At 39.4% G+C, this 42280-nt stretch carries 34 protein-coding genes, 10 tRNA genes, 1 riboswitch and 1 other annotated feature; of the genes, 33 read left to right on the top strand and 11 right to left on the bottom strand.

Annotated elements, in window-relative coordinates:
• The first annotated feature begins 29 nt into the window (after nucleotides 1-29).
• The 11 genes from V7077_RS02000 to rocF all read left to right on the top strand — a co-directional run bounded on the left by V7077_RS02000 (nucleotide 30) and on the right by rocF (nucleotide 2712).
• Nucleotides 30-104, top strand: a tRNA-Asn gene (locus tag V7077_RS02000).
• Nucleotides 105-132: 28 nt separating this feature from the next.
• A tRNA-Thr gene (locus tag V7077_RS01995) sits at nucleotides 133-205 on the top strand.
• A gap of 20 nt (nucleotides 206-225) precedes the next feature.
• Nucleotides 226-300, top strand: a tRNA-Glu gene (locus tag V7077_RS01990).
• A gap of 29 nt (nucleotides 301-329) precedes the next feature.
• Nucleotides 330-405 (top strand) — tRNA-Val (locus tag V7077_RS01985).
• Between the two features lie 30 nt (nucleotides 406-435).
• Nucleotides 436-511, top strand: a tRNA-Thr gene (locus V7077_RS01980).
• Between the two features lie 15 nt (nucleotides 512-526).
• Nucleotides 527-611: transfer RNA gene (locus tag V7077_RS01975), tRNA-Tyr, on the top strand.
• 46 nt (nucleotides 612-657) lie between these two features.
• Nucleotides 658-732: transfer RNA gene (locus V7077_RS01970), tRNA-Gln, on the top strand.
• A gap of 1 nt (nucleotide 733) precedes the next feature.
• Nucleotides 734-806, top strand: a tRNA-Lys gene (locus tag V7077_RS01965).
• 30 nt (nucleotides 807-836) lie between these two features.
• Nucleotides 837-911 (top strand) — tRNA-Gly (locus V7077_RS01960).
• 2 nt (nucleotides 912-913) lie between these two features.
• Nucleotides 914-989 (top strand) — tRNA-Ala (locus V7077_RS01955).
• Between the two features lie 823 nt (nucleotides 990-1812).
• On the top strand, nucleotides 1813-2712 hold the full coding sequence (gene rocF, locus V7077_RS01950; protein WP_335498160.1) for an arginase: 900 nt from the start codon (nucleotides 1813-1815) through the stop codon (nucleotides 2710-2712).
• 39 nt (nucleotides 2713-2751) lie between these two features.
• Here rocF and V7077_RS01945 read toward each other — a convergent pair whose 3' ends face one another.
• Nucleotides 2752-2916 (bottom strand): aspartyl-phosphate phosphatase Spo0E family protein, encoded by a 165-nt coding sequence (locus V7077_RS01945; protein ID WP_335498159.1) that lies wholly within the window; start codon nucleotides 2914-2916, stop codon nucleotides 2752-2754.
• A gap of 185 nt (nucleotides 2917-3101) precedes the next feature.
• Between V7077_RS01945 and sigW the strand changes: the two genes are divergently transcribed.
• The 16 genes from sigW to V7077_RS01865 all read left to right on the top strand — a co-directional run bounded on the left by sigW (nucleotide 3102) and on the right by V7077_RS01865 (nucleotide 25250).
• The gene (gene sigW / locus V7077_RS01940; protein ID WP_335498158.1) at nucleotides 3102-3665 is read left to right on the top strand and encodes an RNA polymerase sigma factor SigW; all 564 of its coding nucleotides are present in this window, start codon (nucleotides 3102-3104) and stop codon (nucleotides 3663-3665) included.
• A gap of 15 nt (nucleotides 3666-3680) precedes the next feature.
• Nucleotides 3681-4304, top strand: coding sequence for an anti-sigma factor family protein (locus V7077_RS01935; protein WP_335498157.1), 624 nt, complete (start codon nucleotides 3681-3683; stop codon nucleotides 4302-4304).
• Between the two features lie 132 nt (nucleotides 4305-4436).
• Nucleotides 4437-5264 (top strand): diadenylate cyclase CdaA, encoded by an 828-nt coding sequence (cdaA, locus tag V7077_RS01930; protein ID WP_335498156.1) that lies wholly within the window; start codon nucleotides 4437-4439, stop codon nucleotides 5262-5264.
• Nucleotides 5257-6522, top strand: a complete 1266-nt coding sequence (locus V7077_RS01925; protein ID WP_335498155.1) for a CdaR family protein — start codon at nucleotides 5257-5259, stop codon at nucleotides 6520-6522. Before cdaA ends, V7077_RS01925 begins: the two co-directional genes overlap by 8 nt.
• Nucleotides 6523-6561: 39 nt before the next feature.
• Nucleotides 6562-7911, top strand: coding sequence for a phosphoglucosamine mutase (glmM, locus tag V7077_RS01920; RefSeq protein WP_235741864.1), 1350 nt, complete (start codon nucleotides 6562-6564; stop codon nucleotides 7909-7911).
• 514 nt (nucleotides 7912-8425) lie between these two features.
• Nucleotides 8426-10228 carry a glutamine--fructose-6-phosphate transaminase (isomerizing) gene (gene glmS / locus V7077_RS01915; RefSeq protein WP_335498151.1) on the top strand — a complete coding sequence of 601 codons (1803 nt, stop codon included), beginning with the start codon at nucleotides 8426-8428 and terminating at the stop codon, nucleotides 10226-10228.
• 186 nt (nucleotides 10229-10414) lie between these two features.
• On the top strand, nucleotides 10415-11872 hold the full coding sequence (locus V7077_RS01910; protein ID WP_335498150.1) for a PTS mannitol transporter subunit IICB: 1458 nt from the start codon (nucleotides 10415-10417) through the stop codon (nucleotides 11870-11872).
• Between the two features lie 195 nt (nucleotides 11873-12067).
• Nucleotides 12068-14188, top strand: a complete 2121-nt coding sequence (locus tag V7077_RS01905; RefSeq protein WP_335498149.1) for a BglG family transcription antiterminator — start codon at nucleotides 12068-12070, stop codon at nucleotides 14186-14188.
• 2 nt (nucleotides 14189-14190) lie between these two features.
• On the top strand, nucleotides 14191-14628 hold the full coding sequence (locus tag V7077_RS01900; protein WP_335498148.1) for a PTS sugar transporter subunit IIA: 438 nt from the start codon (nucleotides 14191-14193) through the stop codon (nucleotides 14626-14628).
• Nucleotides 14629-14854: 226 nt separating this feature from the next.
• Nucleotides 14855-16759, top strand: coding sequence for a PTS mannitol transporter subunit IICBA (locus tag V7077_RS01895; protein WP_335498147.1), 1905 nt, complete (start codon nucleotides 14855-14857; stop codon nucleotides 16757-16759).
• A gap of 140 nt (nucleotides 16760-16899) precedes the next feature.
• Entirely contained in the window at nucleotides 16900-18990 is a 2091-nt protein-coding gene (locus tag V7077_RS01890) for a BglG family transcription antiterminator (RefSeq protein ID WP_335498146.1), read from the top strand.
• A gap of 5 nt (nucleotides 18991-18995) precedes the next feature.
• The gene (locus V7077_RS01885; RefSeq protein WP_335498145.1) at nucleotides 18996-20138 is read left to right on the top strand and encodes a mannitol-1-phosphate 5-dehydrogenase; all 1143 of its coding nucleotides are present in this window, start codon (nucleotides 18996-18998) and stop codon (nucleotides 20136-20138) included.
• 124 nt (nucleotides 20139-20262) lie between these two features.
• Nucleotides 20263-20811, top strand: a complete 549-nt coding sequence (locus V7077_RS01880) for a glycerol-3-phosphate responsive antiterminator (protein WP_335498144.1) — start codon at nucleotides 20263-20265, stop codon at nucleotides 20809-20811.
• A gap of 212 nt (nucleotides 20812-21023) precedes the next feature.
• Complete coding sequence (locus V7077_RS01875; RefSeq protein WP_335498143.1) at nucleotides 21024-21848, top strand: MIP/aquaporin family protein; 825 nt, start codon at nucleotides 21024-21026, stop codon at nucleotides 21846-21848.
• 33 nt (nucleotides 21849-21881) lie between these two features.
• On the top strand, nucleotides 21882-23372 hold the full coding sequence (gene glpK / locus V7077_RS01870) for a glycerol kinase GlpK (protein ID WP_335498142.1): 1491 nt from the start codon (nucleotides 21882-21884) through the stop codon (nucleotides 23370-23372).
• Nucleotides 23373-23558: 186 nt separating this feature from the next.
• Nucleotides 23559-25250: a glycerol-3-phosphate dehydrogenase/oxidase gene (locus tag V7077_RS01865; protein ID WP_335498141.1), complete on the top strand. Its 1692-nt coding sequence runs from the start codon at nucleotides 23559-23561 to the stop codon at nucleotides 25248-25250.
• Between the two features lie 71 nt (nucleotides 25251-25321).
• On the opposite strand, the gene V7077_RS01860 is transcribed toward V7077_RS01865, so the two are convergent.
• The 7 genes from V7077_RS01860 to V7077_RS01830 form a co-directional block, all read right to left on the bottom strand.
• Nucleotides 25322-26563 carry an aminopeptidase gene (locus V7077_RS01860; RefSeq protein WP_335498140.1) on the bottom strand — a complete coding sequence of 414 codons (1242 nt, stop codon included), beginning with the start codon at nucleotides 26561-26563 and terminating at the stop codon, nucleotides 25322-25324.
• 152 nt (nucleotides 26564-26715) lie between these two features.
• Nucleotides 26716-28824 (bottom strand): MMPL family transporter, encoded by a 2109-nt coding sequence (locus V7077_RS01855; RefSeq protein WP_335498139.1) that lies wholly within the window; start codon nucleotides 28822-28824, stop codon nucleotides 26716-26718.
• A 120-nt stretch (nucleotides 28825-28944) separates the two neighbouring features.
• The gene (locus V7077_RS01850; RefSeq protein WP_335498138.1) at nucleotides 28945-29520 is read right to left on the bottom strand and encodes a TetR/AcrR family transcriptional regulator; all 576 of its coding nucleotides are present in this window, start codon (nucleotides 29518-29520) and stop codon (nucleotides 28945-28947) included.
• A 458-nt stretch (nucleotides 29521-29978) separates the two neighbouring features.
• On the bottom strand, nucleotides 29979-30446 hold the full coding sequence (locus tag V7077_RS01845) for a CD3072 family TudS-related putative desulfidase (protein WP_335498137.1): 468 nt from the start codon (nucleotides 30444-30446) through the stop codon (nucleotides 29979-29981).
• Entirely contained in the window at nucleotides 30436-31011 is a 576-nt protein-coding gene (locus tag V7077_RS01840; RefSeq protein ID WP_335498136.1) for a CD3073 family putative ECF transporter S component, read from the bottom strand. The genes V7077_RS01845 and V7077_RS01840 overlap by 11 nt, the downstream gene beginning before the upstream one ends.
• Nucleotides 31012-31028: 17 nt before the next feature.
• On the bottom strand, nucleotides 31029-31910 hold the full coding sequence (locus V7077_RS01835) for a selenium metabolism-associated LysR family transcriptional regulator (RefSeq protein WP_335498135.1): 882 nt from the start codon (nucleotides 31908-31910) through the stop codon (nucleotides 31029-31031).
• A gap of 690 nt (nucleotides 31911-32600) precedes the next feature.
• Complete coding sequence (locus V7077_RS01830) at nucleotides 32601-33506, bottom strand: nuclease-related domain-containing protein (protein WP_335498134.1); 906 nt, start codon at nucleotides 33504-33506, stop codon at nucleotides 32601-32603.
• Nucleotides 33507-33715: 209 nt separating this feature from the next.
• Between V7077_RS01830 and V7077_RS01825 the strand changes: the two genes are divergently transcribed.
• Nucleotides 33716-34288: a TetR/AcrR family transcriptional regulator gene (locus tag V7077_RS01825; RefSeq protein WP_335498133.1), complete on the top strand. Its 573-nt coding sequence runs from the start codon at nucleotides 33716-33718 to the stop codon at nucleotides 34286-34288.
• Nucleotides 34289-34320: 32 nt separating this feature from the next.
• On the opposite strand, the gene V7077_RS01820 is transcribed toward V7077_RS01825, so the two are convergent.
• Nucleotides 34321-34647: a hypothetical protein gene (locus V7077_RS01820; RefSeq protein WP_335498132.1), complete on the bottom strand. Its 327-nt coding sequence runs from the start codon at nucleotides 34645-34647 to the stop codon at nucleotides 34321-34323.
• Between the two features lie 102 nt (nucleotides 34648-34749).
• Nucleotides 34750-35004 carry an alpha/beta-type small acid-soluble spore protein gene (locus tag V7077_RS01815; protein WP_335498131.1) on the bottom strand — a complete coding sequence of 85 codons (255 nt, stop codon included), beginning with the start codon at nucleotides 35002-35004 and terminating at the stop codon, nucleotides 34750-34752.
• A gap of 100 nt (nucleotides 35005-35104) precedes the next feature.
• Nucleotides 35105-35317 (top strand) — a binding site (T-box leader).
• Between the two features lie 53 nt (nucleotides 35318-35370).
• Between V7077_RS01815 and argS the strand changes: the two genes are divergently transcribed.
• The 5 genes from argS (at nucleotide 35371) to V7077_RS01790 (ending at nucleotide 41450) form a co-directional block, all read left to right on the top strand.
• Entirely contained in the window at nucleotides 35371-37065 is a 1695-nt protein-coding gene (gene argS, locus V7077_RS01810; RefSeq protein ID WP_335498130.1) for an arginine--tRNA ligase, read from the top strand.
• Between the two features lie 72 nt (nucleotides 37066-37137).
• A complete protein-coding gene (locus V7077_RS01805; RefSeq protein WP_335498129.1) occupies nucleotides 37138-37605 on the top strand; it encodes a DinB family protein in 468 nt (155 codons plus the stop codon).
• A 76-nt stretch (nucleotides 37606-37681) separates the two neighbouring features.
• Nucleotides 37682-38863, top strand: a complete 1182-nt coding sequence (locus V7077_RS01800; protein WP_335498128.1) for an MFS transporter — start codon at nucleotides 37682-37684, stop codon at nucleotides 38861-38863.
• A 240-nt stretch (nucleotides 38864-39103) separates the two neighbouring features.
• A complete protein-coding gene (locus tag V7077_RS01795) occupies nucleotides 39104-40930 on the top strand; it encodes an APC family permease (RefSeq protein ID WP_335498127.1) in 1827 nt (608 codons plus the stop codon).
• A gap of 33 nt (nucleotides 40931-40963) precedes the next feature.
• Nucleotides 40964-41068, top strand: a riboswitch (guanidine-I (ykkC/yxkD leader).
• Nucleotides 41069-41129: 61 nt separating this feature from the next.
• Entirely contained in the window at nucleotides 41130-41450 is a 321-nt protein-coding gene (locus V7077_RS01790) for a hypothetical protein (RefSeq protein WP_335498126.1), read from the top strand.
• 17 nt (nucleotides 41451-41467) lie between these two features.
• Here the strand turns inward: V7077_RS01790 and V7077_RS01785 are convergent, their stop codons facing one another.
• Nucleotides 41468-42064, bottom strand: a complete 597-nt coding sequence (locus tag V7077_RS01785) for a DedA family protein (protein ID WP_335498162.1) — start codon at nucleotides 42062-42064, stop codon at nucleotides 41468-41470.
• Nucleotides 42065-42280: the final 216 nt, after the last annotated feature.

Here is a 42280-nt window from a genome sequence, read left to right as displayed (position 1 = left end):
AGGACGTTGCCAGGCTGTTATCTTATTGTTCCGCAGTAGCTCAGTGGTAGAGCTATCGGCTGTTAACCGATCGGTCGTAGGTTCGAGTCCTACCTGCGGAGCCATTTTTATGTCAATACAAAGTATAGCTGTGCTTCCATAGCTCAGTAGGTAGAGCACTTCCATGGTAAGGAAGAGGTCAGCGGTTCGAGCCCGCTTGGAAGCTTACCTTTAATTTTAAATTATGGCCCCTTGGTCAAGCGGTTAAGACACCTCCCTTTCACGGAGGTAACACGGGTTCGAGTCCCGTAGGGGTCACCATCTTTTTTGTAGAAAATTCACCATAATTTGGAGGATTAGCTCAGCTGGGAGAGCATCTGCCTTACAAGCAGAGGGTCGGCGGTTCGATCCCGTCATCCTCCACCATAATGTTTTAATATATTTTTCTTACTTTACGCCGGGGTAGCTCAATTGGTAGAGCAACTGACTTGTAATCAGTAGGTTGGGGGTTCAAGTCCTCTCGCCGGCACCATCTTTTTTTGAATATGGAGGGGTAGCGAAGTGGCTAAACGCGGCGGACTGTAAATCCGCTCCCTCCGGGTTCGGCGGTTCGAATCCGTCCCCCTCCACCATTCATACTTTTTAAAAAGTTGGACATACTAGAAGTAATTACATCTTTGGGCTATAGCCAAGCGGTAAGGCATCGCACTTTGACTGCGACATGCGTTGGTTCAAATCCAGCTAGCCCAGCCAAGAGCCATTAGCTCAGTTGGTAGAGCATCTGACTTTTAATCAGAGGGTCGAAGGTTCGAGTCCTTCATGGCTCATTTTGTTTTCTAATATTTATCCGCAGAGTTGCGGAAGTAGTTCAGTGGTAGAACATCACCTTGCCAAGGTGGGGGTCGCGGGTTCGAATCCCGTCTTCCGCTCCAATGGGGTCTTAGCTCAGCTGGGAGAGCGCCTGCTTTGCACGCAGGAGGTCAGGGGTTCGATCCCCCTAGACTCCACCATCACACTACATATTTTGCCTTAAATCATGTTCATGGTTTAAGGCTTTTTTTATTTTTAGGATTTGGTCAATTTCATTATTAAGGTAAGGAAGTCCTTATTTTAACAAATTTATTTAAATTGGTTGGATTTTTTCAGTTTAGTTATTTAAAGCAGTGGTTTATAAGACAATTTATATAAGGAAGGGTCTATTTTTGTCCAATAGCCTTTCTCTATTGGACAATTTTTAGATATTCAGAGGAAGTTTGTCCAATAGAAAGCTTCTATAAGACAATAATTATGAGCAGCCAGGAGTTTTGTCTAATAGCCCTTGTCTAAAAGACAATTTTAAGATACCTCGGAAGAGAATTGTCCAATAGCCTCTCTCTATTGGACAATTTTTAGATATTCAGAAGAAGTTTGTCCAATAGAAAAGCTTCTATAAGACAATAATTATGAGCAGCCAGGAGTTTTGTCTAATAGCCATTGTCTAAAAGACAATTTTAAGATACCTCGGAAGAAATTTGTCCAATAGAAAAGCTTCTATAAGACAATAATTATGAGCAGCCAGGAGTTTTGTCTAATAGCCCTTGTCTAAAAGACAATTTTAAGATACCTCAGAAGAGTTTTGTCCAATGAGCCGCTTCCTCATAAGACAAGTCAATGAGTACTCCAGTGAGGTTTGTTAATTACAACACTCGGCCTATACATCCGGAAGAAAAAAGTAAACGTTTAACCACAGAATATTTTAACAATATCGTATATATATACAGAATTTTGTCGAGTTGAGTCATCGGTATGAAAGCGGTTAAAATAGGTAGTATAACAGGCAAAGGGGAGAAAGAGATGACAAAGAAACTATCAATTATTGGAATGCCGATGGACTTAGGACAAATGAGACGGGGAGTGGACATGGGTCCTAGTGCAATCCGTTACGCGGGAATTAATGAACGCTTAAGACCTCTATTTGATGAAATACATGACTGGGGTGATATCCCTGTTGGCAGACCAGAAGTTGTCATAGATAAAGAATCCAATCTAAGAAACTTAGATCTTGTAGCAGAAAAAAGCGCGTTACTTGCCGAAAAGGTTGATGAAGCGATTCAATCTGGTGCCTTCCCGCTTGTACTAGGAGGAGACCACAGCATTGCTATTGGAACATTAGCAGGTGTTTCGAAACATTATCAGAACCTAGGTGTCATCTGGTATGATGCTCATGGGGATTTAAATACAGCTGAAACAAGTCCATCAGGAAATATTCATGGTATGCCCCTTGCCGTAAGCATAGGCTTAGGCCATCCGTTATTGACCGAAATCGGCGGATATAATCCAAAAATAAAACCAGAGAACATTGTCATTATTGGTGCAAGATCACTAGATGATGGAGAGAAAGAATTAATTAAGGAAAAAGGCATTAAAGTGTACACGATGCATGAAATAGATCGATTAGGCATGGCGAAAGTGATGGAAGAAACGATTGCCTACCTAAAAGAAAAAACAGATGGTGTTCATCTATCACTGGATTTAGATGGTTTAGACCCAAATGACGCTCCAGGCGTAGGGACTCCAGTTATTGGAGGAATCAGCTACCGTGAAAGCCATTTGGCCATGGAAATGCTTGAAGAGGCAGGCGTGATTACTTCTGCCGAATTTGTGGAAGTTAATCCAATCCTCGATGAGAAAAATAAAACAGCCATTTGTGCTGTAGAGCTAATGGGATCATTATTTGGTGAAAAACTATTATAAAAAAAAAGCTGCATACTAGACTATGCAGCTTTTAATGTCTTACTGGGTCAATAACAGGTGATATTTGTTAAGTAAGTAATCAAGTTTCTTGCTCTCCTCAATTACTTTTTGATTGGACAGGGAAGTTTCAGATGCCAATCGAATCATATTATTTCGTTGAATTTCTATTTCCTCTATTAATCCGCGGTATGAAGAAGACATCATCTTCCACCTCTTTCTATGTACATATTATCTTTTTTCCCCGCAATAAAAACTTTAAAACATATTTTGTCCCACATTAGTAAATTTTTGTTAATATTAAAGATATTGAAAAGTTTTTCGTTTGAAAACGAAACCTTTTTGGCTGAAGTTCGTATATCGTATAGCGACAATGGAGCTGAGGAAACTTAATGGATACAATTGTGAAAAAAAGAATAAAACAGGTCATCAAAGGAGATCAAGATGCCTTTGGTGAAATCGTAGAAATATATAAAAACAGTGTCTACCAGTTATGTTACAGGATGCTTGGAAATCGTCATGAAGCAGAAGATCTTGCACAGGAAGCATTTATCCGTGCTTATGTGAACATTCAGTCGTTTAACCAGGATTTAAAGTTTTCAACATGGCTTTTTAGGATTGCTACCAATCTTTGTATTGACCGTCTGCGCAAAAAGAAACCAGATTATTATTTAGACGCGGAAGTCGCTGGAACAGAAGGTTTAACTATGTATTCGCAAATTTCCTCCGATTCTCCTTTGCCAGAGAGCGAAGTAGAAAGTCTAGAACTGCAGGAGACCGTTCAAAAGGAAATATTAAAATTGCCGGAAAAATATCGTTCCGCAATCGTCTTAAAGTATATGGAGGACATGTCTTTAAATGAAATAAGTGAAATCCTTGACCTCCCGCTTGGAACAGTTAAAACAAGAATTCATCGCGGCCGGGAAGCATTAAGACAGCAATTACGATATGTATAATGAGGTGAAACATAAATGTGTCCAGAACAGATCATCGAACTCATGCATGATTACTTAGATGAAGAACTAGACCTAGAAAAAGAAAAAATCCTAAGAGATCACCTCAAAAGCTGTAAAGAGTGTGAAATGATTTTTAATGAATTAAAAAAGACGGATGCGTTGGTTAGAGGTATTTCCCATATGCAAGCACCGCCTGACTTTACAGCAAATATATTGGCCAAACTGCCGAAGGAAAAGAAAAAGGTGTGGATGCAAAGGTGGTTTACCAACCATCCTATGCTCACGGCAGCGTCTGTTTTTATTATATTAATGATGGGAAGCTTGTTCTCTAGCTGGAGCCAGGATCAGGAATTCTCTGTCTCAAAGCAAAAAAATTTAGTAGTTAAAAATGATACGGTCATTGTTCCAAAAGGGGAAGTCGTCAAAGGAGATGTCGTTGTTCACAATGGGAATGTTCGGATTGAAGGTGAAGTTCAAGGTGATGTTACCGTAATTAACGGAGAAAAATACTTAGCTTCTGCCGGCCATGTAACAGGACAAATCGAAGAAATAAATGAAGTTTTCGACTGGATTTGGTATCATATGAAAAAAACAGCTCAAGATGTAGTGGATATTTTTGGACAGCCTGAAACTAAATAAAAACAAATCACTCCGCGGGGGTGATTTGTTTTTTTAACTACATACATATAATAAAGTTGTATGGTGAATTTATGTTATAATAAATAAGTTGTATGAATTAAATGTTGTTAGAAAGTTACGGAGGAACAAACAATGCAGTTTGCGGATCTCAGTATATGGAAGTATCTAGCTAGTATTGTTGATATTGCCCTCGTATGGTACGTCATTTACAAACTGATTAATGTGATAAGAGGTACAAAGGCAGTTCAATTATTAAAAGGAATCCTTGTTATTCTTCTTGTCAGGGTGGTCAGTGAGTGGCTCGGCTTAATTACGTTAAGCTGGATGATGCAACAAGCCATAAATTGGGGATTTCTTGCGGTTATCATTATCTTTCAGCCTGAGCTCAGGAGAGCCCTTGAACAATTAGGAAGAGGGCGATTCTTCTCGCGAAGCAGTACACAAGACGATGATAATCAGGAAAAAACAGTCGAAGCCATTGTTAAGGCAACAGATTATATGGCAAAACGCCGTATTGGTGCCTTAATTTCAATTGAACGAGAAACAGGCATGAGTGATTACATAGAAACAGGTATTCGATTAAATTCCAATATTTCTTCGGAATTGCTCATTAATATTTTTATTCCCAATACCCCACTTCACGATGGTGCGGTCATTATCCAGAAAAATAATGTGTCAGCAGCAGCATGCTACCTCCCCCTATCTGAAAGTCCGTTTATCTCAAAGGAGCTGGGGACAAGGCATCGGGCGGCTTTAGGAATAAGTGAAGTCACCGATAGCTTAACCGTTATAGTTTCCGAGGAGACGGGAGGGATTTCACTGACAAGGAATGGAGAACTTCATCGTGATTTGAAAGTGGAGGAACTAAAAGAACTGCTTACCAGTGAAATGCTGATTCATAATAAAGCTAAACAGGCTTCTTCGGCTCGTTGGAACTGGAGGGGAAAACAAAATGGATAAATTGTTTGATAATCCTTGGTTTATAAAGATACTGGCCTTGTTACTGGCAGTCCTTTTATATTCCTCTGTACCACATACTGGTCAAAAGTTAACAGATGTGAATGTTCCTGGAGAGCAAACAACAGAGACCATAAAGGATATTCCTGTAAAAGTTTATTATGATACGGAGAATTTAGTTGTTACAGGGATACCGAACACGGTAGATGTGACCATAAAGGGTCCGATTACACATGTACAATCGGCAAAGGCATTAAGAAACTTTGAGGTATATGTTGATTTGACCAATGCTAAGATTGGAAAGCAGAATGTAAAGCTCAAGATTCGAAACTTATCGGATAAATTAAAGGCAACCATGAAGCCGGCAAGTGTGAAGGTGTCTGTGCAAGAAAAGATTACGAAGGAATTCAGGGTCGAAGCAGAATTCGATGGCGGCCAAATAGAGGATGGGTACTCAGCCGGTCTTCCTGAGGTTGAGCCTAATAAAGTAAAAATTACCGGCGCTAAAAGTGACATTGACAGAATTACCTACGTAAAAGCCACTCTTGACGGTACTGGTAAACTAAAAGCAACCATCTCGAAACAAGCTCAAATTCAAGTACTGGATAAAAAGTTAAATAAGTTGGATGTAACGGTTGATCCTGAAACGGTTAAAGTGACGATTCCAATAAAGTCGAACAGTAAAACGGTTCCGATTAATATTGTAAAAAAAGGAACTTTACCGGAAGGGATAACGATTGAATCAATTGAATTAGATGAAACGGAAGCCAAGATTACTGGAAATGAAGAGGTCTTAAAAGATACAGAAAGTGTACGGGTGGAAGTCGACTTAAGTAAGATTACGGAAAATACAACACTTACTCTGCCAGTGATTATTTCAAATGGAGTGACGAAGGTTACCCCTCAGTTAGTAAAAGCAACTGTAGTGGTAAAAAAAGTGGATCAAAAACCAGCTGTAGAACAAACCACAGCTGCGGACCAAGAAAAAACGATCTTGGGTATACCCTTAAAAATTCAAGGCTTAGCTGATAATTTTAAAGCAGAAGTTAATGATCCCACAAGTCAGACTGTTAATTTACAAGTGAATGGGCCGACTGAGTCTGTAACAGGGCTGGGACCTAGTGATTTCACTGTTTTTATCGACTTGACTGGCTTGGCCGAAGGGACCCATGATGTCAAAATTCAAGTAAAAGGGCCAACGGATGTCCAATGGACGCCTGACAAATCCACCGCAAAAATAACTATTACTAATAATGCCTAATTTATAGCATTACACATGTTGAAGGAGAGATTTTTTAAGATGGGTAAATATTTCGGTACCGATGGGGTACGTGGAGTAGCAAACAGTGAATTAACACCGGAAATGGCCTTTAAATTAGGCCGATACGGCGGTTATGTTTTAACAAAGGATAAGGATCGCCCTAAAGTACTAATTGGCCGTGATACCCGTATCTCTGGTCATATGTTAGAAGGAGCCCTAGTGGCCGGGTTACTATCAATAGGGGCAGAGGTAATGCGTTTAGGTGTCATTTCAACCCCTGGGGTATCTTATTTAACCAAAGCATTAGGAGCTCAAGCAGGAGTAATGATTTCTGCTTCTCATAATCCAGTTGCAGATAATGGAATTAAATTCTTTGGTCCAGATGGCTTTAAGCTGTCTGATGAGCAGGAATTAGAAATCGAGAACTATATTGACTTACCAGAAGACCAGCTGCCACGACCAACAGGAGCAGAACTTGGTCAGGTGATGGATTATTTTGAAGGCGGCCAAAAGTACCTGCAATATCTAAAGAATACAGTAGATGAAGACTTCTCAGGCATCCATATTGCCTTGGATTGTGCGCACGGAGCAACCTCTGCATTAGCAAGCCATTTATTTGCAGACCTTGATGCAGATTTATCGACAATGGGAGCATCACCAAATGGATTGAACATTAATGCTGGAGTAGGATCAACCCACCCAGAAGCACTTGCAGCTCTTGTGAAGGAAAAAGGTGCTGATGTAGGTCTTTCTTTTGACGGTGATGGTGATCGTTTAATTGCAATTGATGAAAAAGGAAACATTGTAGACGGCGACCAAATCATGTACATCTGCGGAAAGTATATGAAAGAGCAAGGGCGTCTAAAACATGGGACGATTGTTTCAACGGTAATGAGTAACCTTGGTTTTTACAAAGCCCTTGAAATTCATGGAATCCACAGTGTACCTACAGCAGTAGGGGATCGTTATGTGGTAGAAGAAATGAAAAAAAGTGGATTTAACCTTGGCGGTGAGCAATCAGGACACATTATTTTCCTAGACTACAACACAACAGGCGATGGATTATTATCAGGATTGCAGTTGGTTAATATCATGAAGGTAACCGGGAAGCCATTATCAGAATTAGCGGGTGAAATGAAAAAGTATCCGCAAAAGCTTGTTAACGTACGAGTAACAGATAAAAACCACGTTACCGATAATGTGAAGGTAAAAGCTGTAATTGAACAAGTTGAAGCGGAGATGGAAGGGAACGGAAGAATTCTAGTTCGTCCAAGTGGAACAGAACCGCTTGTTCGAGTCATGGCGGAAGCAGCAACAGAAGAACTTTGTGAATCCTTTGTGAACCGGATTGTTGACGTTGTGAAAGAAGAAATGGAATTAAAGGAATAAACTATACAACAAATACCGATTCTGCCTGAAAAAAATTTTAGCGGTATGTTATGATGTCTTCTTTTATGCATAAGGGAACAGATTCGTTCCTTTATGCATATTTTATAAGGAAAGATTTAAACATGGTTTGCCATTTAATTTTTAGTTGACGGACGATTGACAAATCATGTAAGATTAGTGTGCTTGTTTCTTAAAGCGAAAACTTTGGAAGGAGGATAGGGGTAGAAGCTTGGAAAAATTAAAAGCGCCTGGACTAATCAAGAGTGAGCTGATTAGTTGACGAGGAGGAGGATTATCGAATGTTCGGCGGATACCTCCCGGTTGCCTGCACACAACCGAAAAGTTCTTCTTTAAAACCTAGAGGCAACTCTATGCACAAAGAGAAGAATATGCGCATACTAACTGTAATGTTTAGAAAGGTATAGACAGATACCTTAATCAAAAGCAGAGATAAGGGGGCAAGCACTGCCTCCAAAAGCATTCTTGCCCCCTGATTCCAGGGAGGAAAAAGAAAATGTGTGGAATTGTTGGATATATTGGTCAAAATGACTCGAAAGAAATTCTTTTAAAAGGCTTAGAAAAGCTTGAGTATAGAGGGTATGATTCTGCGGGAATCGCTGTAAAGAATGAAAATGGTGTTCATGTTTTTAAAGAAAAGGGCCGCATTGCGGATCTTCGTGAAATTGTCAATGAAGATGTAAAAGGCAATATGGGAATTGGTCATACAAGATGGGCCACACATGGTGTTCCTAGTAAATCAAACTCCCATCCACATCAAAGTTCTTCAAGCCGTTTTACACTTGTTCACAACGGTGTAATCGAAAACTATGAGCTCTTAAAGCGTGAGTACTTAACAGGTGTATCATTCAGAAGTGAAACAGACACAGAAGTTGTCGTTCAACTGATTGAGTTATTTGTTAAAGAGGGCTTAGAGGTTATTGAAGCATTTCGTAAAACGTTAGCCCTTTTACATGGATCATATGCCATTGCGCTTTTAGATGAAGAAGACGGTGAGACCATTTATGTTGCTAAAAACAAGAGCCCTCTGCTAGTAGGTCTTGGAAATGACTTTAATGTTGTAGCAAGTGATGCCATGGCAATGCTTCAAGTGACTAATCAATATCTTGAATTGATGGATAAGGAAATTGTCCTTGTTACAAAAGATGAAGTGACCATTCAAAATCTTAATGGGGATATTATTAGCCGTCAGCCTTATACAGCGGAGCTTGATGCAAGTGACATTGAAAAGGGAACTTACCCGTACTATATGTTAAAAGAAATTGATGAACAGCCATTGGTCGTGCGTAAAATCATTCAAACCTATCAAAATGAGGAAGGGACATTGACCGTTGACCCTGACATCATTAATGCTATGAATGAATCTGACCGTGTCTACATTATTGCAGCTGGAACATCCTATCATGCCGGTTTGGTTGGAAAGCAGTTTATTGAAAGCATTGCAAAACTGCCGGTTGAAGTCCATATTGCAAGTGAATTTGTTTATAACATGCCGCTTCTAACCAAGAAGCCGTTGTTTATCTTCATTTCACAAAGCGGTGAAACTGCTGACAGCCGTGCTGTCCTTGTAAAAGTGAAAGAGTTGGGTTACCGTACCTTAACCATCACGAATGTACCAGGGTCAACTTTGTCACGTGAAGCAGATTATACACTGTTATTGCATGCAGGTCCGGAAATTGCTGTTGCCTCTTCCAAAGCCTATACAGCACAGTTGGCTGTTTTAGCTATTTTAGCGGAGGTAACTGCCAAGAGCCAAGGAATTTCAGTTGATTTTGACTTGATCCATGAATTGGGTATTATTGCAAATGCAATGGAAGTACTTTGTGACTCAAAGGAGCTAATTGAACAAATTTCAAGAGAGTTCTTGTCTGTTACACGCAATGCCTTCTTTATTGGCCGCGGGGTCGATTATTATGTAGGTCTTGAAGGTGCCTTGAAACTGAAGGAAATTTCCTATATTCAAGCAGAAGGTTTTGCCGGCGGGGAGTTAAAGCACGGTACCATTGCATTAATTGAAGAGGGCACACCTGTTATTGCCCTTGCTACGCAGGAGAGCGTCAACTTAAGTATCCGTGGAAATGTGAAGGAAGTTGTAGCGCGCGGAGCAAACCCATGCATTATTTCAATGGATGGTCTAAATATGGATGAAGATAGTTTTGTCATCCCAGAAGTACATGAAGTATTAACACCGCTTATCTCTGTTATACCATTGCAATTACTTGCCTATTACGCTGCCTTACACCGTGGTTGTGATGTCGACAAACCACGAAATCTTGCTAAATCAGTAACGGTTGAGTAAAAGGGTTATTTTAAGGCTGGAGACGAATCATACTTGATTCATCTCCAGCTTTTTTGTTTTTTGAAAAAATAAATGTTGTCAACAACCACAGTGACAAAATGAAATTTAGTATCAATTGATGAATGGATGAAAGCGTTTTAATATAAAGCTAGACAGATAAAAAAATATTAAGTGGGGGGAAACCTGATGAGTGAAACAGTTAAAGTGAAGTCAGAAGTAAACGGGACAAACGTAACTGCTAAAGAAAAATCAGATGTAAAAGTTAAAATACAGAAGTTCGGAAGTTATTTAAGCGGTATGGTCATGCCGAATATCGGTGCTATTATTGCTTGGGGTCTAATTACAGCACTATTTATTCCCACCGGATGGATACCTAACAAGGACCTCGCTACACTAGTCGGCCCTATGATTACTTACTTATTGCCATTATTAATCGGTTTTACCGGTGGTCGTATGGTGGGCGATATCCGTGGTGGGGTTGTCGGGGCAACAGCAACAATGGGTGTGATTGTCGGATCAGATATCCCAATGTTCTTAGGTGCTATGATTATGGGACCACTTGGCGGGTTTATCATTAAGAAGTTCGACAAACTGATTGAGGGAAAAGTAAAGTCAGGATTTGAAATGTTAGTCAATAACTTTTCAGCTGGTATTCTTGGAGGCGCTTTAACACTTCTAGCCTATAAAGGTGTTGGCCCTGTTGTTGAAGGATTAAGCAAATTTTTAGCATCTGGAGTTCAGTTTATCGTCGATCATAACATGCTGCCACTTGCTAACATATTTATTGAACCAGCAAAAGTACTATTCTTAAATAATGCCATTAACCATGGTATTTTAAGTCCAATGGCCATTGAGCAAGCTTCAAAAGCAGGAAAATCCATTCTATTCTTACTAGAAACAAACCCTGGTCCTGGACTAGGTATCTTACTTGCTTTCTGGTTATTTGGTAAAGGAACAGCCAAACAAACGGCACCAGGTGCGGTGATCATCCACTTCTTAGGTGGTATTCATGAAATTTACTTCCCATACATCCTAATGAAGCCGATGTTAATTTTTGCAGCAATGGCCGGCGGTGTAAGTGGAGTATTTACATTTAGTGTTCTTCACGCTGGACTTGTCGCTGCTCCATCACCAGGAAGTATCTTCGCATTACTTGCCATGACACCAAAAGGTGGATATTTTGCAACCCTTGCTGGTGTAATTGTAGCAACAGGCGTCTCATTTGCAGTAGCTTCATTGATTCTAAAAACAAGTAAGGCAACAGTTGAGGAGGATTTAACTTCTGCAGCAGTGAAGATGGAAGCTATGAAAGGTAAGAAAAGTTCAGTAACTTCTGTTTTAACAACGCAAGATGAAATCAAACCTGAACATGTAAACAAGATTGTCTTTGCGTGTGATGCGGGAATGGGATCAAGTGCCATGGGGGCCTCCATTTTGAGAAATAAGGTACAAAAGGCAGGTTTAGATATAACGGTTACCAATACTGCTATCAATAATCTACCAGAAGATGCCGATGTGGTTGTTACTCATAGGGATTTAACAGACCGAGCAAAAGCTAAATTACCGAATGCTAAGCATATCTCAGTGGAAAACTTTTTAAACAGCCCTAGATATGACGAATTAGTAAATAGTTTAAAAAAATAGTTAAACAAAGAGTCTAGACAGATGTACTAGACTCTTTTGTTTTAATCATGTCAACAATACAATGGACTAAATCATAAATAGCTTTTATTGTGTAAGGGAATTCGTGGATTTAAAATAAATATTGTAAGTATCAAATTTTAATTTTGGCAACATCATCGTTTCAAGAAACGCGGTCGTCCATAAGGAAGGTGAGAAATGTATATTTCGGCAAGAGAAAGACAAATTCTTGAAGTCCTATTAAAGAACCCTGATGAAACAACCGTGAAAGACCTGGCAGAATTAATTGGTGTGAGCGGCAGAACGATCCATAGAGATTTAAAAAACATAGAAGATATTCTTGACGAATACAACCTCATATTGCAAAAAAAATCAGGGGTTGGTGTCCAAATAACGGGCGAACAAAATAAGATTAGAGAACTGGAACTTTATTTGTTTAATCTATCACATAAAGAATATACGCCAGATGAACGGCAAACCATTATGCTGTGTGAACTATTGGAAACAAGTGAACCTGTCAAACTTCTCGCACTTGCCTCAGACTTAAATGTAACGATTGCAACGGTAAGCTCTGACCTAACTAAGCTCGAAGAGAGGTTAAAAACCGTTGGATTAGCCCTGATTCGAAGGAGAGGCTACGGTGTTGAGATTGAGGGGGAAGAAAGTGCAAAAAGAAGGGCAATGAGTCAGTTAATTTCAGAATACCTTGATGAATCTGAGCTCCTAAGTTTAACCCGGGATAATATTCAAATGAGGTCGACTCAGCAAATTCATAGCATTTCCGAAAGATTAATGGGACTGGTTGAAAAAAAGAAACTGGTAATTGTTGAAAACATAGTTAATTCGATTGTTCAAGAGCTGCCATTTTCAATGGCCGATAGTGCTTATATTGGTCTTGTCGTTCATTTAGCATTGGCTGTAGAAAGAATCCAAAAAGGAGAAGGAATTAAAATCAATTTTTCCTATTTGGAGGACCAGAAGGTTACAAAGGAATACAAATTTGCAGAGAAAATAGTATCACAATTAGAACGAGTATTTACTATTCGTATACCTGAAGCGGAAATCGCTTATATTACTATGCACTTAAAGGGTGCAAAGCTAAGGCATGAAAATGAACATTCAATCGAGGATACTAGTTTACAGGCGGCTATAAAAACCAAAAAGCTGATTGAAATTGTAGGGAAGCTAGCTGGAATGGATTTATCAACAAATCGCTCTCTTTTTGAAGGTCTAAGTGTTCATCTAAAGCCAGCAATCTATCGTATAAAGCAAAAGATGGGCATCAGTAACCCTTTGTTAGATAAGATTAAAAAGGATTATGCCGATTTATTTGAGCTAGTTAAACAAGCGGTAAACCAGGTATTTCCTGAGTTTTATGTTCCCGATGAGGAAACGGGCTATCTGGTTATGCATTTTGGTGCAGCACTAATGGGCAGCAAAGACCTTGGCAGCTTTAAAACACTTGTGGTCTGTTCGAGTGGAATTGGTACCTCTAAAATGCTGGCAACTAGATTACAAAGGGAGTTCCCAGAGTTGAGGTTCATTCAAAACGTCTCAGTGATGGAATTCCAAAAAATGGATAAAACCGATTATCAGCTTGTTATATCTACCATTCCTATACCTGATTATAACGGGGAGTATATAGTGGTCAATCCATTCTTAAATAAGGATGAAATAGAAAAAATCCGCTCCTTTATTAATGAATATAAATTTGTAAACAGTTCAGAAACTCAACTTCCGGTGACGTTCAATCCGAATAAGAGTAAAAGATCTACTTCCAAGTTAATTGAAGAGATGAAAACGATAAAAGAATATGCAGGAACGATTGCCACCGTTCTAGAGGGATTTGATTTAACCGAACTAGGGAACGAAACTGTAAAAGAGATCTTAACCGTAACCTGTCAAAAGGAATTTCTGCAACAAAGAATCAGCGACGTCGAAAAGGTTGTGGATGCCATCCTCGAAAGAGAAGGTCTTGGAGGGATTGGTATTCCCGAAACAGCCATGGCGTTATTTCATGCGCGATCCCCGCATGTCATTCAGCCGATTTTTACTATCACGACACTAAATAAACCAATAAGAGTCTTCGGTATGGATGGTGTAGAAATGAACATGAAGTTTCTCATCCTGCTTTTGTCACCTGCCAACGCATCAGAAAAGACGTTAGAGGTATTAAGTTTTTTAAGTTCCTTGTTAATTGAAAGCGAAGAGAATATTGAGGCTTTTCAATCTAATGACAAGGAGAGTATAGCGGGATTGTTAACAGAAAGACTGGGGCAATTTTTTGATCATAAATTAACGGAATTAAGGAGTGTATAAGGATGACAAAATCTATCTTAGCAAAAGAAAATATTCTATTAAACACAATCGTAGATTCTAAGGAGGATGCGATTCGATTAACTGGGGGAATTCTTGTCGATAAAGGTTATGTGGATGCTGGCTATATTGAAAAAATGCTTGAAAGAGAACAATTAACTTCTACTTATATGGGTAATTTCGTAGCTATTCCACATGGTACTGAGGATTCCAAGTCATTTGTAAAGGAATCTGGCATATCATTTGTTCAAGTTCCACAAGGTGTGGACTTTGGGGCAGGGAATATCGTTAAGCTTCTGATTGGAATTGCCGGAAAAGATAATGAACACCTGGATATACTATCTAATATTGCCATTGTTTGTTCTGAAGAAGAAAACATTGAGAGACTTGTCTCAGCCCAATCAGCAGATGAAATTTTGGCTATTTTTGAAGATGTAAATTAATTCAATCGAAGCGGTCATGTCCAAATAAAGAAGTAATGAAAGGTATGGCCATAAGCCTTTCCACGCGTTACCTTTTTTGTTAGAAATGCTGTATATTCAATATTCTTTGAGAAACAATAGGTTTGTCCTTTTGCGTGTGACAAATCTCACTTTACTCTTTATTGAATGCAGTGATTCAGTGCCTTACTATAGATAGGGTACTACAACAAAGAAGGGATGAGAGCAAATGGCTCAATCTAATATAAAGGTAGCTGTACAAAAGTTCGGTAACTTCCTAAGTTCAATGGTTATGCCGAATATATCAGCTTTCATAGCATGGGGGTTAATCACAGCCTTATTTATACCAACTGGTTTCTTTCCGAATGAAAGCCTTGCCAAAATGGTCGGTCCAATGGTTACATACTTACTGCCACTATTGATAGGGTACACAGGTGGTAAGCTTGTGCATGACCAACGTGGAGGAGTAGTTGGGGCAATCGCAACAATGGGGGTTATTGTCGGAACAGATATTCCAATGTTCTTAGGGGCCATGATCATGGGACCTTTCGGAGGTTTGGTCATTAAGAAATTTGACCAATCTGTTGAAGGGAAAATTAAAGCAGGCTTCGAAATGCTTGTGAACAACTTTTCAGCAGGTATCCTAGGCGGGCTGCTGGCAATTCTATCTTTCTTAGCAATTGGTCCAGCCGTGGATGTATTTACAGGTTGGCTTGTTGCAGGTGTTGATTGGCTGGTAAGTACAGGATTATTGCCATTAACAAGTATTATAATTGAACCTGCCAAAATTTTATTCTTAAATAACGCGATTAACCATGGTGTATTATCACCGATCGGCGTAGAGCAAGCAAAAACAACAGGAAAATCATTATTGTTTCTTCTTGAAGCAAATCCAGGGCCTGGTATCGGAGTCCTGTTAGCATACTGTATTTTTGGAAAAGGTACAGCAAAAAGAACAGCGCCAGGTGCAGCGATTATTCAATTCTTTGGTGGAATTCATGAAATCTACTTCCCTTATATCTTAATGCGTCCGATGCTGTTTCTAGCAGTTATCCTAGGTGGAATGAGCGGCGTTTTTACATTAGTCCTTTTAGGCGGTGGATTACTTGCTCCTGCATCACCGGGTAGTATCCTTGCTATTATGGCCGTCACTCCGCATCATGCAGGCACATATCTTGCCAACCTGGCAGGGGTGCTTGTAGCAGGAATTGTTTCGTTTGTTGTTTCATCTTTTGTTCTTAAAACAGGTAAACAACAAGATGAAGATATTGAAGAAGCTGCAAAAAAAATGCAGGAATTGAAAGGAAAGAAAAGTTCGGTTTCGAATGTCTTTTCTGCTACTTCCGCTGCAATGCCTGAAACAGTAAACAAGATTGTGTTTGCTTGTGATGCAGGAATGGGATCAAGTGCGATGGGTGCATCCCTGCTGCGGAAAAAAGTTAAAGAAGCTGGATTGAATATTTCGGTTACAAATACAGCTATCAGTAATTTACCGGCTGATGCTCAAATTGTTGTTACACAAGAAGAGTTAACACCAAGAGCACAGAATAAATTGCCAAATGCATACCACATTTCAGTTGAAAATTTCTTATCGAGTCCAGAATATGACAAATTAATTAACCAGCTTAAAAATCCAGAAACAGCTGAACTTCAAGAAATGGTAGAAGATGCGGAAGCAAATGTTCCTGATGGAAGCAATCAAGCGAATGATGCATTACTTCTTGAGGAGAATATCTTCTTAAATCAGTCATTCACTACAAAAGAAGAGGCGATTCGTTTTGCAGGAAGAGCGTTGGTAAAGGCTGGCTACGTAAAAGAAAGCTATATTGATGCCATGATCGCAAGAGATGAAATGACGTCAACTTATATGGGGAATGATGTAGCGATCCCGCACGGAACAGAAGAGGCGAAAAAGGATGTCTTAAATTCCGGATTTACCGTATTACAAGTACCAAACGGGGTCGATTTTGATGGTCAAAAGGTTCGATTAATTTTCGGTATTGCCGGCAAAGATGGTACACATCTTGAAATCTTATCGGGAATTGCCGTTACATGTTCAGATATGGCAAATATTGAAAAATTAGTTGAGGCAAAATCAGCCAGAGAGATTATCGACATTTTAAATGATAAGTAAATATAGAGTTGTTTGTGAATAGAAAAGCCGTTCTGCTGCTTTTCTATTCACTTTTTTAGAAAATGCCTCCATCCTCATTTATTATACTTACCGATCGATAAGTTCTCATATAGTTACTATCACAGAAACGAGCTGGTAGCATGTATATAACAACTAGGGAAAAGGCCATTATTGAATTACTGGTTAAAACATCTGGAAAACAAACAGCAGCATCCCTGGCGAATCACTTAAATGTAAGCGGCCGTACAGTTCACCGTGATTTAAGCGGAGTAGAAAAGATCCTTCAGATGTTTGATCTTCACTTAATACGTCATCTGGAAACAGGGCTTAGGATTGAAGGTAAGAACGAAAATATCTTTCGGTTAGTACAGAAGATAACGAGTATGGTTCCAATCGATCAAACTCCGGAAGAAAAGAAATTGCAGCTGCTGATTGTCTTGATGCAAGAGGATGCCTTTAAAATTCAATCTTTAGCAATGGAACTTGGTGTTAGTAATGTAACGATAACGAACTATATAGAGGAATTGACGGATTGGTTAAGCCCTTTTAATGTGACGATTACTCGAAAAAGAGGAGTTGGCGTTGATCTTACGGGAGCAGAGTCAGCTAAACGAAAAGCACTGGCAAGCTACTTTTTGTTGTATTTTTATGAAGAGTTAATTGAGAGTTTGTTTTTATTGGAAAACGGAAAATATACTCAAGAATTAGTTGTGAACTACTTTCTTCCTGAATATATCGCTGTAATCGATCGACTCGTAAATACTATATTTAATAGTACACAGCAGCGTTTGGCCGATAATGATTATATCGGACTTATTGTACATATCGGTATAACCATGCAACGGACAGATGCACTCTTCCTGCTAGAAAAGGATTCAGAGTCTATGAATCTGCCGACAGAATATAACCTCATTAAAGAAATATGCGGGCAGCTTGAAGAAGCGTTCTCGGTAACATTTACGGAACAAGATCTGATTTATTTGGCTGGCATCTTAAAGGGTTCTAAGCTTCAGTCAGTGGATGTTGTGCCTTATGACAGCCTTGTTCTTAGTAAAATGGTAAAGACCCTCATACAGGATGTTTCATCACAGTTGCATATCGATCTCACGAATGATTTTTCCTTGTATCAGGGGCTCTTAGCTCATATGGAACCATCCCTGTATCGTATCAAACAACAAATGGGATTGTTTAATCCTTTAAAAGAGGAAATAAAACAGAAGTATCCTTTTCTGTTTTTGGCAGTTAAAAATAGTGTTGAAAAGCAGTTTACGGATCTTGATTCTATCCCAGATGATGAAATTGCCTTTATTGTTCTTCATTTTGGGTCTGCCTTAGTAATGCGGGAAGAGAAATTATCAATAAATGCATTAATTGTTTGTCCTACAGGTATTGGGACATCTAAAATGTTAGCAAGCAGGATAAAAAAAGAAATCAATGGGATTGACCATTTTGAAATAAAATCAATAAAAGAAATTCAGAATCAAACAAGTTTGAAAAGGTTTGATCTAATCATTTCGACCGTAAAGCTCCCTTTTTTAGATATTGATTATCTTTTGGTTTCTCCACTTTTAACAGAGGAGAACATTATCACCATTAGGAACTTCTTAAAAAATAATCTAAAAAAGGTAACGGAAAAAAGGAGTTATCTACCCTTATCAGAAACCAATGCCTTTGTGACGGATGTTAAACCAAATGGAACCATTTTTGAAGTGTTAAACATGCTGAAGGATGTACAAAAAAGTATTGAGGCTGTATTAACTAATTTCAAGGTTTATAAAATGCAACAGGTAAAGGATCATGAAAAAGTGTTGGCGGAAATGGTCATTACGATCCAAAAACAAAAGCTTTTAACCTCAAGCATAGATGTCCTTGCCTCGTTAAGGGAGCGGGAAAGAAAAGGCGGCCTGGGGATACCGGGTACGGGAATGGGACTTTTCCATTGCAGAGATAAGAATATTCATGAACTTATTTTTCAAATCTCACCTCTACAAGAACCGATTATGATTAAAGGTATGGATGGACAGGATATGTCCATGAAAACCTTACTATTACTGCTCGCTCCGGAGGAATTAAGCGTGAGAGAGCAGGAAATTGTAAGCTTGATTAGCACTAGTTTGATTGAAAACCAAGAAGCGATTATGATTTTTTCATCAGCAAATGAGCAAGTGATTCGTGCAAAATTAGAGGCGATTTTTTTACATTATCTCCAAACAAAAATTATAAAGGAATGATAAGAATGAAACTAGCAGTTCATTTTGGAGCAGGGAACATAGGAAGAGGATTTATTGGGGCGCTTTTTTCACAGTCTGGCTATCATGTTACCTTTGTTGATATTGCCGATCAAATCATTAACCAGTTAAATGAGGAAAAACAATACCAAGTAAAATTAGCCACGGTTGAACAAGAAAGTATGATGATCCAGAATGTTTCTGGATTAAATAATATGACGCAAGAAAGGGAAGTAATCGAAGCCATCAAACAAGCTGTCTATCTAACCACTGCGATTGGACCGAATATTCTTCCGCATATTGCACCGTTAATTGCTAAGGGATTGGCCGAAAGAGTAAAGAATAATGATGAAAAGCTCTATGTAATCGCATGCGAAAATCAAATTTCAGCTACCGACTTATTAAAAGGGTTTATCTTTGAACATTTAGATAATGAAACCAAGGAGAAATTAGAAGGTAAAGTATACTTCTTTAATTCAGCAGTTGACCGAATCGTTCCTCTTCAAAACAATCAAGGATCACTTGATGTTTTGGTAGAACCTTATTATGAATGGGTAGTAGAAACCAGCGAAAACATTCCATCTGTTGAAGGGATGAAAATGGTTGCTGATCTTGCTCCTTTTATCGAACGGAAATTATTTACCGTAAACACAGGTCATGCTGTGATTGCGTACTTGGGATATCTTGAGAAGAAGTCCACGATTGACCAGACATTAGCAGATGAGGAAATAGTAAAACAAGTACAAGCAACGCTGGGTGAAACAGGTGCTTATCTCATTCATCAATATGGTTTAAATCCTGAAGAACATAACCAATACATCGATAAGATTATTCATCGTTTCCAAAACGCTTATTTAAATGATGATGTGACTAGAGTAGGGCGTTCGCCTCTGCGTAAGCTTGGTCCTAATGATCGTCTCGTACGTCCTGCTGTTGAAGCAAATAAAGCTGGACTTTCCTATTCCAATCTTGCAAGGGCAATTGCTTCCGCTTTGCTGTTTGATTACCAAGAAGACCCAGAGGCTGTAAAGCTGCAAGCTATGATAAAGGAAAACGGACTCCCAGCTGTCTTAAAAGAAGTGAGCGGCTTGACTGAAAATAGTAAAATTACAGAAGAAGTAATCAGGTATTATGATTTGTTAAAGAAATAAAAGAAAGGGGTCAGTCCCTCGTTGCTTGTAAAGGAGCGGGAGGCTGACCCTTTTTTTGCTATTGAATAATAAAGATTTTCTCTTTAAGATAGTAGAAAAGTTGGTACAAAGGGGATTGAGTCATTTGGAACAAAAGATATTACCTGCTTCAGGGAATATGAAGGAATTTGAGAAATTCCTAAAAAGCCCATTTGAAATCGGTGTTTATTTAGATATGCACATAGCGCAGCTAAAAAATATTAACTTAATGGCAAGGCAACACAATAAAAAAATGATTTATCATGTTGATTTAATCCATGGAATTAAAAATGATGAATATGCAACCGAATATATCTGCCAAGAATTCAAGCCTTATGGATTAATTTCAACCAAGTCAAGTGTCATCCAAAAGGCAAAGCAAAAAGGTGTAGTTGCAGTGCAAAGGATTTTTTTAATTGATAGTCATGCCCTTGAAAAAAGCTACAAGCTGATTGAAAAAACACAGCCAGATTATATTGAAGTACTTCCTGGAGCAATGCCTAAAATGATAACAGAAGTAAAAGAACGAGTGAAAACACCTATATTAGCTGGAGGACTCATTCGAACATCTGAAGACGTTTATGCAGCATTAGAAGCCGGTGCCTCTGGAATTACCACATCTAAAAAAGAGTTATGGAACCTATTTGCCAATTAGTTTTTAACTTTAATACTATTTTAATCATAAAAAAGTATTGACACCGCTTTCATCCTTGTACTATACTCGTCTTAAGTTAATATTTTGTGACGGAGATAAGGAGATTCACACAGAGACCCATTAATGGGTTCATTCTGTTGTGAATCTCTTTTTTTTCGTTTACAGCCTAGACGTAACAGGAAAAATAATATAAAAGAGAGAGGGAAAGAAAAATGACACCATTCGTTGGGGAAATGATTGGAACAATGATTCTTATTGTGTTTGGCACAGGAATTGGGGCTGGCTCTTCTTTAAAGAAGTCATATTCCAATAATGCGGGATGGATCGTAATTACAGTTGCTTGGGGACTTGCAGTAACAATGGGGGTTTTTGCGGTAGGTTCGGTTAGTGGAGCTCACTTAAACCCGGCTGTCACAATAGCCTTAGCACTAAATGGAGATTTTCCTTGGTCTGATGTGCCGTCCTATATTTTGGCACAAATGTTTGGCGCTATTTTAGGATCGGTGTTAATTTATTTACATTACCTGCCTCACTGGAAGGAGACGGACGATCCTGCAACAAAGCTTGGGGTATTTGCGACAAGTCCTGCTATATCGCATACTTTTTCAAATCTATTAAGTGAAATGATTGGTACCTTTATCCTTGTTCTTGGTCTATTATTTATTGGAGCAAATAAATTTACAGAAGGATTAAATCCACTTGCAGTCGGTTTATTAATTGTAGTCATCGGGATGTCTTTAGGTGGGACAACTGGTTATGCAATCAATCCAGCCCGTGACCTTGGTCCGCGAATTGCTCACTTCTTATTGCCAATCAGTGGAAAGGGAAGTTCTAATTGGGGCTATTCATGGATTCCGGTTGTCGGCCCGCTTTTAGGCGGCAGCCTTGGTGCAGTTTTTTATAAAACAGTCTTTTTAGGAAAAGCAACAGGGTCTCTTTGGATTGTATTAGGAATCAGTGTTGTGGTCCTATTACTTTCATTTGTAACTAGTAAAAAGCAGAGTTCTCTTAGAAGTCAGGCTAACCAAGTAGCTTAATAGTAAGATATTTTATAAATGGGGGAATTTATCATGGAAAAGTATATTTTAGCTTTAGATCAAGGTACAACAAGCTCAAGAGCTATTCTTTTTAATAAAAATGGAGAAATTGTTCATACTGCTCAAAAGGAATTTACACAGCACTTTCCGAAGCCAGGATGGGTGGAACATAACGCAAATGAAATTTGGGGTTCCATTCTTTCTGTCATAGCAGGTGTGCTCTCTGAGTCAGGCATCAAACCTGAACAGATATCTGGAATCGGCATCACCAATCAGCGTGAAACCACGGTTGTATGGGATAAGGAAACGGGAGAGCCTGTATACAATGCACTTGTTTGGCAGTCTCGCCAGACAAGTGAAATTTGTGAACAGCTGAAAGAGAAGGGATATAATGATCTTTTCCGTGAAAAGACAGGGCTTCTCATCGATGCCTATTTTTCCGGAACCAAAGTGAAATGGATTCTTGACAATATAGAAGGTGCGCGCGACAAAGCTGAGCAGGGCAAGCTTTTGTTTGGCACCATCGATACATGGCTGATTTGGAAGCTCTCCGGAGGCCGTGCTCATGTAACCGATTATTCTAATGCATCTCGTACACTCATGTTTAATATTTATGACCTTAAATGGGACGATGAATTATTAGAAATACTAGGGGTTCCAAAATCAATGCTTCCAGATGTACGCCCTTCATCAGAGGTTTATGCAAACACCGTTGATTACCATTTCTTTGGCAAAGAAATTCCGATCGCAGGAGTGGCAGGCGATCAGCAGGCAGCATTGTTTGGGCAGGCTTGTTTTGAAGACGGAATGGCTAAAAACACATATGGCACAGGCTGCTTTATGTTAATGAATACGGGAGAAAAAGCAGTTCGGTCTGAACATGGCTTATTAACTACCCTTGCCTGGGGATTAAATGGCAAAGTAGAATATGCACTGGAAGGCAGTATTTTCGTAGCAGGTTCAGCCATCCAATGGCTGCGTGACGGCTTACGAATGTTCAAGGACGCCAAAGATAGTGAGGAATATGCAAAAAGGGTTGAATCTACTGAAGGTGTGTATGTCGTCCCTGCTTTTGTTGGATTAGGAACACCTTATTGGGATAGTGATGTCCGCGGAGCTGTGTTTGGTTTAACAAGGGGAACATCGAAGGAACACTTGATCCGGGCAACGCTTGAGTCATTAGCCTATCAAACAAAGGATGTATTATCCGCAATGGAAGCAGATTCTGGAATAGAACTGAAAGCACTTCGTGTTGATGGCGGTGCTGTAAAAAATAACTTTTTAATGGAGTTCCAAAGTGATCTATTAAACGTCCCGGTTGAACGTCCGGTTGTAAACGAAACAACTGCATTGGGAGCTGCTTATTTAGCGGGTCTGGCAGTCGGTTTCTGGGAAAGCCAAGAGGAAATCGCAAAACAATGGGCGGTAGACTGTAAGTTTGATCCAAAAATGACAGACGACAATCGAAACAATCTATATGATGGCTGGAAAAAGGCAGTTAAAGCTGCAATGGCCTTCAAATAATATTAGTTGTATCATGATGATTCAATATGTTAAGATAAACCTAAGTTAATATTTGTCAGGAGAAGTCGGAGAGACCACAAAAACATTATCGCAATTGGATAATGTATTTTGTGGTCTTTTTCTATTTCCATCCTATATTTCAATGCATATGTAAATAATAAGACACGTAATCGGGAGGAAGAGACGATGAAATTTTCAACCTTACATCGAGAAGAGATAGTCAATAAATTAAAAGGTGAAACATTTGATGTATTAGTTATTGGAGGCGGTATAACCGGTGCAGGGATAGCCTTGGATGCCGAATCACGTGGATTGAAAGCGGCTCTTGTTGACATGCAGGATTTTGCAGCTGGTACATCAAGCAGATCAACAAAACTCGTTCATGGCGGCTTACGATATTTAAAACAATTTGAAATAAAGATGGTAGCGGAGGTTGGAAAAGAACGGGCCATCGTTTATGAGAATGGTCCCCATGTAACGACACCAGAATGGATGTTATTACCGATCCACCAAGGGGGAACTTTTGGTAAGTTTAGTACATCCATCGGCCTGCGGGTTTATGATTTTTTAGCGGGAGTGAAAAAGCAAGAACGCAGAAAAATGCTTTCAGTTGAAGAGACACTTGCCAAAGAACCATTGGTGAAGAAATTAGGATTAAAGGGAGGCGGTTATTATGTAGAATATCGTACAGACGATGCCCGTCTGACGATTGAGGTAATGAAGGCTGCCGTTGAAAAAGGTGCCACTGCCAGCAATTATACAAAAGTAATGAAGTTGCTTTACAACAATGGAAAAGTGATTGGAGCACTTGTACAAGATCTGTTAACCGGTTATAAATACGAAATCCATGCAAAAAAGGTCGTCAATGCTGCCGGACCGTGGGTTGATAAGATCCGTGAAATGGACCAGTCAAAAAAAGGAAAAGTGCTGCAGCTGTCTAAAGGTGTCCACCTTGTGATTGATCAGTCACGATTCCCTTTAAAACAAGCTATATACTTTGATACACCTGATGGCAGAATGGTATTTGCGATTCCTCGTGATGGTAAGGCGTATGTTGGAACAACTGATACTTTCTATAATGAGGATGCAGTAAATCCTAACATGACGGTTGCTGATCGGAATTATATTATCAATGCTATCAATTATATGTTCCCAGAAGTAAAGATAAGCGAGAATGATATTGAATCAAGCTGGGCAGGTGTGCGCCCGCTGATTTATGAAGAAGGAAAAAGTGCGTCTGAGATCTCTCGAAAAGATGAGATTTGGGAATCTGAATCAGGATTACTTACAATTGCTGGAGGGAAATTAACGGGTTATCGTAAAATGGCTGAAATTGTGGTTGATCGATTAGTAGCTATATTTCAATTAGAAGAATCCCGAAGTTTCTCACCTTGTCAAACAAAGCATCTGCCGATTTCTGGTGGAGATGTGGGAGGTTCAAGTAATTTTAATAGTTATGTTGCTAAGATGCTTAAAGCAGGAGAGGAAGCCGGACTAACAAAAGCAGAAGCGGAACATTTATCAAGAATCTATGGCTCGAACGCAGCTGCTGTTTTTAACATTCTTAAGGAGAATGTAGCTGATGCAGTGAAATATAACTTACCGCTGCCTCTTTTTGCAAAATTAATTTATGGAATTGAACATGAAATGGTTGTAACACCAATTGATTTCTTTAACCGCCGTACTGGAGCTATTTTGTTTGATATTCAAACAGTGCAAAGGTGGAAAAATCAGGTGATTGCCTGCATGGCTGATAAACTAAACTGGACGGAACAAGTTAAAAATAATTATTTACTATTACTCGAAAAAAATTTAACAGATGCTATGATCCCTTTAGATGAACAAGATGTACCACTTCGTGTAGTTAACGGGGACTAAATATTCCCTTTTCAATATGGCACATAAAAAACAATCCAGCTTAATAAAACTGGATTGTTTTTTTGATCAAACTAGATTGCCCAATCCCCATTACGGAAAATGGGAACTATAGTACCATCTTGTTTAATGCCATCAATATTCATTTTGTCAGAACCGATCATGAAATCGACATGAACAGTCGAAGTATTCATGCCATGTTTTAATAATTCTTCTTCACTCATCTTTGTACCGCCTTGAATCGTCGTAGGATAAGCTGCCCCTATGGCCAAGTGGTTGGATGCATTCTCATCATATAGAGTAGTAAAGAAGGTTATCCCGGATTGAGAAATAGGGGATGGGTCTGGAACAAGAGCAACTTCACCCAAGCCGGTTCCGCCTTCGTTGTCAAAAACCAAATTCTTAATCGTTTCATCGCCTTTTTCAGCGGAAATATCAACGATCTTTCCGTCTTTAAAGTGTACCTCAATGCCTTCTATTAATGTACCAGCATAGCTAAGCGGCTTTGTACTGCGTACGACTCCATCCATACGGTGTGTATCAGGTGCTGTATAAACCTCTTCTGTTGGCATATTAGCGATAAATTCTTCACCTTTTGGATTATGGGCTTCCGCACTCATCCAAATATGATTTTTAGGCAGGCCTAAAGTCAAATCCGTACCAGGGGCCGTGTAATGCAAAGCATCAAACTGAATCTCATTTAATTTTGCTGCTTTATCATTCAATGTCTGCTTGTGTTCATCCCAAGCTGCTACTGGGTCATCTGCATACACACGGCAGGTTTTAAATATTTGGTCCCAAAGGGCATCCACTTGCTCTTCCGAGGTGGCTAAGTCAGGGAATACCTTAGCTGCCCAGCCTGCTCCGGCTGCTGCAGCAACCGTCCATTTTAAATCATCATTTTGTGTGGCTACACGTTGAGCTTTGAAGGCCTTTCCGGCTTTATTTTGGTAGGCAGCAATTTTAGCCGGATCCACTTCGTTTAATAAACCAGGATCACTTGAAACAATTGAAAGCCGGCTGACACGATGATTTAAAACATGGTCTTCAGATTCCTGAATTTCGTATTCAGGGATGTTGGTTAGTACTTCTACTGGTTGATGTAAGTAATTCAGTTTACTAATTTCATCATCTGACCATTTAATAATGACTTTTTCAGCCCCTAGTTCATAGGCTTCTTTGGTGATATAACGTGCTAAAGGAGCTTGGTCAACGGTAATCGTCATTTTAACCCAATCGCCAGGCTGAACATTGATTCCTTTTGCAACAAGTAATCTTGCATATTTATGTAGATTTTCTTCAAAGTTAGGCAGCATTTTGTTTCCCTCCATTCATTTACAATCAATAACTATACTAGCATAGTATGCGAAATTTTCCAGGAACTAAGTCCTATCTTCCTAATCGTGAGTTTGATTTTAAAAGAGGTCAGTCTTTCAGAGGTGAAGGACTGACCTTTAAAAGTAGAGATTTACCTGCTCTCGCTTGCTTTTTTATCTTTTTCCAGTAATACAATTAAACCGGGTAGTAAGATTCCTCTAATTAAGAAGGTATCAAGCAGAATTCCAACAGCAACAATGAAACCGAAAACAAATAATAATTGAATAGGCTGGGTCATCAAGACGGCAAAAGTTGCAGCAAGGATGATGCCTGCGGATGAAATGACTCCACCTGTGCTGGCAACAGCAATTTCCACTGCTTCCTTTACGGTATGTTTCTTTTGTTCCTCTTGGAATCTTGAGATTAGCATAATATTGTAGTCAATGCCGAGCGCTACCAAGAAAACAAACGCATATAGGGGGACGCGGTCACTGACGGTGCTGATATCGAAAAACAAATTGCTTAAAAACGTACCTAAACCAAGTGCAGCAAGGAAGGAAATTAAGATGGTCCCCATCATATAAATAGGCATCTTAAACGACTTGGTTAAGATAATTAACATGGCAAAAATTAAGATTGTCTCGAGCAGGACAATGACCAGTACATCTCGATTATTGGTCGCGCGGTCATCTACTTTGGAAGCCGTTTCTCCTGCAAAATAAAGCTTTCCATCCACACCACTGTTGTCGATTATTTTTCCGGATTTATTAATAACTTTTTCCATTGCATCGATGGTCGAAGTGAAATATGGATTTCCCTTAAAGGTCAGGCTGTAGTTAATCACCTTTTGGTCCTCTGTTATTCCGTTAACGCGGACACTGCTAACAAGCGGCTGATTTGAGAGAACTTTTTTTAATTTCTCTTGTTGTTCAACCGTCACAGGCTTTGGTGACTCCAAAATAACGGTTGTGGGAGCCAGATCCCCTTTTTCAAACTTCTTCTCTAAAATCTCATAGCCTAATCGGGATGGCATATCTTTAGGGAAAGACTTCATGGTGTCAAATTCATATTTAAGATTAAACATATTACTTGCAGCTAAGAGAAGCAAGATACCGATCGCAGCAACGGAGAGACCGGGTTTATTGGCAACAAAACGGCCTGCTTTACTCCAAAGGGAATGTTGATTAATTGGAGAATCCCCTACCTTTGGAACTTTAGGCCAGAAGGACTTTCTGCCAAAGAGGGTAAACAAGGCCGGTACAAGTGTAATTGAAGCAAGCATAATAATTAGCATCGTTGTGGCGAAGGTAGGAGCAAAATTATGATAGTCGCCCGACTTTGCAAAAAATAACACAAGCATTGCGGCGAGTACAGTTCCCCCTGAGAAGAATACAGGCGTACCTGTTTCCCTCATTGCTTCTTTCATAGCTTCATATTTATTTTCATAGGTTTTCAGCTCCTCACGGAAACGTGAGAAAACAAATAGTGAATAGTCAATCACGGCGGCAAAGAGAAGGATCGACATTATTGATACGGTTTGGCTGGTCATGACGAGTCCTGCTTTTCCCAGCAATCCGAGTGTTTGAGTCACCACCTCATAGACAAAGACTGCCGCAAGGAGTGGAATGAGTGCCAGTAATGGCGAGCGATAGATAATAATTAATAATAGAAGGATTAAACCAACGGTAGAGAAGATCAGGACTAAATCAGCACGGGAGAAAAGGTCAAGTGTATCTGTTGCAATCCCTGCGGGTCCGGTCACATACAATTTTAAATCTGTTGTGTCGTTGGTAATCTTAGTAATTTCCTCAATTGACTTTTTCACTTCCTTTGTTTCTAGGAATGAATCAAATGTCAAAGGAATGATGGCTGTCGTCTTATCAGTGGAAAAGAAACCAGCCGCAGCCTGAGGAGGCAATGCTGATAAGGAGACTACTTGTTGTACTCCTTTAATTTTTTCATTTTTAACCTGATCTAAGAGCTTCGTTAGATCATTCAGGTTGATTTCTCCAGTTTTCCTTTGGAAGACTAATATGGCCGGAAGCCCATCATTATTTTTAAAATATTGGTCAACTTTCTTTTGGGCAATGACGGATTGTGCGTCATCCGGAAGTGAAGCAATATTAGAAACCTCATAATCTCTTACACTTGGAGCAAAGACAGCTAAAAGCATAGTGAGAATTAGCCAGGAAGAAAGTGTAATCCACATTCCTTTTTTGGTTGTTACCCGGTCAGTAATCGCTTGAAGAAGATTTTTCATACATTTACTCCTTTTCTTTTGATTAGTGCCCCCTAAAGTGACACAACTGTCACTTTAGGGGGGAGAAAGAATAAACACAAGTGTTACTTTAATTATCAGTTAAAGTAACACTTGTGTCAATTATTCATTTCTTAGCATTCCATGACGAATCATTTCTTTAATTGAACGAATCCATATGGTATGAGGAATTCCAAAGTGATTAGGTATCATAATCGTTTGAAAAATAAATCCAAGTATTAACGGATCGGGCAGTGTCTCTTTCAACTTTAATTCCTGCCTGCCAAGAGAGATGAAGCCTTGTAAATGTTGATACATATTTAAATGTTTTTTGTCGAGCTTTTCGTGGTTTTCTTTGACCTTTTGATTGCCGTTAATGGGTATGCGGCGTCCTAATTCAATCATATGAGGAATGGTTGAATTCTTGAAAATAAGATTTATTAAAAAGTCAAACTGTGCATCAAATCCATCAACTGATTCAATGTCCTTTAGTTCCGCCAGAAACTGCTCCATTTCATAGAGCATATAATCTGTGATGAGTTCTTCTTTATTATCATAATACTTATAAATGGCCCCTCTGGAGATTTCCAACTGGTCAGCTAAAAGACTAAACGAAAATCCCTCATAGCCATGTGTTAAAAGCATTTGTTCGGTAGCTTGAAATAAATCATCTGTTGAAAATTTGCGTTCACGCGCCATGTGCTCACCCCAATCATATTATAGTCGATTGTGAGAGCAAAGAAAATTCCATCTAGTGATAGTGTTGTGAACAAATCCTTTTTTAGAGCAGCTTAGCTACCAATATAGAATTCCTAAGTTTGGTAGGATGGTTCAAAACTACTAAGATTGATTTTTTGAAGGTGGTGTAAAAACTAATTAAACGTTTGATTGATTTTTTAAAGGTGGTGTGAAACTAATTAAACGTTTGATTGATTTTTTTGAGGTGGCGGAAAAACTAATTAAACGTTTGATTAATATGGAATCTGCCTGATGGGAGGGGCTTTGAGCGAACTAACCAAACGTTTAATTAAAATAATGGGAGTAAGGAAAAAACTAACCAAACGTTTAATTAAATTTTATAAATGGAATATCATTTGGAAGATGGAAATATCGTTAGAGTAAAGTCAAGCCAGCCCCCCATTTGAGGCTGGCCTGTTTTATTTTTGAATATTATGTTCCTCACTCACAAATTTTGGTTCACTAGTGTTCGGTAAATACCAGAGTGTTTTTAAGGGGATACCGTTTTCCGTAAACATGGCTGTCAGTTCTTCCATGAAAATGCCTTTTATCGGATCACAAGATGGGCTGCTTTGTATTCCTAGTAAGCCCATAATTTCGTATCCATTTTTAACATAATCTTGTGCTTGCTGAAGAATGGACATTAAGATTTCCCTGCAATGTTTCCTATATTCAAGGGTATTATATTCTTCATATGTCATGGATGGACGGTCTAAACCGAGAAAGGTAAATTCCGGACAGGGAAGCTGAAGAAATCCATATCCTTGTTTTAGGGCCCACTCTACTGCTGAAAGGACGGCACCTTCTGCCCGGGCTTCGCCTTCAATCACCGTATTCTGATTTAATATGCAATGAGAGACGATTAAAATTTTTTTGCTACGCTGCATTACTTTTCCCCTTATTTATGATTTTTGAGAAATTAGGCAGACGGGAAATCATAAACGCAACCAGCAGGCAGGTAATAATTTTATCCACAAAGTTCCCAGTAATCCGTGAAATAAACGTCGAGGCAAACACGCTTTCTCCAGCAGAACGAAGCCATAAGACGACTAAGTCCATGCCGCTTCCATTTAATCCTCCATAGACCGCAACGGCAATGGGTGTTCCGATAAGCGGAGCAATAATGGATAAGATTATTCCAGTGAGTAAGGCAATGTACCATTTTCTAAAATCAAACCTTTTTGCCATGTATCCAGCAACCAATGCAATAGCAACATTGACAAGTCCAAAGAAAATCGCAGATGGTTCGGTTGTAACGCCAAGGACCATATTAGTTAACGCACCGGCCAATGCTCCCCACCATGGACCGAACAATACAGCAATAAGGACGGTTCCAATCGTATCAAGAAACAATAGTGGGATTTTCAGCGAAGAGACGACAGTGCCTAAGATAACGTTTAGTGCAATGGCCAATGCTGAGTAGGTTAAGATCATTGTCCTGTTTGTTTTCATTCTGTACTCCTCCTTGTTTAGGAACCTATTATTTCGGAAAATTCTTTAATAATGGGACGATCTTTCACATCATTTAAAGTGGTAAAATAAAAATCTCGTTGGAAGGGTTCGAATTTTTCGATAATTTGAATCCGATTTGCTTTGGCAGCTGGCTGTGCGGCAAGTTTTGAGACAAAACTAATCCCAAGTCCTGCTTCTACAGCGGCAATGACGGCTTCAGTACTGCCGATGGATACAACAGAGTTTAAATCAGCAAGTGAATGGGAATGGATTGATAGATAATCCTCCATAACCTTTCGGGTACCAGAACCCTCCTCTCTAATCACAAAATCAAACTGTTTAATTTGTTCAAAGGTTGGCTCCTTTGAAAGCCCCAATGGATGGTGAGAGGGTGCAATTAATACAAGGGCATCAGAGGAAACCTGTTTATAGCTAAGTTCTTTCGAGTCAGAAGGCAGCCCGGTAATGCTGACATCCACGAGCTGACTCTGAAGTTTCTTAAGAGTCTCTTTGGAATCACTAATCTCAACGGTTACAGCTACATTCGGATAGAGACTTCGGAATTTTTTAACCCAGCTGGGGACCAGGTAAGTACCAGGGATGGTGCTGGCTCCAATGGTTAGGGTTCCTGTCAAGGTGTTCTCAAAGACACGGAGGTCATCTTCAAGCTTGCGCCAGCGCTGTACCATCTCTTTAGAGGCTTGGTAAACAAGCATACCTGCTGCTGTTGGCTGGATGCCCGAACTTCCTCGGTCTAAGAGGTCTAGCCCCAGCTCTTCTTCTAAACTCTTGATTTTTAAACTAGTGGCCGGTTGAGAACTTTTAAGAGCGATGGCTGCTTCGGAAAAACTTTTCTTTTCAATAACTAAAATAAATGCTTCAAGCTTAGTTAAGTTCATAAATTCTCCATGGGGTATAAAATTTTTTAATGCTTTGTATAATTAATCTTAATGGAAATAATTGAGTTTTATAACCGTAAAATAAAAGAATATTTGTCTATTTTGGTAATAATTACTTCTAGGGACTATTTATTAAGGGGGGATCAAGTTTAACTGCAGTTAGTTGCTGGCATTTGCGGTGTGTATCAAGTGGGAGATTAAATTGATGGGAAGATTACTGGGATGAAGCAATTGACGGGTTTAGCTTTTTTGAAAAAAGGTAGTTGTTTTAGACAAAATATGTGGACTTAGATAGAAGTTGTCCAATAGCGGAGTCCTAATGGACAAAAACAGGGGTAATCCGAAAAAACTGTCCAATAGAAGAGGTTCTATTGGACAAAAAAATTCCCATCTTTGAGAAACTGTCCAATAGAACGCTTCTAAAGGACAAAATCTCTGACCCGAGAAAAAAATTGTCCAATAGCGGAGTCCTAATGGACAAAAACAGGGGTAATCCGAAAAAACTGTCCAATAGAGGAGGTTCTATTGGACAGAAAAGTTCCCATCTTTAAGAAATTGTCCAATAGAACGCTTCTAAAGGACAAAATTTCTGGCCGGAGAAAAAAATTGTCCAATAGCAAAACTCCTATTGGACAAAATGATCTAATTTTCCCAAAGTAAATGCCAGCCAACCGATTAAACTAGAAAGTATCACTCATAATAAACCCATCGACGGTTTCCGATCAAATTAAAGTTCCTTTCAAGAATTCGGTTTATTCTCCGCTTACACTCCACGACCTGGCACCATTCATATATTATACTGGTTGTAACTCTTCTGTCAGGAAAAAGAAGACGTAACTCGGCCACATTCCGTAATACAGCTGATTCCACCTCCTCTTCATGACCGCATTCCCCACAAACACAATGTTTACCACGGAGAAAAATCGAAAAAGAATGACATACCTGACAAGTAATACCCTTTTTTAACTGTTCATAACTAAAGGCCGGCAAAGTAGAATAGGGTGATTTATCAATATGAAGTGAGACTAGTTTATCCGCAAGCCGTTCGTGCTTACTAGTTAATTTCGATGGGGTAGTGTTCATTTTATTTAAATGGCGTTTAACTTGTGTTGGGAGAATTATTTGCTCATCACGCGGGGCTTGGTATAAGGAAAATTCAGGATTGATATGAACAACCCAAGGTTCAATTGGTATAGGAAATCCAAGATTCTGAAGCAGTTGGCGGAGGAGAGAGGAACAGCGGTCCAATTGGAGTAGAGGATCTTTTCGTTCTTTTCCGTTTATAGAATAGAACTTTTTATTTTCATAGAAGTAGTCACCTTCAAAGTTTTTCACTTCGTTCAGGAAAATAAGATGCTGCATTATAATCAATGAATCAATTTGGAATTTTGTATGGTTGATCTCAAGTAGCAACCCATTTAAAATAAGACAATCACATTCAAGTTTTTCCGTCAACGAATTGAAAATCACCTCACCTTCATACCCTCTTTTTAGATTGAAAAAATTTTGCCTGTCCTCCTTTGGTAAATCCATGCGTGTGTTTAAATAGTTGAGGATAACTAAGTCTGTAGGCATAGTTAAAGCCCTTTTAATCATGTAATCCACTTCCTTTCTATTAACCACTTCTATATTACTAAAAAGTTATTCGGTAATAGGTGGAAACTTTGAAAACATTTACAAATAAAACCTAAGTACTATCCATAAAACTTATTGACAATCCATAAATCAATTTGAATCGAAGAACCAGCTATGTTATAGTAAAATATGACCAGAGAACTAAATTAGTCAAATAGGAGGGTTGTATAATGGCTCCCGACAGAAGAACCATGATTGTAGAAGCGGCAACAAAGTCCTTTTCTTTATTCGGCTATAAGGCCACCACCATGGACCAGGTAGCAAGGCTCGCTAATGTTGGAAAAGGAACCATTTATACCTTTTTTAAAAATAAAGAAGAACTATTTGAAGAAATCATCTCTAAATTAGTAAAAGAAATGATTGCCGAGGCAGAAGCTGTTATCGAACCCCGTTTACCATTTACGGAAAATGTCCATCGGGCTCTAACTCGATTATTAGCTTTTCGTTCTCAGCACCAGCTGATGATCAAGCTTGTTCAAGAGGAAAAAGAAATGGGTACATTAGCGGTATCTGATATGTTACGGCATGTTGAGGATGAAATCATTGCTTATTTAAGAAAAAAGATTGAAATAGCGATTGAAAAGGGAGCTATCCCGCCTGGAAATACAGAGGTTATTAGTTTTCTTTTGTTAAAAATGTACATAGCCCTTGTTTCCGATTGGGAAAGGAATCATGAACCATTAAGTTCCGAGCAAATTGCCGAGGTCATGAAAATCTTTCTTGTAGGCGGAAAGCCGAAATAAAAAGACTTGTGAGCACTCACAAGTCTTTTTTTCTAGCTCCAGCGCCTTGAGGCCCTAAGTTCAAAGCCGCTCTTCAGGGCGCTTTCGCTTTTTTTTGTGTATTCATAATAAAACTGTCCTGAGGACCGTGCCGCCGAGATTTTTTCTTTATTTGAATGAGTATATTCTTCCATTAAAGATAAAAAGGTTCCAGATAGGAATAGGACGATAGAGGCGGCGGTTATACCGATGCCGAGTCCAAGTATAAGATTGTAATCGCTTGCAAAAATTCCGAATAAAAGAAAGATGATTCCAAATCCCCCACCGTAGGCTGCTGCCATTTTAAAAGCCTGTAAATTCTTTACCTGTTTTTCATGCATCTCAACCACTCCCCTTTATACTGAATATTCTACCAATTGTCACAGAATTGTCAAACTTTTTTTGAAATAATGTTGGAGCCATTGACAAATGGCTCCTTTGATTTACTGTCTTTTACTCAAATTTTCCTGTGCCATTTTGACTAGTTCACGGACCATGCTGCCGCCTAGTCGGCCGCCGACCTTCCCAGCCTGTTCAGATGTAAGCTGGCCATTATACCCCTTTTTCAGAGGAACACCTACTTCCTCAGCTGCTTCAAATTTAGCATTCTCAGGGCTTCTCGATTGGACCACTCTGGCTTTTAAAGCGTCTAATCCATTACGGGCTTCTGGAACAAGTATTTTATTACGTCTTGACATGAAAATCCCTCCTTTACAGTAAGGATTCCCAAATGAAAAAAATAATCAACGCCTATGGATAAATCCTAATCTTTCCAGTATAATAACTGGTAATCAAACTGCAAAATCTATGAAAAAGAGAGTAGTTATCTGGGAATTCCTAGCGAGTCAGGGACGGTGGAAGCCTGACATAGAGCAGATAATGAAGCGCACTTTGGAGATGCCAGCCTGAATGAAGTAGGGTGAGGCCGGAGATTCCTCCGTTACAAAAGAAAGCTGGTTCTTGTGAACAATTAGAGTGGTACCGCGGGAAATATAAACTCTCGTCTCTTATATAGAGGCGAGGGTTTTTTTATTTATTTTTATAGAAAAAGGAGGTATTTAATAATGAACTATAAAAAGGAGCTGGCATCCATACTCAATGGACTGCTGGACCAAGAAATTTCAACTTCACAATTGGAAATTTTAATTGAAAAACCAAAAAATCCAGATCATGGAGATTTAGCATTCCCCTGTTTTACACTTGCTAAATTAAAACGAAAATCACCTCATGTCATTGCCACCGAACTAAGTATGCAAATTAAATCACCAGCTTTCGATAAAGTAGAGGTCGCAGGCGGGTATTTGAATATCTTTTTAAATAAAAAGCTTGTATCTGAAAAACTAATTAATCAAGTGATTACGGAAAAGGGACAATTTGCCGCACTTGATTTCGGGAAGGGTAACACGGTAACGATTGATATGTCATCGCCGAATATTGCCAAGCCATTTTCAATGGGACATTTGCGTTCGACCGTAATCGGTAATGCCTTATCTCATATTGCAGAAAAATGCGGCTATAAGCCGTTCAAGATTAACCACCTTGGCGATTGGGGTACACAGTTTGGCAAACTAATTACAGCCTATAAACTTTGGGGCGAAGAAGAAAAAGTTAAACAAAATCCAATCAAAGAACTCCTGTCCCTGTATATTAAGTTCCATGACGAGGCAGAAGGGGACTCATCGTTAGAAGATGAGGGCCGCAGCTGGTTTAAAAAGCTGGAGGATGGAAATGAGGAGGCCCTGAAGCTTTGGCAGTGGTTCCGCGATGAATCACTAAAAGAGTTCTCGCGAATATATGACCTGATGAATGTCGAATTCGATTCGTTTGCGGGTGAAGCGTTTTACAATGACAAAATGGATCGGATTGTCAAACTGCTTGAGGAAAAGCAGCTTTTAGTAGAATCTGATCAGGCGATGGTCGTCGATTTAACAGAGGAACAGCTCCCGCCCTGTCTAATCAAAAAGTCGGATGGGGCTACACTTTATGCCACCCGCGATTTGGCAGCAGCACTGTATCGTAAAGAAAACTATGATTTTGTTCAGTCGTTATATGTGGTGGGCCATGAACAAAGTCTGCATTTCAAGCAGCTTATAGCAGTACTGGGTAAAATGGGCTATAACTGGGCTGAGAAAATGGTTCATGTCCCATTTGGTATGATGTTAAAAGACGGCAAAAAGATGTCAACACGTAAGGGTAAGGTTGTTTTATTAGAGGAAGTATTGACCGAGTCAATTGCAATGGCACGTCATAATATTGAAGAAAAGAATCCGAATTTGCTCAACAAGGACCAGGTAGCAAAACAGGTGGGCGTAGGAGCGGTTATTTTCCATGATTTAAAAAATAACCGTATGAATGATATTGAATTCTCCCTTGAGGAAATGCTCCGGTTCGAAGGAGAGACAGGACCATATGTACAGTACACCTTTGCACGTGCATGCTCGATTTTACGAAAAGGGGATTATCATGCAGAGGCTCTTGCCGAAAATGAGCCAAACACGTGGGAAAAGGAATGGAAAGTAGCAAGTCTCTTGCTGGACTTTGCACCGGCGATTAAGCGGGCGTGTGAGAATCATGATCCGTCGCTTGTCGCCAAGTACATTATTGATGTAGCGCAAAGCTTTAACAAGTACTATGCAGAAGTGAAAATCCTCGAGGAAAATGAAAATCTAGCGTCCCGCCTAGCCCTTGTCTATTCGGTTACCGTAGTCCTTAAAGAGGGCCTGCGCCTGTTAGGTATTGAAGCACCCGAAGAAATGTAAAGGCGTTTCATTTAATAATAATTCAATATTGAGTATAGAATAGAGCGTGAAGGTAAGAGAGGAGAAGATAAGATGAGTGAACTTTTATTAAAAAGCTTTGAGCTTACAAGAAGTAAATTAGTAAGAAATGTAGAAACACTTAATGAGGCAAATACGGATGTACAGCCAGTGGGATTTAACAATACCATTCATTGGCATGTTGGGCATGTCCTAACAGTTGCAGAACAAGTTATGTTTGGTTTTCCTAAAAAGTCAACCAGTCTCCCTGCTAATTATATGGAGCTTTTTGCTACTGGCACAAAACCAGCTGACTGGCAAGGTGAGGTTCCATCCATACAAGAATTAGCGGAGCAGTTAAAAGACCAAATTAAACGAATCAAGGGAATTCCGGCCGAAAGCTTTAGTGAAAGGTTAAAAACACCATTTCTTGGTCAAGAAACCTATGGGGAACTTGCTAATTTTGCTATCTTTCATGAGGCGAACCATCTAGGTCAAATCCAAGCGATGAACCGAGTAATTGAGACAGCAAACACCAAATAATTTTCGCAGAAAGTCGTTTCTATTGATTAATAGAAACGGCTTTTCATACATATAAGGGAAGGAGATTCTTTGCTTTATGGAAAAACAGCTTCAGAAAGAAAAGATTTGGACAAAAGACTTTATACTGATTTGTTTGGCTAATTTCTTTATCTTTCTTGGGTTTCAAATGACACTTCCGACCATTCCACTGTTTGTGGAAGACTTAGGCGGCAATGATCAACTGATTGGCTTTGTTGTCGGAATATTTACGTTTTCTGCGTTATTGCTTCGTCCTTATGTAGGTAAGGCTCTTGAAACAAAAGGTAGAAAATTTGTGTATATAATCGGCTTGGCTATCTTTGTAGTTTCAGTCGGTTCTTTTGGTTTCTTAACTAGTATCGTTCTGTTATTTATGATGCGGGTCGTACAAGGTGGCGGCTGGGGCTTTTCTACAACCGCATCAGGAACGATCGCCTCAGATTTAATTCCTGTCTCGAGGCGGGGGGAAGGGATGGGCTTTTATGGACTTTCAGGTAACTTGGCACTGGCGTTTGGCCCTTCACTAGGTCTGATTTTAACAGGGATTATCCCTTTTAAACCATTTTTTCTTCTTTGCGCTGGCTTAGGCTTGGCTGCACTGATTCTCTCATTGAGAATCACCTATAAAAAAGTTGATCCCAAACCGGTGAGAGGAAAAACCAAACTTGATCTGTATGAAAAAGGGGCCTTAAAGCCATCCGCTCTAATGTTTTTTATTACGTTTACTTTTGGCGGGATTGCCGCTTTTCTCCCGTTATATACAGCCGAGAAACATATTTCGGGGATTCAATTATACTTTTTATTCTACGCATTGGCTTTAATGATCACGAGAACTTTTGCCGGTCAGTTATATGATCGAAAAGGACTTCGGACCATTTTTATTCCGGGAACCTTGCTCATTTTAGCCGCTATGATCCTGCTAGCGTGGCTGCCTAATAGCCTAATCTTATATCTTGCGGCGATTCTTTATGGATTGGGTTTTGGGACGGTCCAGCCAGCTCTTCAGGCTTGGTCGATTGAAAAGGTGTCCGTCAACCGAAGAGGAATGGCGACAGCCACCTTCTATTCCTTTTTTGACCTGGGAATCGGCCTGGGTGCCATGATATTCGGCCAAATAAGCCATCTCCTTGGCTATAGCAGTATTTATCGTACAGCGGCTGTTTCAATTGCTGTTTCAATGCTGCTCTATTTCTATTTCTTACATAGGGATAGCTTAAGGTCCCGAAGAATGGGTAATTAAAAGGTATGGATTCGATCCATACCTTTTTCGACCCTTTGGGATAAAAATGGATGATTCCGTTGGAAATGGAAACAGTAAAGGTAGCTATCAATTTTTTTAATGATAGACGCTTACATAAACGGCGTTCATCAAAATGTTAAATATTGTGGCTCTTTTTAAAAGAAATACTTCATATTAACAACGCTGTTGTGATAAAATCAATCGGTAATTCTACTTCAAAAAGTGGTGGGTGAAAATCACGTGCTTTCTTCTTTTAAACGTTTTTTAATCGGCCGTCCGTTAAAGTCGACGGAATTAGGCGAGCAAAAGTTAGGTATTTTAAAGGCGTTAGCCATTCTATCTTCAGATGCCTTGTCATCAGTAGCTTACGGGACTGAACAAATCCTGATTGTACTAGCAACGATTAGCGTTGTGGCCTTCTGGTATTCCGTACCTATTGCGGTTGGGGTACTATTTCTCTTAGCTGCACTCATATTATCTTATCGGCAAATTATTTATTCGTATCCTCATGGCGGAGGGGCTTACGTCGTATCGAAAGAAAATATCGGGGAGAAGGCGGGGTTGATTGCCGGAGGCTCCTTATTAGTTGATTACATCTTAACGGTGGCAGTAAGTGTTACAGCCGGTACTGATGCAATCACATCTGCATTTCCGTCGTTACATGAACACACTGTTTCCATTGCCTGTGTGTTAGTTATATTGATTACGATTTTAAATCTGCGCGGATTAACTGAATCTGCCACCATTTTGGCTTATCCAGTCTATTTATTTGTGATTGCTCTGTTTTTATTAATTGGTGTCGGGATCTTTAGGGTTCTAACGGGGGATGTTTCTCCATCTGCTCATCATGCCGCAATTGGAGCACCTGTTCAGGGAATTACCTTATTCCTGCTTCTCCGTGCTTTTGCATCAGGATGCTCAGCCTTAACAGGGGTGGAAGCCATATCTAACGCAATTCCAACCTTTAAAGATCCGGCACCTAATAATGCCGCGAAAACATTGGTATTAATGGGTTCTCTTTTGGCTTTGTTATTTTCAGGAATTACCTTTTTGGCCTATTATTACGGAATTGCACCGAAGGCAGACGAGACCGTTGTTTCACAAATTGCTAAAGAAACATTTGGCCGTAATTATCTTTACTTCTTTGTACAAGGGACAACAGCCTTGATTTTGGTACTAGCTGCAAATACCGGCTATTCAGCTTTTCCGCTATTAGCGTTTGCTCTTGCAAAAGATAAATACATGCCGAGGATGTTTACAATTCGAGGAGACCGTCTTGGTTATTCTAATGGGATTGTGTCCTTAGGAGTTGCTTCCATCATTTTAATCATCGTATCAAAGGGTCAGACGGAGCACCTAATCCCTCTTTATGCTGTTGGGGTGTTTATTCCGTTTACCTTATCGCAAACAGGGATGATTATTAAATGGCTGCGTTCAAAACCAACTGGCTGGGTAGCAAAATTAAGCGCCAATCTAATTGGTGCCCTGATTACTTTAACGGTATTAATCATTTTCTTTGTAACAAAATTTAGTCAAGTATGGTTTGTCATTATATTCTTGCCGTTAATTGTCCTCATGTTTAAACGAATTAATTCGCATTATGAGTCCGTTGGGGAACAGTTACGAATTCATCCGGAAGATGAAGCATTGCCAATTCAAGGAAATGTGATTATTGTTCCGGTTGCTGGAATCACCAAAGTCGTAGAAAACTCAATCAATTATGCCAAATCTCTAACGGATCAAATTTTTGCGGTTTATGTTTCCTTTGATCGTGAAGATGAAAAACGATTTGAGGAAAAATGGCAGAAGTGGCAGCCTGATGTCCGGTTGGTCACCTTGCACTCACACTATCGCAGCATTTTAAGTCCATTATCAAAGTTTATTGATACCGTGGAGCACAAGGCGAGTGAAAATAATTATCGAGTTACCGTACTGATTCCGCAGTTTATTACGAAAAAAAGCTGGCACAATATCCTGCACAACCAATCAAGTTTGTTAATTCGTGCCTACCTGATTTTTAAGAAGAAAGTTATTGTGGCAACACTTCCTTTTCATTTTAAAAAATAGGAATGGCTTTTTTAAAGGAAAATATACTTATAAAAAATGGTTTTCTAGGGTTCCGTGGTCTAAGACCGGTCTGGTCCGAGAGAAAACGTACAGAAGCCTCTGCTTCTGTATCCACGGAAGGAGAAAAGCCTGGGAGAAATGGTCGTGCAGCGATCTTTCTTTCAGGTTTTTTATTTTGGATAGGAAGGGGTTTTTGATTTTGGAAATTTTGCTTGAAAATAAATGGGTAATATTAGTCAGTCTTGAGGTATTGGCATGGACGTCCACTTTTTTTCTTTTATATGCACGGTATCGGCTTGAATCTAACTTTTGGTTTAAGGTGGCGACGGTTTTATTCGCCTTAACAGGTGTTATTCCGCAAGTGCTTATGGGGATACTAAATTTTATTTCATCGAAACGAATTGATCTGTTTACGTTGATCATTCTCTTGCTCCTTTTATATGGCTTTACCATTGGAAAACAACATGTAAAAAGGCTTGATGCCTGGGCCAAAACAAAATTTTCGAAGCAATCGACATGAAAAAACCACCGTGAGTATTATTCGGTGGGTTTCTTCATTTTTTTAACTAAATAATAGATAGCACCTAACACAATAGCCGCAATAATAAGTGGCAAAACATAAGGCTGTGCGACCTCTTTTACATGTGACCAGTTGCTGCCTAACGCCTTTCCTAAATACAAGAATAGGATTGACCAAGGCAATATGGCTGCGACACTATAAAGAATAAATTTACTGGCTGGCATTTTGGCAATCCCTGCAGGAATAGAGATCGCATGCCTTACTACGGGAATAAACCGAGCAGAAAAGATGACTCCGGCTCCATACTTTTCAAACCAGTGTTCTGCGACATCAATATGTTTCTTTTTAATGAGGATATATTTCCCGTATTTCTCCAAAAAAGGTCTCCCGCCATAATAGCCGGCCCAATATAAAAATAGCTGGGCAATTGTTCCGCCAATTGTCCCGGCAATCACAGCGCCGATAAAATTCAGATGTCCCTGTGAAACCATATAGCCGCCATAGCCTAAAACAATTTCACTGGGGATGATTTCAATCATCAGTCCTAAAGCAACACCAAAATAGCCTAACTGTGATAAGAATTCCAAAATAGAGCTAATATAGTCTGTCATAATTCACCTTCGCTTATTTCTTGGTAACAAAATTATGTTTCTTATTTTATACCAGTTTGTCTCATATTGAAATAAATATGGTGGTACTTTAGAAATCATGCCTGATTCAAAATGTGACTTCTAGTATTAACGATTTCGTTAAGCGAAAGGTTTCATTTTTTTGGTAATTTAAAAAGTAGGCTGTGTGTATCTTGAATGTTGATTTCCGCTCCAGGCGGC

This window comes from Neobacillus vireti, assembly GCF_036962465.1.
Lineage (GTDB): Bacteria > Bacillota > Bacilli > Bacillales > Cytobacillaceae > Neobacillus > Neobacillus vireti_B.
Note: the sequence above shows the minus strand (reverse complement) of the source record. Positions and strands in the feature narration are given on the sequence as shown.

Bases quoted from the DNA above. Each gene is read 5' to 3' on its own strand.
- rocF (WP_335498160.1), top strand. From the start codon at position 1,813: ATGACAAAGAAACTATCAATTATTGGAATGCCGATGGACTTAGGACAA.
- V7077_RS01945 (WP_335498159.1), bottom strand. From the start codon at position 2,916: ATGATGTCTTCTTCATACCGCGGATTAATAGAGGAAATAGAAATTCAA.
- sigW (WP_335498158.1), top strand. From the start codon at position 3,102: ATGGATACAATTGTGAAAAAAAGAATAAAACAGGTCATCAAAGGAGAT.
- V7077_RS01935 (WP_335498157.1), top strand. From the start codon at position 3,681: ATGTGTCCAGAACAGATCATCGAACTCATGCATGATTACTTAGATGAA.
- cdaA (WP_335498156.1), top strand. From the start codon at position 4,437: ATGCAGTTTGCGGATCTCAGTATATGGAAGTATCTAGCTAGTATTGTT.
- V7077_RS01925 (WP_335498155.1), top strand. From the start codon at position 5,257: ATGGATAAATTGTTTGATAATCCTTGGTTTATAAAGATACTGGCCTTG.
- glmM (WP_235741864.1), top strand. From the start codon at position 6,562: ATGGGTAAATATTTCGGTACCGATGGGGTACGTGGAGTAGCAAACAGT.
- glmS (WP_335498151.1), top strand. From the start codon at position 8,426: ATGTGTGGAATTGTTGGATATATTGGTCAAAATGACTCGAAAGAAATT.
- V7077_RS01910 (WP_335498150.1), top strand. From the start codon at position 10,415: ATGAGTGAAACAGTTAAAGTGAAGTCAGAAGTAAACGGGACAAACGTA.
- V7077_RS01905 (WP_335498149.1), top strand. From the start codon at position 12,068: ATGTATATTTCGGCAAGAGAAAGACAAATTCTTGAAGTCCTATTAAAG.
- V7077_RS01900 (WP_335498148.1), top strand. From the start codon at position 14,191: ATGACAAAATCTATCTTAGCAAAAGAAAATATTCTATTAAACACAATC.
- V7077_RS01895 (WP_335498147.1), top strand. From the start codon at position 14,855: ATGGCTCAATCTAATATAAAGGTAGCTGTACAAAAGTTCGGTAACTTC.
- V7077_RS01890 (WP_335498146.1), top strand. From the start codon at position 16,900: ATGTATATAACAACTAGGGAAAAGGCCATTATTGAATTACTGGTTAAA.
- V7077_RS01885 (WP_335498145.1), top strand. From the start codon at position 18,996: ATGAAACTAGCAGTTCATTTTGGAGCAGGGAACATAGGAAGAGGATTT.
- V7077_RS01875 (WP_335498143.1), top strand. From the start codon at position 21,024: ATGACACCATTCGTTGGGGAAATGATTGGAACAATGATTCTTATTGTG.
- glpK (WP_335498142.1), top strand. From the start codon at position 21,882: ATGGAAAAGTATATTTTAGCTTTAGATCAAGGTACAACAAGCTCAAGA.
- V7077_RS01865 (WP_335498141.1), top strand. From the start codon at position 23,559: ATGAAATTTTCAACCTTACATCGAGAAGAGATAGTCAATAAATTAAAA.
- V7077_RS01860 (WP_335498140.1), bottom strand. From the start codon at position 26,563: ATGCTGCCTAACTTTGAAGAAAATCTACATAAATATGCAAGATTACTT.
- V7077_RS01855 (WP_335498139.1), bottom strand. From the start codon at position 28,824: ATGAAAAATCTTCTTCAAGCGATTACTGACCGGGTAACAACCAAAAAA.
- V7077_RS01850 (WP_335498138.1), bottom strand. From the start codon at position 29,520: ATGGCGCGTGAACGCAAATTTTCAACAGATGATTTATTTCAAGCTACC.
- V7077_RS01845 (WP_335498137.1), bottom strand. From the start codon at position 30,446: ATGCAGCGTAGCAAAAAAATTTTAATCGTCTCTCATTGCATATTAAAT.
- V7077_RS01840 (WP_335498136.1), bottom strand. From the start codon at position 31,011: ATGAAAACAAACAGGACAATGATCTTAACCTACTCAGCATTGGCCATT.
- V7077_RS01835 (WP_335498135.1), bottom strand. From the start codon at position 31,910: ATGAACTTAACTAAGCTTGAAGCATTTATTTTAGTTATTGAAAAGAAA.
- V7077_RS01830 (WP_335498134.1), bottom strand. From the start codon at position 33,506: ATGATTAAAAGGGCTTTAACTATGCCTACAGACTTAGTTATCCTCAAC.
- V7077_RS01825 (WP_335498133.1), top strand. From the start codon at position 33,716: ATGGCTCCCGACAGAAGAACCATGATTGTAGAAGCGGCAACAAAGTCC.
- V7077_RS01820 (WP_335498132.1), bottom strand. From the start codon at position 34,647: ATGCATGAAAAACAGGTAAAGAATTTACAGGCTTTTAAAATGGCAGCA.
- V7077_RS01815 (WP_335498131.1), bottom strand. From the start codon at position 35,004: ATGTCAAGACGTAATAAAATACTTGTTCCAGAAGCCCGTAATGGATTA.
- argS (WP_335498130.1), top strand. From the start codon at position 35,371: ATGAACTATAAAAAGGAGCTGGCATCCATACTCAATGGACTGCTGGAC.
- V7077_RS01805 (WP_335498129.1), top strand. From the start codon at position 37,138: ATGAGTGAACTTTTATTAAAAAGCTTTGAGCTTACAAGAAGTAAATTA.
- V7077_RS01800 (WP_335498128.1), top strand. From the start codon at position 37,682: ATGGAAAAACAGCTTCAGAAAGAAAAGATTTGGACAAAAGACTTTATA.